We start from the raw sequence: 56831 nt of genomic DNA on the forward strand, positions 1-56831 counted from the left end.
GACGCCGGCAGCGAGATTGGTGATCCGGCGCGTGGCCGGATAGCCGCCTGCGCCCGTGCCGTTGCCGATCGAGACCACGTTGGCCTCCGGCGCACGGGCGCCCGCGCCCAGCGCCACGCTGTTCACGCCGTTGGCCCAGGCGTTCAGACCCAGCGCGGTCGCGTTCTGCGCATAGGCGTAGGAATCGCGTCCCACGGCCGTCGTCCCCACCGCCGTCGCCCACGCGAACTGGCCCACCGACGTGGTGTTGTCCGCCGTTGCCCAGGCGGAGCCGCCGAGCGCCGTGCTGTTGAGACCGGTGGCGCGCGACGTGGTGCCCGCCGCCAGGCTGGTGGCGCCGCTGGCCGTCGCGGTATTGCCCACGGCCGTCGAGTTCAGACCGCTGGCGACCGCCGCGACACCCACGGCCGTCGCGCGGTCGGCCGTGGCCTCGGCGCCGTAGCCGAGCGCGCTCGCCAGGAAGCCGGTCGCTTCGGCGTAGCTGCCGGTGGCGGTCGCGCCGTCGCCGGAGGCGATCGAGCGGAACCCCGTCGCCAGGGCCTGCTGGCCCGATGCGTCCGCTTCGGTGCCCACCGCCGTCGCGTAGGGCCCCGAGGCCTGGGCGGCATTGCCGATCGCGGATGCGCCGAGGGCGGACGCATTCGCCCGCTGGCCGACCGCCGTGCTCTGTTCGCCACTCGCCTCGCTGTAGGCGCCGAGTGCGAGCGCGTCGTCGGCGAGGGCGGTGGCATTGAAGCCGACCGCGGTCGCGTCCTGGCCGAAGGCCTGTGCGCCGCTGCCCAGGGCCGTGGCCCCCTGCCCGACCGCCGAAGCCGATTCGCCCGCCGCCGTCGCGTAGTCGCCTTCGACATAGGCCGCGTTGTCGCTGTCCTCGCTGCCGGACGCGGCGAAGTAACGGGCGTACTGCGTCGCCTCGGCCAGCTGGTCGACATTCACCGCATCGGTGCCCGCCGTGCCCGCGGCCACGTTGGTGATCTGGCGCTCGTTGCCCGCACTGCCCACCGAGACCGTGCCGGCGCGGTCGGCCACCGAGTCGGCGCCGAGGGCCACGCTGTCGTCGGCCACCGCTTCGGCGTAGTTGCCCAGGGCCGTGCTGTTGGTGCCCGCCGCCCAGGCCGCGCCGCCCACGGCCGTGGAGAAGTCGCCGGAGGCTTCGGTCGGCAGCAGGCCGGCGAGCGCGCCGCCGACGGCCACACTGTTGATGCCGGTCGCCTGCGCGGCCTGGCCGACCGCCGTGCTGGTGGCCCCGGACGCGATGCTGTCCGCACCCACCGCGAGCGCGTTCGCACCGCTGGCTTCGCTGAAGTTGCCCACCGCCGTGCCGTTGTCGCCGGAGGCCACCGCATTACCGCCGAGCGCGGTCGAGAATTCGCCACTGGCGTCGGCCGCGAAGCCGAAGGCGGCTGCCTGCGCACCGCCTGCGGTACTTTCGGCGCCGACCGCTGTCGCGGCGTCTCCGGCCGCGTTGGCGAGATAGCCCACCGCGGTCGCTTCGACGCCACTGGCCTCGGCCAGCGCACCGCTGGCGAGCGCGCCGTCGCCGCTCGCCACGCTCTGCGCGCCCAATGCGACCGCGTACTCGCCCCCGGCCTCGGCGAAAGCACCGGCAGCGATGGCGTTCTCCGCGGATGCGAGCGCGTTGAAGCCGAATGCGGTGGCGTTTACGCCGAACGCGAATGCGCCGCTGCCGACGGCCGACGCGCCCGCGTCGAGCGCCTGGGCCGAGGCGCCGATGGCGGTGCTGAAGTCGCCGTCCGCGGCGGCGCCCGATCCAGCCGCGACGGCATCGTCACCCGAGGCGGATGCGTCGGCATCGCCGCTGGCCTGGAAATGGCGGCTGGTCTCGTCCGCGACGTCGGCTACGACCTGCAGCTGCGCCACGTTGACTGCATCGCTCGCGTTGACGCCTGCGGCAAGGTTGGTGATGCGGCGCGTGGCCGGCGCGCCACCGGCGCCGGTGCCGTTACCCAGCGATACCGTATCGGCCTCGGTGGCGATGGCGCCGTGACCGAGCGCGACGGCATTGGCGGCCGCCGCCTGCACGATGGCTGCGCGCCCCAGTGCCACGCCCCCTGTCGACAGCGCCTGGGACGTGAAGCCCACCGCCGTGCTCTGCTGGCCCCCGGCTCGTGCGTTGGAACCCAGCGCCGTCGCACCCACCTGCTGCGCGTTCGCGCCGGCGCCGACCGCCGATGCGTTCGTCGCCGAGGCCCGCGCATTCGCCCCCAGGGCGCTCGCGCTCGTGGCGGCCGACTGCGCGCCGGCGCCCACGCTGATCGTGTTCGCGCCCGAGGCCAGGCTGGCCGCACCGACGGCAACCGCCTGCGCGCCGGTCGCGCGCGCCTCGGCGCCGATCGCCACGGCGTTGACGCCACTGGCGACCGCATTGCCGTCGACCATGCAGCGATCGGTCACCGGCCAGGCCGCGACCACGCAGTTGGCGCTGTCGCCGATGGCGACCGATTGCGCGAAGGCACTGGGCACACCCAGTCCTGCGAGCACGGCGGCCAGCGCCACCGCAAGTCCGGATCCCGCCGGGGCGCCGACGGTACCGCCGCCGGCCACCGTGCCGCCGCTGTCACCACGCGCGAATTCCGACGCGACGACGAGCTGCCCGAGGGATTTGTTCCAGACCTTGCGATAGATGCGATTCATCGAGTGCGGTTCCTTGTCTCGTGGGATACGGCTGCAGATGTGACAGGTGTCTCGTCCACGTGCGGATCGAGACGGAATGACCAGGGCGGGCGACCTCGGGTACAGCGCGACGGAAAACCGACGCGCGACCGAAAAACCTGAACAACGCCCAACCAAAAATGCGATCCCGATACTCGACCTGACACGTGACGTCAGTCAATACCCAAACACGTGTTCAGGTTGGACAGTTCTGTAAGCATGATGTGACGCGATTGGTCACATTGATCGGACACGGCAGAAACCCGTCGCCCCTTCTGCAGATGTTCTGTCGTGGGGACAGCCGCGAAGACGCACGCAGCGCCCCCGCAATAACGATAGTTGATGCCTATCAAAATCCCCGGCCCAAAAAAAGGCCCGCACATGGCGGGCCTTCGGGACGACTGGGCGTGCGCTCAACCCAGCGCGCGTCTCGCGTTGCGGAACATCCGCATCCACGGACTGTCCTCCACCCAGTCCGTCGGGGCCCAGCTGAGATTGACGGTGCGTGTGGTCCGTTCCGGATGCGGCATGACGATCGTGACCCGGCCGTCACGGGTGCACAGGCCGGCGACAGCCCCGTCGGAACCGTTCGGATTGGCCGGATACGTGGTCGCCGGCGCGCCGGTTCCGTCGACATACCGCACTGCCACCTGCGCCGCTGCACGATCCTGTTCGGTCGCAAACGCGACCCGCCCCTCGCCGTGCGCGATCGCCACCGGAAGACGCGACCCGGTCATGCCGGCCAGGAACAGCGATGGCGAGTCGGTCACCTCGAGCAATCCGAAGCGCGCCTCGAACTGCTCGCTGCGATTGCGCAACAGACGAGGCCAGTGTTCGGCACCCGGGATGATGGTCTTGAGCTGGGCGAGCATCTGGCAGCCGTTGCACACACCCAGCGCCAGGGTGTCCTCGCGCGCGAAGAAGGCCTCGAACGCTTCGCGCACGCGGCCGCGTTCGAGCACCGACGTGGCCCAGCCGCGTCCCGCGCCGAGCACATCGCCGTAACTGAAGCCACCGCAGGCGACCAGGCCGCGCATCGTCGACAGATCCACCCGTCCCTCGATCAGGTCGCTCATGTGCACGTCGATGGCCGCGAAGCCGGCTCGATCGAATGCCGCCGCCATCTCGATCTGACCGTTGACGCCCTGCTCGCGCAGGATCGCGATGCGCGGACGCGCACCGGTGGCAATGTAGGGCGCGGCCACGTCCTCCGCGGGGTCGAAGCTGAGCACCGGCCGGAGGCCGGGGGCGGCGAAATCGCGCGCCGCCGCGCGTTCCTCGTCGGCGCAGGCCGGGTTGTCGCGCAGGGCCTGCATCGCGTGGCTCACCGACCACCATGCATCGAACAGCGACTCCCAGGTCCATTCCGCGAGCCGTTCCTCGCCGTCCTGCACCCGGATGCGTGGCGCCGTCGCCGGCCGCGCGATGCGCTGGGCGCATTCGATCAGGCCGTGCCGCTCGACCAGATCGGCGAACTCGGCGCGATCCTGCGCGGCGATCTGTACCACCGCGCCCAGCTCCTCGGAGAACAACGTGCGGACCGCGTCGCGGCCGTCGCCCCAGCCCTCGAGATCGATGTCGAGCCCCAGGTGCGAGCAGAAGGCCATCTCGCACAAGGTCGCGAACGCGCCGCCGTCGGATCGATCGTGATAGGCGAGCAACAGGCCCGCCTCCCGCGCGTCGCAGATCAGCTCGAAGAACGCCTTCAGCCGGCTGCCGTCGTCGACATCCGGACACGCACCGCCGAAGGCGTCGAAACACTGCGAAAGCACCGAACCGCCCAGCCGCTGCTTGCCCGCGCCGAGGCCGATCAGCCACAGCTCGGTGTCCGGCTCGCGCGACAGCAACGGGGTCAACTGGGTGCGCACATCGGCCACCGGCGCGAACGCCGTGATCACCAGCGAAACCGGCGACACCACTTTGTGGGCAACCCCGTCGGCGTGCCACTGCGCCTGCATCGAGAGGGAATCCTTGCCGACCGGAATCGAAAGGTCGAGCCCGGGGCACAGGTCCATCGCGATCGTCCGCACCGCGTCGAACAGGCGCGCTTCCTCGCCGGGATGCCCCGCGGCCGCCATCCAGTTGGCCGAAAGCTTGACCCGGTGCAAGGTTTCAACCGGGGCGGCGCACAGGTTGGTGATCGCCTCGCCGACCGCCATGCGGGCGGCCGCGGCCGAATCGATCAACGCGAGCGGCGTGCGTTCGCCGATGGCCATGGCCTCGCCGGTGAAGCCGTCGAATCCGGACAACGTGATCGCGCAGTCGGCCACCGGCATCTGCCACGGACCGACCATCTGGTCACGCGCGGTGAGCCCGCCGACGCTGCGGTCGCCGATCGTGACCAGGAAGGATTTGGACGCGACCGTGGGATGCGCGAGCACGCGCAGGCCCGCCTCGTGCAGATCGATCTCGCGGCTGGCGAGCGCCGGCCATCGATGCGCGGCGGGCCGTCCCGCGTCGCGGTGCATCTTCGGCGGCTTGCCGAACAGCACATCCATCGGCAGATCGATGGGGTGAGGAGACGCCGCTTGCGCGGCATTGCCGCGCGGCGACTCCGAACGCACGGCGTGCTGCGCCGGGCCGGGCCCATCGCCCCCCGGAAACACCCCGTACCCCACGGTCAGGTGCTCCTCGGCCGTCGCGACGCCGACCACGGCGAACGGGCAGCGCTCGCGCGCGCAGAGCGCGGTGAATTCGGCCACGCGATCCTGCGGAATCCCGAGGACGTAGCGCTCCTGCGATTCGTTGCACCACAGCTGCATCGGCGACAGCGAGGGATCGTCGCTGGGCACGCGGCCCAGATCGATGATCCCGCCGACGCCCGAGTCGTGGAGCAGCTCGGGAATCGCGTTCGACAGGCCGCCTGCGCCGACATCGTGGAACCACAGGATCGGATTGCGCTCGCCCAGCGCCACGCAGCGGTCGATGACCTCCTGGCAGCGGCGCTCCATTTCCGGGTTCTCGCGCTGCACGCTGGCGAAATCCAGGTCCTCGGCGCTTTCGCCCGAAGCCACCGAACTCGCGGCGCCGCCGCCCAGGCCGATCAGCATCGCCGGGCCGCCCAGCACCACCACCGCATCGCCCGGCGACAGGCGCTTCTTCTCGACCATCGCGCGGTCGATCGCCCCCAGCCCGCCGGCGAGCATGACCGGCTTGTCGTAGCCGCGGACCAGGCCGCCGTCGCCTTCGGCGATCTCGAAACTGCGGAAGTAACCCAGCAGGTTCGGCCGACCGAACTCGTTGTTGAACGCGGCGCCGCCGAGCGGACCGTCGAGCATGATCTCCAGCGCCGGCGCCATGCGCGGATTCAACGCGCGCATGGCCTCCCACGGCTGCGGCAGGGTGGGAATGCGCAGATGCGAGACCGAAAATCCGGTGAGGCCGGCCTTGGGCTTGCCGCCGCGGCCGGTCGCGCCCTCGTCGCGGATCTCGCCGCCGGCACCGGTGGCCGCGCCCGCGAACGGCGAGATCGCCGTCGGATGGTTGTGGGTCTCGACCTTGATGCAGAACGCGCTGTCGACCAGCGGCTCGCTGCGGTATTCGAACGACACCGGATCGGGCCGGAAGCGACGCGCCGGATAGCCCTCGACGACCGCGGCGTTGTCGCTGTACGCCGACAGCGTGTGCTCCGGCGTCTGCGCATGCGTGTGCCGGATCATCCGGAACAGCGACTGCGGCTGCGGCTCGCCGTCGAGGGTCCACGAGGCGTTGAAGATCTTGTGCCGGCAGTGCTCGGAGTTGGCCTGGGCGAACATCATCAGTTCGACGTCCGAGGGCGCGCGTCCGAGGGCGCCGAAGCGCTCGCGCAGGTAGGCGATCTCGTCATCGGCCAGGGCCAAGCCGAGGCGCGTGTTCGCGCCTTCGAGATCCTCCAGCGCGATGCGCTCCACATCACCGCGCGGCGGCACCGCGAACAATGCGTCCGCCTGCCCGACGGCTTCGAGCAGGGACTGGGTCATGGGGTCGTGCAGGTGGCGGGAGAGGGCGGCCGCTGCAGCCGCGTCGTCCGGCCAGCCGCTCAGATCGATGCGCAGGCCGCGTTCCACCCGCTTCACCGGCAGGCCTGCGCCGCGCAGCAGTTCGCTGGCCTTGCTCGCCCACGGGGAGATCGTGCCCAGCCGCGGTGACACGATGCGCGAGACGGCACCTGCATCGACAGCCGGCCCGGAGCCCGCGTCGACCTCCAGGATCCGCCGCAGCGCGGCGTCGTCCGGCAGAAGCCCGGGCTCGGGCTCGACGAAGTAGACGTGCCAGGCGCCTGCGATGCGCAGGTCCGGGACCACCGTGCGTAGACGCGCTTCAAGCCGTTCGCGGCGGAACGGCGACAGGGCCTGCTGGCCCTCGAGGACGATCATGTCCGGGGAAACCGTATTTCAGGGCCGGCCATTGTAGCCAATGGCCGGCGCGGCCGCCCCGTCCGGGACGGCGCGCGCATGCAGGCCTCAGCGGCTGCCGCCGCCCTCGGCCTCGAGCCGCTGCAGGGCAGCCAGCAGCGCGTCGGGCGGCATGTACCCCGGCATCTGGGTGCCGTCCCCGGCCACGATCATCGGCGTGCCGGTGAGCCCGGCCCGCTGGCCCAGCGCGTAATGCGCACCCACCGGGTTCTCGCAGGTCCTGGACGGCACGCGGCGCCCGGACTTCGCATCGGTCAGGGCCTTGCGGCGGTCGTCCGCGCACCAGACCGATTCCATCAGGCGGAAATCCTCGCTGCCCGGGCCCATGCGCGGATAGGCGAGATACTCGATCGCGATCCCGCGCGCGTTGTAGTCCGCGATCTCCTCGTGCAGCCGGCGGCAGTAGCCGCATTCGACATCGGTGAAGACCGACACGGTGTACTTCGGATTCGCGGGCGCGAAGACGATGCGCTGGTCTTCCGGCACTTCGGACAGCAGCCGCTTGCGCAGCAGCGACAGACCCGCCTGGCTCAGATCGCGCTTTTCCTCCGCATCGAACAGGCTGCCCTGCAGCACGTAGCGGCCGTCATTGCTCACGTACAGCACCTGGCCGGACACGATCACTTCCTGGAAGCCCGGGAGCGGCGCATCGGCGACGCTCTCGATGCCCACCTGCGAGTTGATCGACAGGATCGCATTGCGCGCGTTCGCCGCCGGCGTGCCGGGCGATGCATCCTCCCCGGCGGTCACGGCCGACGCCGCGGGATCGGCCTGGGCCTGCACGGCCTCGTCCGTGCCCTGGGCACAGGCGGACAGGCTGAAGGCGCCCAACAGCGCGAACACATATCGCTTCATCGATTCTGCGACCAAGGGCGGAGGAGCTCCGGGGGCGGCAATTCTGGCATGAAGCGCCGGAGCGGTCCGGGACACGCGTCCCTTCGGCGGATTCCGTTCATGGCGATGCGCGTATCCGCGGCTCGTGACGATGCGGCGGCTGCGGGACCCAGACGGGGCCGCGACAGGCGGTCGAGTCAGGTGGCGACGCCAGGCGCAAGCCCGGGCATGGGCGTTGACCGGGCGGTACGGCGGAGGACGACCGAGGCGTGAGCGGTGCGGCGTTCCGCCGGGCGAGGCATGCCTGGCAGTCGGCGGCAGCGCGATGACGGCCGGGATGCAGTCGCATGTCGTTCCGGCGCGCGCCCGGGCGCGCGCAGCACGCGAGGCATTCACCACTACGCCCGGCAGTGCCGCGCGCGCGGTGCGCTTCGCCCGGCCCGGCCAGGCGCGCCGGGCGTCCGGTACATCCGCCCGGCGATGGTCGGAATGCACTCGGCGTTTCATTCCAGCGCGTGTCCGGCCCGCCGAAGCACGCCAGGCGTTCTGCCCTGCGCAGTGATCGGCACGATGCGGTTGGCCTGCTGCCCCGGCGCGCGCCCGGCCTCGCGACGCGCCGAGCGTTCGTCGCTGCGCGCAGCAGCGCCGCGCGAGCGGTGGCGATCCGTTCGGCGCGGCGAAACATGCCGAGCGTTCGGCCTTGCGCGGTGACGGTCCAGATGCGATCGGCGTGTTGTTCCGTCGCACCTCCGGTCTCCCGACGCGCGCACGGCGTTCACCGCCACGCAGGGCAATGCCGCGCTGGCGGTGCCGGCTCGTTCGACCCGGCGAGACATGCCGTGCGTCCAGCCCTGCGCAGTGATGGGCAGGATGCGGTGGCCTGTTGCCCCGGCGCGTCCGGCCTCGCGACGCGCAAAGCGCTCATCGCCACGCGCGGCAGCGCCGCGCAGGCGGTGGCGCTTCGGCCGGGTCGCGAAGCAAGCCGGGCGTTCGGCCCGTCACGCGGCATGCCGCGTGGGCGACGGGGCCTCATCCCCTCGGGTGGTGGGTGGCGTGGAGGCGTTGGAGCTGCTCGCGGGCCACCAGCGTGTAGATCTGGGTGGTGGACAGGGAGCTGTGGCCGAGCAGCATCTGCAGGGCGCGCAGGTCCGCCCCGTGATTGAGCAGGTGGGTGGCGAAGCTGTGGCGCAATGCGTGGGGGCTGATCCGGGCGGAGGGAATGCCGGCCAGGACCGCGTAACGCTTCACCAGTGTCCAGAAGCGCTGCCGGGTCAGCGCCTCGCGGCGTGCGGTGAGGAAGAGTGGCGCCTCGCCATGGGCACCGCCGGAGACCGGCCGTCCGCCGGCGAGCACCGGCCGCGCGTCGGCCAGATACCGCTGCAGCCAGTGCTGCGCTTCCTCGCCCAGCGGCACCAGTCGCGTGCGCCCGCCCTTGCCGGTCACGCGCAGCGCGCCCTGGCGCAGGTTGACGCCGTTGGCGGGCAGCTCCGTGAGCTCGCTCACGCGCAGGCCGCAGGCATACATGAGCTCGAGCATCGTGCGATCGCGCAGGCCCTCAACGGTCGCCGTATCGGGCGCGGCCAGCAACGCGTCGATCTGCGCCTCGCCCAGCGCCTTGGGGAGTGGACGGGGCAATTTGGGCGGCTCGAGCAGGGCAGTCGGGTCGTCGATGCGGCCGTGCCGACGCTGGCGGTCCGCGTAGAACGCACGCAACGCCGACAGCAGGCGGGCATTGCTGCGCGGCGACCAGCCGTGCCGGGTGCGCCAGGCGAGATGCTCGAACAGGGCGGCACGGTCTGCGTGCGCGATCCCGCCTTCGCGGCCGTCCCGCCAGCGCGCGAGACCCTCGAGATCGCGGCGGTAGGCGGCGGCCGTCTGGGTCGAAATGCCGACGTCCGCCCAGAACGCGTCGAGGAAGGATTCGATGGCGCTGCGGTCGTCCTGGCGCAGCGGCGGCAGCGCGATGGCGAGCGCCCGGCGCTCGGCCGGCGAAGTGGCGAGGGTCGGCATGCCGGCAAGCTTAGCGGCTGCGCGGCTATGCTCCTGCAATGTCGTCGACGCCTGACACTTCGTCCCCGCCCCGTGCCCACGCCTGGATCGGCCGACGGCTGCTCGCGCTGCTCTACGACCTGTGGCCCGTGCTCGCGCTGTGGCTGCTGCTGTCGGCGGTGTTCACGGTGGGCCACACCGTCGTGGGCCGGCACGACGTCCACGCGAACATCGCTCCGCTGAGCGGCCTGCAGTGGCTGCTCTGGCTCGCGTGCTGGGGCATCACCGGCCTCTATGCCGTGGTGAGCTGGCGCCACGGCGGACAGACGCTCGGCATGCGGCCCTGGCGCCTGCGCGTGCGCACGATCGACGGCCGCCAGGCGTCCACGTCCGCCTTGTGGCTGCGTTTCGCGGTGGGCACCGTCTCGCTGCTCTCTGCCGGCGCGGGCTTCTGGTGGGCGTGGATCGACCGCGACCGCCTGACCTGGCACGACCGGGCAAGTGGCACGCGACTGGTGCGGGTGACGGCCGCGGCGAAGGGTCGATCCGGATGATGGCCCGGACGCGGCGTTTGCGCGCTACACGGGCGAGCGCGGGATGCGTGGTGGAGCGGTAAATGGGGCAGGAAGCGCGCATCGCCGGAACGTGATGCGCGGACGCAATTCGCCGGCGCGACACGCCGTCAACGGTGACGCGCCACCCGGCTGACCTGTTTTTGCCGGCTGGGTCGCGCATGCGCCCGGCGAGGTGCCGGGCCGCTGAAGCGCGCGCTCGTGACACCGGAGTTCGGTTCGCTGCGCGGCCCCATCAGGCGTCGTGCGTCCTCGTGGCAGCGCACGGCGATGCACGCCTCGGCGCACTGTCGTGCGACCCGGCGTGCGCACTCTAAGCGCTCGTTCGGTGGCGATCGCGATCCGGAGCTGCGTTCGCCGGCGCGCGCTTCGCCGGCCGTGGGACCGATGCGTGCCTGCGTTGTTGCGCCCCGGATCCCGGCGGGAGTGCGTCGCGGCCGGCGGGCACGCCGGGCGTTCATGGCGGCGACGCTGTGATGTCGCGGGGATCGGCCCGCCCCCTGTCATCGGATCGGCGAAGTGCGCGCGACCGCGCATGCTCGACTGCGACTCGGGTCAGATCTGTCGGCGCGGCGCAGTGCGTCCGGCCTCGGAAGCACGCGAGGCGTTCATCGCCACCCGCGGCAGGTGCAGCGCAAACGGTGGCGCTTTCCCCAGCCCGGCGAAGCACGCCGGGCGTTCGGCACACCCGCGCGGCAGTGGTCGAAGTGGTGTCGGCGTTTCCTTCCGGCGCGCGTCCGGCCTCGCGAAGCACGCGAGGCGTTCGGCACACCCGCGCGGCAGCGGTCGAAGTGGTGTCGGCGTTTCGTTCCGGCGCGCGTCCGGCCTCGCGAAGCACGCGAGGCGTTCATCGCCACGCGCGGCGGTGCCGCGCAAACGGTGGCGCTTCTCCCAGCCCGACGAAGCACGCCGGGCGTTCGGCACACCCGCGCAGCAGTGGTCGAAGTGGTGTCGGCGTTTCGTTCCAGCGCGCCTCCGGCCTCGCGAAGCACGCGAGGCGTTCGGCACACCCGCGCGGCAGTGGTCGAAGTGGTGTCGGCGTTTCGTTCCGGCGCGCGTCCGGCCCGGCGAAGCACGCCGGGCGTTCGGCACACCCGCGCGGCAGTGGTCGAAGTGGTGTCGGCGTTTCGTTTCGGCGCGCGTCCGGCCTCGCGAAGCACGCGAGGCGTTCGGCACACCCGCGCGGCAGTGGTCGAAGTGGTGTCGGCGTTTCGTTTCGGCGCGCGTCCGGCCTCGCGAAGCACGCGAGGCGTTCGGCACACCCGCGCGGCAGTGCCGCGCAAACGGGTGTGCCTCACCCACTCCGGCGACGGAACAGGGCCCAGGAGGCGAGGAGCATGACCATCGGCGGGATCATGTAGGCCAGCCGGTAGTCGAGGCGGTACACGGCCGCGAGCTTGACCACCTGCATCTGGACCAGCCAGAAGCCGAGCGCGAAGACGACGCCGATGAAGAGCCGCTTGCCGGCATTGCCGCTGCGCAGCGAACCGAACGCGAACGGAATCGCCGCCAGACACAGGGCGAGCACGTTCAGGGGATAGAACCAGCGCCCCCAGTAGTGCTCCTCGAACTCGCTCGCATCGAGCTGGTTGCGCTTTCGATAGTCGATGCCGGCGCGCAATTCGCTCGACGGCATGTAGCGCGGTCGCCAGATGGTGCTGGCGCTGGCGGCGAGCGTGGACGCATCGAGCTGCGACGCCCACTGCTCCTCGATGGCCTCGGTCCGCGTGACCGCACGGGGCTCGAACCAGGTGCGTTTGACGTCGCGCAGTCGCCAGCCGTCCGCGCCGTGCTCGGCGGTCTGCGCGTGGGCCACGGACTCGAGTCGTCCGTCGGGTGCGAACTCGAACAGCCGCACGTCCTGCAGCTGGATCCGGCTGCTGCCGCCCTCGCGGATCTCGTTGCCGGCCTGGGCATGCAGGAAGGTATCGCCTTCGCGTGCCCAGAGACCGGAATACCGGCCGAGGATCATGTTGTTCGAGAGCGCCGCCCCACGCATCGCATCGCCGGTGCGCTGCGCCGTCGGGCCGATCCATTCGCCGTTGACGATCATCAGCCCGGTGAGCGCCACCAGCGGCAGCGCCACGGACACGCTGATGCGTGTGCGCGACAGACCCACGGCCCGCATGGCGATGAGTTCGGACGTCGCGGCCAACTGGCCCAGTCCCATTAGCGAGCCGATCACCGCGGCCGTGGGAAACATGACGTAGGCGCGGCGCGGGATGGTGTAGATCACGTACGTCAACGCCTGCACGAAGCCGTAGCTGCCCTGGCCGATGTCGTCCATCTCGGGCAGCAGCCCGCTCATCACGGTGTCGAGCCCGGTCAGCACGATCCAGGTGGCGAGCACCATCACGGTGACCACGCGTGCGACGTAGACGTCGTGCTTGCGCAACAGCGTCATGCCACGCGCTTCCAGACCGGCGCCTTGACCCGGCCGTCACTGAAGTACATCCATGCCGCGAAGGCCAGCAGGGGCAGCACCAGCCACCACAGGCCCAGCGCGACCGGCACCTTGCCGTCCTCGACCCAGTCGGTGCCCATGATCATGAGGTTCATGCCCACGACGTACGCGAAGAAGCCCATCATCATCCGGCCGTAGCGCGCTTGGCGCGGCGGACTGCGCGCCAGGCGCACGGCCAGCAGCGCGAACGCCAGGGCCAGCAGCGGCGGGGCGAGACGGAAATGCAGCTGCGCGTGCGCGCCGGGACGCGGATCACCCAGCAGGGCGAGCGTCGGCGCGAGCTCGGGATCGTCCGAACGGGACTTCATTTCCGCGCTCGGCAGACGCAGCTCGTTGCTCGCGTAACGCATCAGGCGGAAATCGAGGCCCGCATCGAGCGGGCCCTCCACCCGGAAGCCTTCGTCGAGGCGCAGGAACCGGCCTTCGCCCTCGACCGTGAGCTCGCCGCTCATCGCCGTGGTCACGTCCATGCGCCCGTCCTCCTGACGATAGACGAACACGCGGCCGAGCCGGCTGCCGTCGTCCGACATCGCATTGACGTAGATCACCCCGCCGCCGCCCGGAAACTCGACGAAACGCCCTGCTTCCAGGCCCGACACCAGCAGGCTGCGCTGACCGGCCTCGATCATGCGCTGCGAATAGTCCCGCGCCCACGGCCCGAGCCACAGCGAACAGGCGCCGATGAACAGCACCATCGGCCCGACCACCAGCATCAGCGGGCGCAACAGGCGACGCGGCCCTACGCCCACCGAAGTCAGCACGGGCATCTCGGTATCCCGATACAGGCGGCCCACTGCCAGCATCAGACCGAGCATCAGGCCCAGCGGCAGGATCAGCGGCAGATAGTTGATCACCTGGAGTCCGAGCTGGGCCAGCATCAGCCCGGCGGGCACCCGACCCCGCGCGATGTCGCCCAGCACGTCGGCGAACACGCCGCCGAGGCTGACGATCATCAACACCACGAGCGCGGCGAAGGTGGCCTGGGCGAACTCGCGGAACAGGTATCGGTCGAGCTTCGGCATCGGGTGCGGGGGCTTTGCTTTAGACTTGGGGGTTCGTCCAGCCGCGCCCGAACGGCGCATCCGACCCGGCATGCCTGACATCGGCGCCGTGCACTGGACCGTGAAGTGTACCGATCACTCTATGGAATCTGGTTGATGACCCTCGAATTCTCCCTGAACCACGCCGCTCCCGCCGATCTGGCCACCGACTGCCTGGTGGTGGGCGTGTTCGCCGACGGCCCGCTCGCCGGTGCGGCCGCTGCCCTCGATACCGCCAGCGGTGGACGGCTCGCCGCCCTCGCTCAGCGGGGCGACGTGTCGGGCAAAGCCGGTCGCAGCGCACTGCTGCACGAACTTCCCGGCGTCGCCGCGCCCCGCGTGCTGGCCGTCGGTCTCGGCGAGCGTGGCAAGTTCGGTGTCGCCCAGTACCTGAAGGCGGTCGCCGATGCCGTGCGCACGCTCAAGGACGGCAACTGCGCCAACGCCACGCTCGCGCTTGCCGACCTCGACGTCCCCGGACGCGATGCAGCCTGGAAGATCCGCCAGGCGGTGGTCGCGGCCGACCACGCGGCCTATCGCTACGTGGCCACGCTGGGCGCCGCCAACAAGAAGCGCGAGCCGTCGACCCTCACGTCGATCGCCATCCACGGCGACGACGCCGACGCGCTTGCCCAGGGCAAGGCGATCGCCGCCGGCGTCAAGTTCGCGCGTGAACTCGGCAACCTGCCGCCGAACGTGTGCACGCCGGCCTACCTCGGCGAACAGGCCCAGGCCTTCGCCGCGCGTTTCGACAAAGCGTCGTGCGAGGTGCTCGAGGATGCGCAGATGGAGGCGCTCGGCATGGGTTCGTTGCTCGCGGTCGCGCGCGCGGCGGCCAATCGTCCGCGGCTCGTCGTCCTGAGCTGGAACAACGGCGGTGACGCCAAGCCGTACGTCCTGGTCGGCAAGGGCATCACCTTCGACACCGGCGGCGTCAACCTCAAGACGCAGGGCGGCATCGAGGAAATGAAGTTCGACATGTGCGGCGCGGCGACGGTGATGGGCACCTTCGTGTCCGCGGTGGGTCTCGATCTGCCGATCAACCTGCACGTCGTGGTGCCGGCGGTGGAGAATGCGATCGACGGCAACGCGTACCGCCCGTCGGACGTCATCACCAGCATGTCGGGCAAGACCATCGAGGTCGGCAACACGGATGCCGAGGGCCGGTTGATCCTCTGCGACGCGCTGACCTACGCCGAGCGTTTCGAGCCGGCCGCGCTGGTCGATGTCGCCACGCTGACCGGCGCCTGCATGGTCGCGCTGGGCACCCAGGCCACCGGCCTGATGAGCAAGCACGATGATCTGGCGAACGAACTTCTGGCCGCGGGCGAGCAGGTCTTCGACCGCGCCTGGCGCCTGCCGCTGTGGGACGAGTACCAGCCGATGCTCGATTCCAATTTCGCCGACGTCTACAACATCGGTGGACGCTGGGCGGGTGCGATCACCGCCGGCTGTTTCCTGTCGCGCTTCACCGAGAAGCAGCGCTGGGCCCACCTCGACATCGCCGGCAGTGCCAGCGGCAGCGGCAAGATGGCCTATGCCACCGGCCGCCCGGTCGGCCTGCTGAGCCAGTGGCTGATCGACCGCGCCCACGGCGCGGCGTGATCGAACGCGTCACAGCGCGGACTGCGGCGGCATCCCGTCCCGCGGTCCGCCCTTTCCCGGTCCTGCCGCCATGCCACGCGCCGACTTCTATCTGATCGCCAAACCGCGGTTCCGCGAGGAACCGCTGCGTCTGGTCTGCGAGCTGGTCCGCAAGGCCTACGCGGCCGAGCTGTGGACCCTGGTCCTGGCGCGCGACGGCGCGCAGGCCGAAGCCCTCGACGACATGCTGTGGGACATGGGCGAGGACGAGTACATCCCGCACCAGATCGCCGGCATGGACGACGAGGACGAAGCGACTCCGGTCCTGATCGCAACGCCCGATGTCGACGTGCCCGTGCGGGCGCTGGTCGTCAACCTGCGCGACGGCGTGGCGCCCCCGGGCTTCGATCGTGTGCTGGAGGTGGTCCCGGCCGACGATTCGGCCCGCGAGCCGCTCCGAGAGCGCTGGAAGCAGTACAAGGCCGCCGGCCTGGACGTCGCGAAACACGATATGTGAGCGTGGTGATGCGTCATCGGTGACCGGTGCTCCGAACGGGCACCGCGCCGATCCACCGACCCGGTGCTGCGTTTCCGGATCCCGAATCTACGACCCCTCAATCACGGTTCCTCCATGCCCCTCTCCCAGAGCTACGACCCCGGCACCTTCGAAGCCCGCCTGTATGCGGAATGGGAAGCGAGCGGCGCTTTCCAGCCGCGGGGCGACGGCCCGGCCTACACCATCCTGCTGCCGCCGCCGAACGTCACCGGCACGCTGCACATGGGGCACGCCTTCCAGCACACGCTGCAGGACGCGCTGATCCGCTATCACCGCATGCGTGGCTTCCGCACGCTGTGGCAGATGGGCACCGATCACGCGGGTATCGCCACCGAGATGGTGGTCGCGCGCAACCTCGCGCTCGAAGGCAGGGGCGAAACCCGCGACTCGCTGGGCCGCGACGGCTTCATCGAAAAGGTGTGGGCCTGGAAAGGCCAGTCCGGCGACACGATCGAGCGCCAGATGCGCCGTCTCGGCGCGTCGGGCGACTGGTCGCGTAGCACCTTCACGATGGACCCGCTGCCGTCGGAAGCAGTGGTCGAAGCCTTCGTGCGCCTGCACGAGCAAGGCCTGATCTACCGCGGTCAGCGACTCGTCAACTGGGATCCGGTGCTCAAGACCGCGATCTCCGATCTCGAAGTCGTCAGCGAGGAGGAAGACGGCGCGCTGTGGTCGATCCGCTATCCGCTGGCCGATGGCGCCAGCTACGAACACGTCGAAGTCGATGCCGACGGCAACGAGACGCTGCGTGAGACGCGCGACTATCTCGTCGTCGCGACCACGCGTCCGGAAACCATGCTCGGCGACACCGCGGCGATGGTGCATCCTGACGACGCGCGCTATGCGCACCTGATCGGCAAGTCGGTCGTGCTGCCGCTGACGGGTCGCACGATTCCGGTGATCGGCGACGGCTACGTCGACCGCGCGTTCGGCACCGGCGTGGTCAAGGTCACGCCCGCGCACGACTTCAACGACTACCAGGTCGGCCAGCGCCACGGTCTGCCGATGATCAACCTGTTCACCCCGGACGCCGCGGTCAACGAGAACGCACCCGAGCGCTACCGCGGCCTCGACCGCTTCGACGCGCGCAAGGCCGTGCTGGCCGATCTCGAAGCCGGCGGTTTCCTGGTGGAAACGAAGCCGCACAAGCTGCAGGTCCCGCGCGGCGACCGCACCGGCCAGGTCATCGAGCCGTATCTGACCGACCAGTGGTTCGTGGCGATGGAGGGTTTCGCCCGGCGCGGCATGGACCTCGTCGAAGGCGGCCAGGTGAAGTTCGTGCCGCCGAACTGGACCAATACCTATCGCCACTGGATGGAGAACATCCAGGACTGGTGCATCAGCCGCCAGCTGTGGTGGGGGCACCGCATTCCCGCTTGGTACGACGCCGACGGCAACGTCTACGTCGGCCGCGACGAGGCCGAGGCGCGCGCGAAGGCCGGGCTCGGCGGTGATGTCGCGTTGACCCAGGACACCGACGTGCTCGAGACCTGGTTCTCGTCGGGCCTGTGGCCGATCAACACCATGGGCTGGCCGGACGCGACGGCGATGGCCGAGCGCGGCTTCGAGCAGTTCGTGCCCTCGAGCGTGCTGGTCACCGGCTTCGACATCATCTTCTTCTGGGTCGCCCGGATGATCATGCTGACCGATCACCTGACCGGCCAGGTGCCGTTCCGCCACGTCTACATGACCGGGCTGGTGCGCGACCGCGACGGCCAGAAGATGTCGAAGTCCAAGGGCAACGTGCTCGATCCGCTCGACATCATCGACGGCATCACCATCGAGGACCTCGTCGCCAAGCGCACCACCGGGCTGATGAAGCCCAAAGATGCGCCGAAGATCGAGAAGGCGACGCGCAAGGAATTCCCGGACGGGATCATCGCCCACGGTGCCGACCCGCTGCGCTTCACGATGGCCGCGCTGGCCGGCCCGGGCCGCGACATCAAGTTCGATCTCGGCCGCGCCGAGGGCTACAAGAATTTCTGCAACAAGCTGTGGAACGCGACGCGCTTCGTGCTCATGAACACCGAGACCGGCGTTGCCGCCGGCGACGCGGCCTGGCCGGTGACGGATGCCGAACGCTGGATCCTGGCCCAGCTCGACAAGGCCGCCAACGAGGCGCGCACGCACTTCGCGAGCTACCGCTTCGATCTGCTGGCGCAGACCCTCTACGAGTTCGCCTGGAACCAGTTCTGCGACTGGTTCGTCGAGCTCGCCAAGCCGGCGCTCAATGGCGACGACGCGCCGGCCGCGCAGAGCACGCGTCGCACGCTGCTGCACGTGCTCGAGGCGCTGTTGCGGCTGCTGCATCCGCTGGTCCCGTTCGTCACCGAGGCCCTCTGGCGCGAGGTGGCGCCGCGCCTGGGCATCGCCGGCGACACGATCTCCCTGAAGCCGTACCCGCAGGCGGACGCGGAGACAGTGGTGGCGTACTCCAAGGCCGATGCGGATGTCGAATGGCTCAAGCAGATGGTCACCGCGATCCGCCGGATCCGCAGCGAGCTCGGCGTGTCGCCGGCGCGGCAGATCGTGCTGATGACCCGCGAGGATCATCCGCTCGCCACCGAACGCCTGCACCGGTTCGACCCGCAGCTGCGGTTCCTCGTACGGCTGGAGCGGATCGAGCGCCTGGAGGGCGATCCGCCGCCGGCGGCGACCGCACTGGTCAACGATTTCGCACTCTACGTCCCGCTCGAGGGGCTGGTCGACCTCGATGCCGAACGCGCGCGCCTGGACAAGGAACTCAAGCGGGTGGAGGCGGAGCTGGCCAAGTGCACCGCGAAACTCGCGAGCGAGACTTTCGTGCAGAACGCGCCGATGACGGTGGTCGAGCAGGAACGCCAGCGTCTGGCCGATTGGAGCGGCCAGCGCGACGCCCTCGCCGCGCAGCGCGCGCGGCTGTAGGCCACCGCCACCCGGCACCTCCTGTCGGGCGCGTCGCGCCCGACCGCGCGGGCCTCGCAGGCCTCCGCGTGCACCCGGCGCACATCGCCGGACGCCTAGACTGCCCGCGTCCTTCCAGCGCGGACAGCCGATGCCCAACGTTCCTCCCCATGTCGTCATCGTCGGCGGCGGCTTCGCCGGCCTCGAGGCCACGCGGGCGCTCGCCCGCGATCCGGTGCGTATCACCCTGATCGATCGCGGCAACCACCACCTGTTCCAGCCGCTGCTCTACCAGGTGGCGACGGCCGGCCTGTCCTCGGCCGACATCGCCGCGCCGCTGCGCCACATCCTGCGCCGGCAGCGCAACGTCGAGGTGCGCATGGCCGAGGTGGAGGGCATCGACGCCGATGCACGCACGCTGACCTTGGATGGCGGCCTGACCCTCGGCTTCGACCATCTGGTGCTCGCCGCGGGTGCGACCCACGCGTACTTCGGAAACGACCACTGGGCAGCGCACGCGCCGGGTCTGAAGACGCTCGATGATGCGCTCCATCTGCGCCGGCGCATGCTCATCGCCTTCGAACGCGCCGAGGCCGAGCGCGATCCCGAGGCGCGTGCGGCTTGGCTGAGCTTCGCCGTGGTCGGCGGGGGTCCGACCGGCGTTGAGCTGGCCGGGACCCTGGCCGAGATCGCCAGGCGTACGCTGCGCCGCGAGTTCCGCAACATCGATCCCGCCCAGGCCCAGGTGCGCCTGATCGAGGCCGGCGACCGTGTGCTGTCCAGCTTTCCCGAGGATCTCTCGCAGCGGGCGCAGGCGCAGCTCGAACGTCTCGGCGTGAAGGTGCTGACCGGCGCGCCGGTCACCGATCTCGATGCGGAAGGGTACTGCCGCGACGGGCAGCGGGTGGCCGCACGCACCGTGATCTGGGCGGCGGGCGTCGCCGCCTCGCCGCTCGGCGCGCTGCTCGACGCGCCACGCGACCGTGCGGGCCGTGTCCGGGTCACGCCCGAGCTGACGGTGCCCGGCCGCCCGTGGCTGCATGTGGCCGGTGACCTGGCCGCGGTCGAAAGCGACGGCCGTCCGGTACCCGGCATCGCCCCGGCGGCCAAGCAGATGGGCCGCCACGTGGCGGCCAACATCCGCGCCGCCCTGGGCGGGCGGCGCGCATCACCGTTCGTCTATCGCGACCACGGCAACCTGGCCACGATCGGCCGCATGGCCGCGGTCGTGCACCTGGGCAGGCTCAAGCTCTCGGGTGTGGTCGCCTGGTGGTTCTGGCTGTTCGCCCATGTCTTCTTCCTGATCGGGTTCCGCAACCGGATGGTCGTGCTGCTCAACTGGACGGTGTCCTACTGGACCGACCAGCGCGCGGCCCGGATCATTCTCGGCCCCGCGCCCGAGGTCGGACCGCGGGCGCAGATCGAGGACGCGGCGGCGCAGGCTTCGGATAGCATGGCCGCGCGTCCATCGACGCCGGACGCCTCGCCGGACTGAGTGCGCTTTCCTCCTCGCGGCCGGCCCGTCCATGCTCGAAATCTCCAACGCGAACTTCCTGATCGCGCTCGCGGTCACCACCGCGGCGGGCCTCGCCACGGGTCTCGGCAGTTTGCTGGTGATCTTCGCGAAGAAGCCCAACGCGCGCCTGCTCGCGTTCGGCCTCGCCTTCGCCGCCGGCGCGATGGTCTACGTCTCGCTGACCGAGATCCTCGACAAGTCGGTCCTGGCCTTCACCACCGCCTATGGCGACCAGCTCGGCTTCACCTTCGGCACGCTGGCCTTTCTGGGCGGTGTGTTGTTCATCGTCGCGATCGACCGGTTGGTGCCCAATCCGCACGAGCGCCTGGACGCGGACGATCCCTATTTCCGCGAGAACAACGCCAGCTACATCAAGCGGGTCGGCCTGCTCACGGCCGTGGCGATCACCGCGCACAACTTCCCCGAAGGCCTGGCCACGTTCTTCGCCACGCTGTCCAATCCGGGCGTGGGGATGCCGCTCGCCTTCGCGATCGCCATCCACAACATCCCCGAAGGCATCGCCATCGCGGTGCCGGTCTATTTCGCCACCAACAACAAGCTTTACGCCTTCCTCGCCTGTCTGCTGTCGGGACTGGCCGAGCCGATCGGCGCGCTGATCGGGTACGCCGTCCTGCGGCCGTTCCTGTCCGAGCCCGTGTTCGGCGTCGTATTCGGCCTGATCGCCGGCGTGATGGTCTTCCTCGCGCTGGACGAGCTGCTGCCCGCGGCCAAGCGCTATGCCCGCGGCCACGAGACGGTGTACGGCCTGGTCGCCGGCATGGCGGCGCTGGCGATCAGCCTCGTGCTGTTCAAGTGGTAGGCAGGCCGCACGGCTATCGGGACCCGTGTGCAGCAGGATCGCGCCCAGGATCCTGAAACGAAAACGGCCCGCATCCGCGGGCCGTCCGATCACGCGTACCGCCGCACTCAGGCCGCGAACAGCGCCTTCATCTTCTTCAGCGCATTGGCTTCGACCTGACGGATGCGCTCGGCAGAGACCCCGTACTCGTCGGCAAGCTCCTGCAGCGTCACCTTCTGCTCGTCGTCCAGCCAGCGACGACGGATGATGTCGCGCGAGCGCGCGTCGAGCTGGGCCATGCCCTCGCGCAGCAGATCGAGCTGGTCGGTCTCGCTGTCGCGACGCTCGTAGGCCTGCGCCGGATCCTCTTCCTGCGCGACAAGATACGCGGCAGGTGCAGGCGGCGCATTGTCATCGTCCTCGCCGCCCGGCGCATCGAAGCCGATGTCGCGGCCCGACAGGCGCGACTCCATCTCCATCACCTCGCGCTCGGAGACGTTGAGATCGGCTGCGACGGTGCGCACCTCTTCGGCATTCAACCAGCCCAGGCGGGTCTTGCTCCGGCGCAGGTTGAAGAACAGCTTGCGCTGCGCCTTGGTCGTGGCGACCTTGACGATGCGCCAGTTCTTCAGGATGAACTCGTGCATCTCGGCACGGATCCAGTGCACGGCGAAACTCACCAGACGCACGCCCACATCGGGGTCGAAGCGCTTGACCGCCTTCATCAGACCGATGTTGCCCTCCTGGATCAGGTCGCCCAGCGGCAGCCCGTAGCCGTTGTAGCCGCGGGCCACGTGCACCACGAAGCGCAGGTGCGAATGCACGAGTTCACGCGCTGCATCGAGATCGTCGTGATCGCGATAGCGCTTGGCGAGCGCCTGCTCGTCCTCGACCGTGAGCACCGGAATCTGGTGCACGGCACCGATATAGGCATCGAGCGACCCCAGCGGGCTGGGAATCGGCAGGCTGTTGGCAACCAGGGCGTGGGTCATCGTCTGCGTGCTCATGAAAGGGATGTTAGCAGTCAACGGATATGACTGCTAAAGCGGCGGAAAGTTCCCGACGTTCCGTGGATGGGACGCCCGGCTCGCGCAGGACGTTCGCCCTGCGAGGCGGACCGGCGCCGCGCGTGATCGAGGAGTATCGCCCGCCGGCCAGGAATCGACGATGAAGGCGGGGCGTTCAGGGCCATCCGGCGATGCGACGGATCGTTCCGCAGGCGACATCGAGCTCGGGAGAAGGGCCGATCACGCGCGGGCGCCGGTCGAGCATGCAATCCAGGCCGAGGCCGAGCAGGCGAGCGTGGGCCTCGCGCAAGGCGGCGCCGTCGGCCGGCTCGATCAGGCCGGCATCCTCCGCGCACTCGATCAGTGCGGCCGTGGACCGGGGGACGAGCAGCGCCGGGTGGGCATGGGCGCCCTGCAGGACCCAGGCCTGCACCCGGAACTCGAGGTCAACCAGGCCGCCCGGGCCCTGCTTGAGATCGAAGCGCGACGCGTCGCTCCGGTCGAGCTCGCCGCGCATGCGTTGGCGCATGGCGGCCACCTCGTCCATCAACCGCTCGGGCTCGCGTGCACGGGCCAGGGTGTCCTGGCGCACCGACTCGAAGGCGTCGACCATGGACGCATCGCCCGCCACCATGCGCGCGCGCACCAGGGCCTGGTGCTCCCAGGTCCAGGCCCGCTCGCGCTGGTACTCCGCGTAGCTCGCGAGCGAGGACACCAGCAGGCCCTTGCCACCGTCGGGACGCAGGCGCACGTCGACCTGGTAGAGCCGCCCGCCCCCGGTGGTCGTGCCGAGCAGGTTGACGACCTTCTGGGCCAGGCGCGCGGCCCAGCGCTGGGCGTCCAGCGGGCGCGACCCGCTGGACTGGGCGCCTGCCGGGGCGTCATGGAGGAAGACCAGGTCGAGATCGGAGCCGAACCCCAGCTCTTCCCCGCCCAGGCTTCCATAACCGACGACAGCGAAGCGCGCCCCCGGCACCGGGCCGTGGCCCTGTTCCAGATCGCGCCGCGCGAGCGTCAGCACGGTATCGACCACCGCATCGGCCAGCCAGGCCAGCGCGCGTGCGGCCTGCCGCGGTTCGACCCGGCGGTCGAGCCGGGCCAGTGCGATGCGGAAACTCAGTTGCTGGCGCACCTCGTTGAGCAGGAACAGGCCGGCCTCGAGGTCGGGCTGGCGCAATGCGCGCGCGCAGGCGGCGCCCATCGCGGCGCGATCGGGCAGCGGCCCCTCGACGCGGCTGTCGAGCAGTTCGTCGAGCAGCAGCGGGTGCGCGGCGAGACGCTCGGCGAGAAAGGCGCTGCGGGTGACCAGGTCCACCAGCCGGGCCAGCGCAGCCGGCGCCTCGTCGAGCAGGGCCAGGTAGCTGGCGCGGCGAAGGAGCGTGTGGAGGATGGCGAGCAGGCGGCGCACCGCCTGCACGGGACGATCGGCCGGAGCGCTGGCCTGCAGCAGCACCGGCATCAGCCGGTCGAGGCGGGCCCGGGCCGTGTCCGACAGGTCGCGCACGCTGGGCGAGCGTGCGAAATCGCGCAGGGCCGCGTCGACCTCCACCGCGTCGCCGAACCCTGCGGCGGCCAGCACGTCGGGGGTCCCCCCGTCCGGCAGCGCGCACCACCATGCGGCGAGGTCGGTCTGCGCACCCACCGCGTGTGTCTGCGCCCGTCCGGCGAGCAGGGCCTCGAATTCCCGCCCGACCCGACCGCGGTGGAGGCGGAGTTCGGCATGCAGGGCCTCCCAGTCCGCAAACCCGAGCCCCCGCGCCAGACGCACGCGTTCCAGCCGGTCGTTGGGCAGCACGTGGGTCTGGGCATCGCGCAGCATCTGCAGCCGGTTCTCCACCCGACGCAGGAACAGATACCCGGCCCGCAGGGCCGCGAGCGCGTCGTCCGTGACCTGGCCGGCGCGATGCAGCGCCTCGAGCGCCGGCAGCAGACGTCGCTCCCGCAGCGCGGGCTCGCGGCCGCCGCGGATCAGCTGCAATGCCTGGGCGAGGAATTCGACATCGCGGATGCCGCCTTCGCCACGCTTGATGTCCTCGGACAGTTCCTTGCGCGCGACATCCGCGGTGATCATCGCCTTCATCGTGCGCAGGCCGTCGAGCGCGCCGAAATCGAGGTAGCGGCGGTAGACGAACGGACGCAGCAGCGCCAGGAAGCGGTCGCCCGCCTCGCGGTCGCCGGCCACCGGGCGCGCTTTCTGCCAGGCGTAGCGTTCCCAGTCGCGTCCTTCGCGCTGGAAGTACAGTTCCATCGCCGCGAAACTCAATGCGATGCGCCCCGCGTTGCCGAATGGACGCAGCCGCAGATCGACACGGTGGCAGAAACCGTCGCCCGTGGTTTCGTCGAGCAGGCGCGCCAGGTGCTGGCCGAGCCGGGTGAAGTAGGCTTCGGCCGCGAGCGGACGCGCACCGTCGCTCTCGCCGGCGGATTCGAAGCCGTAGACTAGGTCGATGTCGGAGCTGAAATTCAGCTCACCGCCGCCGAGCTTGCCGAGCCCGAAGACCACCAGACGCACGGGACGTCCGTCGGCGTCGCGCACGTGGCCATGGCGCCCGGCGAACTCGGCCTCGAGCGCGTCGAGTGCGCACTGCAGACAGACCTCGGCCAGCCGTGTGCTTCCGGCCAGTGTGGCTTCGACGGTGTCGAGCCCATGCACGTCGCGCCAGACCAGCCGCGCCGATTCCGCGCGCCGGTAGCGCCGCAGCTGCGCGGGCCACTCTGCGCGTTGCGCGGGCGCCAGATCCGGACGCGGTCGCGGACAGGCGCCATCCGTATCGAGGAGAGCGTCCAGCACCTCGGGCTGACGCTGGAACACCTCAAGGGCGAAATCGCTGACCAGCGCGACGGGCATGATCCGCGCAAGCGCGTCGGCGTCGCCGAAACGGGGCGGGAGACGTTCGACCAGACGGCCGAGGTGCGCTTGGAGATCGGCGGGCAACGGAGCGTCCATGCCGGCGATCATGACATCCACGCCCGGCCGGCCGGCCCTGTCCCGTCCGGCGTGCGGGCAAAAAAAAGCCCGCTCCCGGCGAACCGGTTACGGGCTTGCTCCCTCCCCCACGTCGGGTGCAGGGCGAGTGTGAAAGAACCGTTGACCGTGTGCACGCTGCAGTGCAAAACGATACCCGTGGGTACACAAACCGTGGCTCACTGCGGCCGTGGCCGCCGACCGTGGTCGCGCAGGATCTCGCGCGCGGCGTTGCGGCCCGGCAAGCCGGTGACGCCGCCACCGGGATGGCTCCCCGATCCGCACAGGTAGAGGCCTGCCAGCGCGCCGCGGTAGGCGCCTTGGCCGAGCAGCGGGCGTGCGCTGAACAGCTGGTCGAGACCGAGGCTGCCGTGGAAGATGTCGCCGCCCACGAGGCCGAACCGCTGTTCCAGGTCGCGCGGACCCAAGGCCTCGTAGCCCAGCACACTGCGCGCGAAGTTCGGTGCACAGGCATCCACCGTATCGATCATCAGTCGCGCGACCGTGTCACGGTGCGCGTCCCAGCCGCCGCCGTCCTCGGGCATGACCGGATTGACGTGCTGGCAGAACAGGCTGGCCACGTGCTGCCCCCGCGGCGCGAGGCTGTCGTCGAGCGTGGACGAGATCACCAGCTCGACGATCGGCGCACGCGCCCAACCCGGATTGTGCTCGCGCGATCTGGCGTCGAAGTACGCCCGCTCGAAATAGCCGAGCGAGTGACCGACGAGGATTCCGCTCTGATGGTGCGGCTGCAGCGTGGTGCCGGGCGCGGCGGTGAAGTCCGGCAACTCCGACAGCGCCACATTCATGCGGAAGGTGCCCGACCCGCAGCGGTAGCGGTCGATGCGCGCGACGGTGTCGGCATCGAGTGCGCCGCGCGGCACCAGCCGCTGGTACAGCAGCTTCGGATTGAGGTTGGAGACCACCGCCCCGGCATGCAGCATGCGCCCGTCGTCCAGCGCGACGCCGACCGCGCGACCGTTCTCGACCAGTACCTGGTCCACGGTGGCATCGGTTTCGATCACCACGCCACGCGCCCGGCACTCGGCCGCGATCGCCTCGCTGATCGCGCCCATGCCGCCGATCGCGTGGCCCCAGACGCCGGACTTGCCGTTGACCTCGCCGAAGACGTGGTGCAGCAGCACGTAGGCCGAGCCCGGCGCGTACGGACTGGCGAAATTGCCGACCACCGAATCCCAGCCGAGCGCGGCCTTCAGCGGCGCGGACTCGAACCAGTCGTCGAGCAGCTCGCCGGCCGACTTCGTGAACAGGTCCAGCAGGTCTCGGCGCCCGCGCAGATCGAGATGCCGCAACTGCCGCGCGACCGCCCAGGAGTTCAGCCAGTCCGCAGCCACGAAGCCCGCGCCGACATTCGGCGGCGTGCGCATGGTGAGCACGCGCAGCACGGCGACCACGCGCTCGAGCATCGCGTAGTAGTCGGGCAGGCGGGCGGCATCGCGCGCGGACCAGCGCGCGATGTCCGCACTGCCGGCGTCGCCACCCAGGCGGAAGGCGCGTCCGTCCGGCAGCGGAAGGAAATTGGAGAACGGGCGTTCGACGATGCGCAGGCCGTGCCGCACCAGTTGCAGATCGCGGATGACCTGCGGATTCAACAGGCTGACGGTGTAGCTGGCGACCGAGTTGCGGAATCCCGGATGGAAGACCTCGGTGACCGCGGCGCCTCCCACCAGCGCGCGCCGTTCGAGCACGCGCACCGACAGGCCCGCACCTGCGAGGTATGCCGCGCACACCAAGCCGTTGTGGCCGCCGCCGATGACCAGGATGTCGCAGTCGGCGCGGCGGCGGCTCATGCGCGGGGCAGCATGGCGACGACGCGATCCGCGAGCGCCGCGGCCGCGTGCGGCCGCCCCAGCGCCGCGGCGGCGCGGGCCGCGTCGGGCAGCGCATGTGACGAGGACAGCACCTCGGCGAGCAGCGATGCGAGACGCGGCGCGGTGAACTCCGGCTCCGGGATGCACCAGCCCACGCCCGCGGCCGCGAGCGCCTCGGCATTGCGCCGTTGCTCGTCGCGCGAGCCGCCGTGGGGAATCGGCACGAACATCGCCGGGCGCCCGACCGCGAGCAAATCGGCTGCGGTCGTCGCCCCGGCGCGCGTGATCACCAGATGGGCCTCGCGCAGTCGTTCGCCCATGTCGTCGAAGAACGGACGCACGGTGGCCCGGATACCGGCCCCGGACAAGGTAGCGACGATGGCGTCGGCGCCCTCGCCGCGGTACTGCAGCGCGACGTGCAGGCGCCGGCGGACGGCCTCGGGCAGCTGCAGCAACGCCGGCGGCACGACCTCGCCGAAGACGCGCGCGCTCTGGCTGCCGCCGACCACCAGCAGCCGCAGCGGCGCGGCCCCGTCGAGCATCGGATAGGCGCCGCGTGCCTGCAGGATGGCCGCGCGCACCGGATTGCCGGTGTCGACGATGCGCGCACTGTCGAAGCCGTCGAGCCCGGCCGTCGCCGGAAACGATGTCGCCACGCCGTCGGCGAAGCGCAACAGCTTGCGGTTGGCCAGGCTCAGGCGCGCGCCCTGCTCGTGCAGCAGCAACGGCAGCCCGAGGCTTCTGGCGGCCAGCGCGGGCGCGAAACTCGGATAGCCGCCGAACCCGACCAGTGCGCGGATCCGGCGGCGGCGCATGTCGGCCCGTGCCTGCCAGGTCGCGCGCAGGATCGTGAGTGCGGCCGCCGCCTTTCCGGCGAGTCCGCCCTCGAGCGAACGCGCGGGCAGCACGACATGGTCCAGACCGTCGAGCGCCTGCGCGAACGCCGCGCCGCGCCGCTCGGTGTAGAGCACGACCGGATGGCCGCGCCGCTGCAGCTCACGGGCCAGCGCTTCCGCCGGAAACAGATGCCCTCCGGTGCCGCCTGCGGCGCAGGCGATGGCAGGCAACGGAGCGGGGTGCAGATCGGGCATGGGCGATACCGGAGTCGGAACGGGCCTGCGCGCAGTCGCTGCGGCGGCGGCCGACGACTATAGCGTCGCCACCGGATGCGGCGTACCGGGCAGGTGCGGACATGGCCTGCCGGGCGATGCCGTGGCGAGCGGATCGAGCGCCGCCGGCCAGCGCGCGACCGCGCTACAGCGACCGGCTCATGAACCGGCTCCAGGGATCCTGGGCATAGCCGGCGAACGGCGCACAGTCCGAGAAGCCCTCACGCAGGTACAGGGCATGGGCCGCGGCGAATGCCGGGGCGCTGCCGGTTTCCAGGCTGAGCCGCGTCCAGCCGCGCCGGCGCGACTCGGCCATCGCGTGCGCCAGCAGGGCGGCCGCCACCCCCTGGCGCAGGGCGGCCGGCGCGGTGCGCATCGACTTCAGTTCGCCATGATCCCCGTCCAGTGCCTTCAGGCCCGCGCAGCCGAGTAGGGTGTCGCCGCGCCAAGCGGTCCAGAACGTCATTCCCGGCGCCGCCAGCCCGGCGAGATCCAGGGCATGGATGCTGCCAGGCGGCGAATGCAGCGCCATGTCGGCCAGATGCAGGCGGAGCAGATCGACCACGCGTGCATCGTCGAGGCCGCCCTCGCGGATCTCGATCGCCGAGGCCGTGCACCCGCCCGCCTGCAACCACGCCAGCTTGCGTGCCCGAGGCTGCCGCTTGAGCTGCCATTCGGCGCGCGATGCGCTGGCGCGGTCCGGATACGCGTGGCTTGCGAGGATGCGCAGGGGCGGATTGCCACGGGTGTACTTCGCGCCCCGCCCGGCCGCGTGGGCGGCGAAGCGCGCATCCAGATCCGGGGTGATGCCGGCATACCAGCTGCCGTTGCGACATTCGAGCAGATACAGGTGCCAGCGGCGCGTCGGGTCCATCGCGCGATCATCGGATGCCGGTTCCGCCGTGGTCAATGCGGCGGCGCGGACGCGTCCGCCGGCTTGGTGCAGAACGCATGCGGCAGGTGCGCATGCGTGCACCAGGGGGCGGACACATGCCGGCAGACACCCACGTAGACTGCGCGGCCACGCACGTCGCCCTGCCTCACCGCCATGTCCGCCACACCGTCACCGCCATTGTCCGAAACCTGGGATGTCGTCGTCTTGGGCGCAGGCGCCGCCGGGCTGATGACGGCCCTTGCGGCCGGACGACGCGGACGCCGGGTGCTGGTGGTGGACCATGCCAACAAGGTGGGCAAGAAGATCCTGATGTCCGGGGGCGGGCACTGCAATTTCACCAACACCGGCACCACGGCGGCCCAGTACCTGTCCGCCAATCCGCATTTCTGCAAATCGGCGCTCGCGCGCTATACACCGCAGGATTTCATCGACCTGGTCGATGCGCACGGCATCGCCTGGCACGAGAAGGAGCTGGGGCAGCTGTTCTGCGACGGCGCCTCCAGGCAGATCGTGCGCCTGCTGCTGGACGAAGCCGACGGTGTCGGTGCGCAGGTCCGCGCCCACTGCAGCGTGCAGATGCCGCGCCGTGTGGACGGCGGGTTCCGCCTCGATACGACGTTGGGCACGCTGGAGTGCGCGTCGCTGGTCGTGGCCACGGGCGGCCTGTCGATTCCGAGCATGGGGGCCAGCGGATTCGGCTACGAGATCGCACGCAGTTTCGGCCATGCCCTGGTGCCGACACGCGCGGGCCTGGTGCCGCTGACGCTGAGCGGCAAGCATCAGGAGCGCCTGGCGGACCTGTCGGGCGTGGCCCTCGACGTGGAGGCCGGCTGCAACGGGGCGAGCTTCCGCAACCGTATGCTGATCACCCATCGCGGCCTCAGCGGGCCCGCCATCCTGCAGATCTCCTCGTACTGGCAGCCCGGCGACGATCTGCGTCTCGACCTGCTGCCGGGTCGGGACGCGGCCGCCTGGCTGAAGGCGCAGCAGGTCGAGCGGCCCGGCACCGAACTGAAGAACGTGCTCGCCGAAGTGATGCCGCGACGGTTCGCGCAGCGCCTGTGCGAGGTGTGGCTGCCGAACCGGCCGATGCGTCAGTTCTCGCCGGCGCACCTGCAGGACACCGCCGCGTTGCTTCAGGCCTGGCCCCTGGTCGCCAGCGGCACCGAAGGCTACCGGACCGCGGAAGTGACCCTGGGCGGCGTCGATACCCGCGAGGTCTCCTCGCGCACGCTGGAATCGCAGCGCACGCCCGGGCTGTACTTCGTCGGCGAGGTGCTCGACGTCACCGGCTGGCTGGGCGGCTACAACTTCCAGTGGGCATGGGCGTCCGGCGTGGCAGCGGGCGCGGCGGCCTGAGCGTGGCGGTGGCCGCGGGGGCGCACCGGCACCTTCATTCCGGTGGCAACAGGGCGGGACGACCCTCGTACCATTCGCGCGCGCCGGGCAGATGCCAGGTGCGCTCGCCGTCGACGAGTTCCATCCCGACCCCGAGCACACCCCAGCGCGCATAGAGGTCGCCGTCGGGCGTACCGTCGGCGATCCGCATCCGGGCGCGGAGATCGATGCGGTCGTTGCTCGCCTCGACGCGATCGAACACCAGCTCGTTGTCGCGCACGCGCAGCCGGCCCGTCGCCTGCACTTCGCCCGAATCCACCAGCCGCCCGATCCATCGCGGAAACGCGCTGCGGTCCGCGAACAGTCCGAGCACGACGCTGACGTCGCGCATGTCCACGCGCCCGCGTCCGCTCACCTCGAAGGGTTCCCCCCAGGCCAGCGTGCCGTCGTCCAGGGCGACGCGGGCCCACCACGGTGGCGCGTCGGCCGAGCCGCCCTCCAGGCGCACGCCGTCGAGTTCGACCTGGAGCGAATCCACCGTGTAGTGCCGGCCTACCCGCTCCATCCGCGTGAGACGGCTGTCGAGCACCACATCACCCGAGAGCCGCGACGGGCCGAGCGCGAACCGCACGCCCTGCCCGCGCACCCGGATCCGCCCGGCGATCATCTCGCCGGCATTGTCGAGCCGCAGGTCACCACCGGCCACGCCGCGGCCGCCGACCAGCCGGGCGCTGTCGCCCGGCAGATAGCGGTTGTAGCGGGCGAGGTCCGGTACTTCGGCGTCCTCGAAGCGCAGCCGCGCATCGAGCGTCCTGTGGAAATCGGCGATCGGGCCGGTGGATTCGAGATCGAGGCGCAGATCACGGCCCTGCAGCTCGGTCCGCGCCGGCGCGCGCTCGGGCGCCAGTGCGAAGCGCTCCATGACGATGGCGATCCGTGTCCGCAGGATCTCGTCGCCTGAGTCGTCGGCCACCCGCAGCTGCGCATGCGCCTTGCCCTGGAACAGATTGTCGAGCACCCGCGCGCGCAGCCGGGTATCGCGCAGGTCCATGCGGCTGCCGGCCGCGAGCTGTCCCCGGTGCAGTTGCAGATCGGCTTCCACGTCGGCCCGGCCGTCGACCGAGAGCCAGTCCACGTCGTCGAGCAGCACGTCGATCCAGCGCAGCGGCACGTCCGCCCAGTGCGCGGCGACGGTCCCCGACAGCGCGCGCACCGGGCGCAGCCAGTCATCGGGACCGATCCGACGGTCGAGGATCCGGAGATCAGCATGCAGTCGCGGCGGACGGCCCGCGCCCTCGGGAATGCGCGCGGCGACGAGGATGCGATCGTCGGCCGTGCGCAAGGCCACCCCCAGCGGATGGCGCACGTCCTCGCCCGCCGCGGTGCGCGACAGGACCGGGGCCGACCAGTCGAGTCGGCTGCCCGGCATCAGGACCCCGCGATGCAGAGTCAGATCGGCGCGCAGATGACCCGAGTCGACCGCGGTGTCGATCGGCAGCGCATCCCCGTGGCGCGCGACGAGATCGAGGCCCGGCGCCGGGCCGTCGACGCGCATATGCGCGTCCAGCAGCACCAGCTTGTCCTCGCCCTCGGCCTGCTCGCGGATGTGCGCGGGAATCGACAGCTCGAAGTCCAGCCTGCCACCACGCAACAGTTCGACGGTGCCCACCCGCAGGGTCGCGTCGGGCATGGACAGAGTGGACCGTCCCACTTCCATCGGGCCGCCCTCGAGTTCCTTCTCGAAGGCGAAGCGGGCCTTGCCCCGGCCACTGACGTGGGCATCGAAAAAGTCCAGGCGCAGCAGGCTGGGCGTGGTGATCGCGTCGAATCGGAACGTCCACGGCGCGCGCCCGCGGCGGACCGTGGACGGAAGATCGGTCGCACTGCGCCTCACCGCCACCGACACGTCACGCGCGCGGATCGTACCGAAGGCGACCTCGCGCCCCAGCAGCGGCAGCAGCTTGATCCGGCCCTGCGCGACGGGACTCGCGACCGCCCAGCGGGTCGTGCGCGCATGGCCGCCCATGACCACGCCGCGTGCATGGATGTGACCGGGATAGAGGCTGGCCGCCCAGTCCCAGCGCGCGTGGTAGCGCTCGGGCTTGCGGTTGACGACCGCGTCGCCCCAGCTCGAATTGAGGAAGACGTTGGCGGCGACCAGATACAGCGCGTACACCGCGACGAGGGCCGCACCCGCGATCCGCAGGTCGCGACGACGAGAGCGCCACCGTGCGATCGGGGAGGTCGGCATGCCCCCAGTCTGGACTGGGCGGGGTGACGGGCCCTTGATCGCGTGCGGCTCAGGCCCGGGTCAAGACCATCGGATAGACCAGTCGCTCGTCCTCGAGCCCCTCGCCGAACGCCCCACCCGCGCTGTGCCACATCCATGGCCTGAGCAGGACGAGGCGGTTGAAGCGCATCGGCACGCGCATCGTCAGCTCCCACTTCGAAGGATCGTTGCCATCGCGCGCGATCGGTTCATCCTGCACGGCGTCATAGCTCGGCAGTCCCATCGCCTGCAGCTCGCGCGCATCCAGAGGCGCGCGTTCCGTGCCGGTCGGCAGGTGCCTGAAGAACTCGGTGCCGCCGCGACAATCTTCGGGACGACCGAGGTAGAGAATGCCGGACCACTCGACCGGCCCATCGATGTGGACACGGCCGCGGCCGATGTCGCCGGCACGTGATGCGGAACTTGCCATGCGAATGCAGCGGTTCGATCGGCCGCAGTTGTTCGCCGACGAATTGCGAGATCGCGGACATGAGACCGGCGGATGCAGGCGCTCCTGCGAATTCCGCCCGGGACACGCGCCCTGGAGATCCGGACAGGTCAGTCCCAGGCCGGCGTTGCGGAGCGACCAAGCGTCCTGCGTCGAAAGGAAATCGTCGACCACGATCAAGGAAGTGGGCATCGGCGCAGCCTAGCGTCGCACCGGCCGGCGCCCGAGAACGCGCGCGGCATCGGGAGTCACTCGTGCGGGGCAAGCCATCTGCGCCGGATCGACGACCACGAGCGTCGAGCATCCTCTCGCTGGCGGAGCAGATCAACCGGGCAACGGCAGGCCCAACGAAAAACCCCGCCTCGCGGCGGGGTTTTCGTGCAACGGTGCAGCGGATGGCGCTGGATCAGAAATCCATGCCGCCCATGCCGCCCATGCCGCCGCCGCCCGGCATCGCCGGCTCTTCCTTCTTCGGCAGCTCGGCGACCATCGCTTCGGTCGTGATCATCAGACCGGCGATCGAAGCCGCGTTCTGCAGTGCCGAACGGGTGACCTTGGTCGGGTCCAGGATGCCGAACTCGATCATGTCGCCGTATTCGCCGGTCGCGGCGTTGTAGCCGTAGTTGCCGCTGCCGTCCTTGACCTTGTTGAGCACGACGCTCGGCTCTTCACCGCAGTTGGTGACGATCTCGCGCAGCGGGGCTTCCATCGCGCGCAGGGCGATGACGATGCCGTGGTTCTGGTCTTCGTTCGCGCCCTTGAGCTCGCCGATCGCCTGCAGCGCGCGCACCAGCGCCACGCCGCCGCCCGGGACCACGCCTTCTTCCACCGCCGCACGCGTGGCGTGCAGGGCGTCTTCGACGCGGGCCTTCTTCTCCTTCATCTCGATCTCGGTCGAGGCACCGACCTTGATCACCGCGACGCCACCGGCCAGCTTGGCCACGCGCTCCTGCAGCTTCTCGCGGTCGTAGTCCGAGGAGGTCTCCTCGATCTGCGCCTTGATCTGCTTGATGCGCGCCTCGATGCCACCGGTCTCGCCGGCGCCGTCGATGATCGTGGTGTTCTCCTTCGAGACCTGCACCTTCTTGGCGCGGCCGAGGTCGGCGATGGTCGCCTTCTCGAGCGTCAGGCCGACTTCCTCGGAGATCACGGTGCCACCGGTCAGGGTGGCCATGTCTTCGAGCATCGCCTTGCGACGGTCACCGAAGCCCGGGGCCTTGACGGCGCAGACTTTGACGATGCCGCGGATGGTGTTGACGACGAGCGTCGCCAGGGCTTCGCCCTCGACTTCCTCGGCGACGATCAGCAGCGGCTTGCCGGCCTTGGCCACGCCTTCGAGCACGGGCAGCAGGTCACGGACGTTCGAGATCTTCTTGTCGTGCAGCAGGATGAACGGATCGTCCAGCTCGGCCGACATCGACTGCTGGTTGTTGACGAAGTACGGCGACAGGTAGCCGCGGTCGAACTGCATGCCCTCGACGACGTCGAGTTCGTTGTCCAGGCCCGAGCCTTCCTCGACGGTGATCACGCCTTCCTTGCCGACCTTCTTCATCGCGTCGGCGATGATCGTGCCGATCGACTCGTCCGAGTTGGCCGAGATCGTGCCGACCTGCGCAATCGCCTTGTCGTCGGCCGTCGGCTTGGACAGGGTCTTGAGCTCGGCGACGGCGGCCTTGACGGCCTGGTCGATACCGCGCTTAAGGTCCATCGGGTTCATGCCGGCCGCGACAGCCTTGGAACCTTCGCGGATCAGCGCCTGCGCCAGCACGGTCGCGGTGGTGGTGCCGTCACCGGCGTTGTCGGAGGTCTTGGAGGCGACTTCCTTCACCATCTGCGCGCCCATGTTCTCGAACTTGTCGGCCAGTTCGATCTCCTTGGCGACGGACACGCCGTCCTTGGTGATCGTCGGCGCGCCGAAGCTCTTTTCGAGCACGACGTTGCGGCCCTTCGGGCCCAGGGTCGCCTTGACGGCATTGGCGAGAATGTTCACGCCGCGGACCATCTTGGAGCGCGCGTCTTCGCCGAAGCGGATTTCTTTAGCAGCCATTGAAGGACTCCGTAATTCTCAATTAGTGATTCGCGGTGACCGGACAGGCGTCCGTCCACAACCGAAAAAAAGCGAGGGCAGCGACAACCCGGCGGGACGGGCGCGTCGGCGTGAGCCGATACGGATCCCGACCGCGCGCTGCCGCGCTTCGATCAACCGACGATCGCGAGGATGTCGTCTTCCTTCACGATCTTGTATTCGATGCCGTCCGCCTTGTAGGCGCTGCCCGAGTACTGGCCGTAGATGACGATGTCGCCGACCTTGACCTTCGGCGCGCGGACGCTGCCGTTGTCCAGCGCCTTGCCCTCGCCGACGGCGATCACTTCGCCCTTGGTCGGCTTTTCCTTGGCGTTGTCCGGGATCAGGATGCCGCCCGCGGTCTTCTCTTCCGCTTCGACGGGCTTGACCACGACGCGATCGTACAGCGGCTTCAGATTGCTCATTTCAACCCACTCCAAGTGATTGATTGTGAAGAAAACGTGCGCCGAGTCTACCACCGGTTCTGGCACTCGCACGGCTGGAGTGCCAGAACCGGAGACGCACGCACCCCGGAACACCGGGACGGGCGGGATGTGGGCGCCCCCTGTGGCGTTTACAAGGGGGCGATCGAAAATTTTCCGGGGCGTGCCGCGCCGCTGGATCGGCTAGCGGAAGCGCAGCGCCGCCACGAGCATGGTTTCGCCGTCGTTGGGCTGCTTGATGCTCGCGTTGGACACGTGGCGCACCAGAAGCGTCAGACGCTGCCAGCGCCAGCCCACACTGCTGACGAATTGCGGGTTGCCCGACAGCGCGTCGGTGCGACCCGCCTGGACGCCGACACCGAAGCCGGCGACGAGACCGTTGTCGCGCTCATACCGGGCCCCGGCATGCACCACACCGGCATCGTCGGACAGGTCGAAGCGGGTGTTGTCGCGCCCGCGCACGTAGATCGCGCCGAGTTCCCAACGCAGCACACCGTGTCCGGTGCGTCGCCATTCGGGCAACCACGCGCCCGTCGCGACCAGGGTCGTCTCGTTCTCACGCGTCGCCGATGCGCCCGCCCCGAACTCCACCGGCGCGGACTGGGCACACGCGGCGCCCGTCCCGGACAGCAGGCTCATGGCGAGGACGATGGACGCTGGGCGCATGCGGGGACTACCTGGGCGATGAGGGCGGCGGATAATATACCGCCGGGTTCAGTAAATGACCGTCCTTGTTGCGGGATGGAGCATCCCTGGCCGGCAGCGCAGCCTGCGGATCGACGCGTGGACGGTCCGTGCATGGCGCAGGCCCAGCCGGTACCGTAGGCCGATGTCCGTCATCGTCTGTCTTGCCACTTGCCCCGACAACGCCACGGCCATCCGGCTGGGGGAGGTTCTGGTCGAGCAGCGGCTGGCCGCCTGCGTCAACATCGTGCCCGGCGTCAGATCGGTCTACCGCTGGGAAGGCCGGGTGACCGTCGACGATGAAGTCGTGCTGATCATCAAGACCACCGCGGCGCGGCTCGACGCGCTCACCGAGCAGGTCCGGCAACTGCACCCCTACGCGGTGCCGGCCCTGGTCGCGTTGCCGATCGCCGGGGGGCTGCCCGAGTATCTGCAGTGGATCGAGGCGGGCACGGCACCCGGAACGCACGACGCATTCGCTGAACCGTGATTCCGCGTCGGGCCGCGAGGTCCTGCGATACTGGCGCGATGCATCCGTGCTCCTTTCCGCTCTCCGCCCGGCCTGCCCTCCGGCGCGGCCGACTGCTCGGCCTGCTGGCACTGCTCGCGTGGATGGTTCTGCCGGTCCATGCGAGCGGCATCGATGATGTCCTACCGGTCGACGAGGCGCTGGCCGTATCGGCCACGGCAGTCACGCGCGAGCGCATCGAGGTCCGCTGGGCCATCGCCGACGGTTACTACCTGTATCGCCACCGCACCGCCGTCCAGGTGGCCGACGGGTTCAGGAGCAACCCGCTGCAGCTGCCCGCGGGTACGGCGTACACCGACGAATTCTTCGGTGAGGTCGAAACTTACCGTGGCCGCCTGACCGCGGTGGTGACCGGCACGGCCGCGAGCGGCGTCGACGCCGTGACGCTGGTGGTGAAGTACCAGGGCTGCGCGGACGTCGGCGTCTGTTACCCGCCGCAGAGCCGCACCCTCCGCGTGACGCTGCCGCAGGAACGCGGCCCGCCGCGCACCGCCGACAGTGGCTTCGCCGCCCTCGGCCGGACACTCGGCAGCGGCGCGGGACGCCTGCCCGATCTGGCCGGTGGCCGGGACCCGTTGCCGGCCGATCGTGCCTTCGGCTTCGAGGCGATCGCCGCGACCGACGGCGACACGGTGCTGATGCGCTTCACCCCTGCGCCCGGCTATTACCTCTATCGCGACCGCAGCACGTTCGCCCTCGAAGGCGCGCCGGGCGTCCAGGCCGGGCGCCCGGCCTGGCCTGCAGGCACCGCGCACCACGACGAGCACTTCGGGGCAGTGACCGTGTACTTCGAGCCGGTGGATGTCCGCCTGCCGCTGGTTCGCACACAGGCCGGTGCTTCGACGGCCACGCTGGTCGCGACGTTTCAGGGCTGCCAGACGGATGGCATCTGCTATCCCCCGATCACGCGGCGGGTGACCGTGGCGCTTCCCGCCGGCCGCGTGCAGAGCGCCGCCGCCGCCCTCGCTGCAGCCGGACCGCCGGCCGATCTCGCGGGCGAGGCCACGCCTGCGCCGGACGGCGGGCCGACGTCGCTCGCATCCGACGCCGGCCCCGGCGCCGGTGCCGGTGCCGACTCCACGGACACGTCTCGGGTGGCACGCGACGACAACGACGTGCGTACGTCCGCGCCTCCTGCGCCCGCGCGTGGCGCCGGGCTGGGCGTGGCGGGCGCCCTGGTGCTCGCGCTGCTCGGGGGCCTGGTGCTGAACCTGATGCCCTGCGTCCTGCCGATCCTGTCACTGAAGGTCCTGGGCCTGGCGCGCAGCGGCGGCGACCGCCGGCAGGCCCGGCGTCACGCCCTGTGGTACACGGCCGGCGTGCTGGTCGCCTTCGCCGCGGTCGGGCTGCTGGTGATCGCGCTGCGCGCCACGGGTCAGGCCTTGGGCTGGGGTTTCCAGCTGCAGCAACCGGGGTTCGTCGCGGCCCTGGTGTATCTGATGTTCGTGGTCGGTCTCAGCCTGTCCGGCGTGTTCACGCTCGGTGGCGGCGGCGGCCTGGGACAGGCGCTCGCCTCGCGCAGCGGGCCGGTCGGCGACTTCTTCACCGGCGTGCTCGCCTGCGTGGTCGCCAGCCCCTGCATCGCGCCCTTCATGGGCGGCGCCCTGGCGTTCGCATTCGCGGCCCCTGCGTGGCTGGCCCTGGCGGTGTTCCTGACGCTGGGCCTGGGCCTGGCACTGCCGTTCCTGTTGATCGGGTTGGTCCCGGCGCTCGCCGACCGACTGCCGAGGCCCGGCGCCTGGATGGAGACGCTGAAGCAGGTCCTGGCCTTTCCGATGTACCTCACGGCGCTGTGGCTGGCGTGGTTGTTCGGGCGGCAGCTCGGCGTCGACGCGATGGCCCTGCTGCTGGGCGGGCTGGTGCTGTGCGCGCTGGGTCTGTGGTGGTTCGAGCGGGCGCGCTGGACCCGGGGCCCCGTGGCGCGCGTCGCGGCCCTGCTGCTGGTGGCGGCGTCCCTGGTGCCTGCCATCCATGCGGCGCGCCAGGCACCGGAGGTCGCGGCGCACATCGCCACGACGGAAGGCGACATCGTTCCCTACAGCGCGGAACGGCTGGCGGCCCTGCGCGCAGAGGGCACGCCGGTCTTCGTCAACATGACCGCCGACTGGTGCGTGACCTGCAAGGCCAACGAGCGCCGGGTGCTGTCGCAACCGGCGTTCCGCGAGGCGCTCGTCGCGGCCGGCGCCACCTATATGGTCGGCGACTGGACCCATGTGGATCCGGCGATCGGTGCGTTTCTCGACGCGCACGGCGCGGTCGGCGTGCCGCTGTACGTGGTCTACCCCCGCGGCAGCGGGCCGGGTGAGGTGCTGCCCGCACTTCTGAGCGATGCCGTCGTGCGCGACGCGCTCGCACGCGGGGCCACCGGTCCATGAGTCGGCGGGTCGGACCGCTCGCGGTCGTGGGCGTGGCGGTGGTCGCCGGCGGTCTCGGCGTGCTCGCCAGCCTGTTCGTGGCGGGACCCGGTCCGCTGCTCGGCACCGAGGCCGGCCAGCGCCTGTACAACGGGGCCCTCACCGCCTCCGCCCCGGCTGCGCCCGAGGGTGTGGCCATGGCCCGGCGCGGCGACCGGATCGACCCGTTCGAGGTCATGCGCCTCGACGGCAGTCAGATCCGCCTTCCCGAGGCCTACGCCGGGCGCAGCGTGCTGGTGAACCTGTGGGCCAGCTGGTGCGGGCCCTGCATCGAAGAGATGCCGGAGCTCGACCGGTTCGCGCGCGAACAAGGCGACACGGGCGTCCAGGTGCTGGGCATCGCCCTGGATGATCCCGAGGCCGTCCAGGCATTCCTGGCCCGGATCCCGGTGGACTACACGATTGCGGTGGACGCGCCCGGCCCGGCCGATGCGGGGGTACGTCTCGGCAATCCGCGCGGAGTGCTGCCGTACACCGTGCTCGTCGATGCCGACGGGATCGTGCGCAAGCAGCGCATCGGTCCGTTCGCACACGGGGAAACGGCGGCGTGGGCCCGGTTCTGAACACCCGAACTCAAACGCCCGTTTAAAATCGTCGAACGTCTGCGAACTGGACAGCATCGGGGACATCCCGCAGACTTCGCGCAGTTTCCGCCACCGGTGCGCAATGGCGTCGATCCTCGTCCTGCACGGCCCCAACCTCAACCTGCTCGGCACCCGCGAGCCGGAGGTTTACGGTCGCACGACGCTGGCCCAGATCGATGCCGATCTGTGCGCCACGGCGCGCGACGCCGGGCACGTCCTGGTCAGCCTCCAGGCCAACGCCGAGCACGTGCTCGTCGATCGCATCCAGGCGGCACGGGACGACGGCACCGCGCTGATCCTGATCAACCCGGCCGCCTTCACCCACACCTCGGTGGCGATCCGCGATGCGCTCGCGGCCGTCGCCGTGCCGTTCATCGAAGTCCACCTGTCCAACCCGCATCGTCGCGAACCGTTCCGCCACACCAGTTACGTTAGCGACCTCGCCATCGGCGTGGTCTGCGGTTTCGGCGCGGACAGCTACCGCCTGGCGCTCGACGCCGCGCTCGGCCATCTGCGCCACGCCCTTCCTTCCCGATGACCGCGCGCCCGCGCGGTCCACGCACCACGAGAGGCCCTGCATGGACCTGAGAAAGATCAAGAAGCTCATCGACCTGCTCGAAGAGTCCAACCTGACCGAGATCGAGATCAAGGAAGGCGAGGAGTCCGTGCGGCTGTCGCGGACCGCATCCGCCAACGGCGCACCGTTGACCTACGCCCCCGCGCCGACGCTCGTGCCGCGTGCCGCCGAGCCGGTGATGCCGATGTCCTCACCGGTCGATGCCGCGACGGGTGGCGCACCCAAGGCCGACGACCTTCCCGCCGGGCAGGTCACCAAGTCGCCGATGGTCGGCACGTTCTACGCCTCGGCGGCGCCGGACAAGCCTGCCTTCGTCAGCGTCGGCCAGTCGGTCAAGGCGGGCGACACGCTGGGCATCATCGAGGCGATGAAGATGTTCAATCCGATCGAGGCGGAGACCAGCGGCACGGTGGTCGCGATCCTGTGCGAGAACGGCCAGCCGGTCGAATTCGACCAGCCGCTGTTCGTGATCGGCTGAGGCGGCCGCGATGCTGGAGAAAGTCGTCATCGCCAATCGCGGTGAGATCGCGCTGCGCATCCTGCGCGCGTGTCACACCCTCGGCATCCGCACGGTCGCGGTGCATTCCACCGTCGACCGCAACCTCAAGCACGTGGCCATGGCCGACGAATCGGTCTGCATCGGCCCACCGCCCTCGGGGCAGAGCTACCTCGACATGCCGGCGATCATCGCCGCCGCCGAGGTCACCGACGCCCAGGCGATCCATCCCGGCTACGGCTTCCTCAGCGAGAACGCCGATTTCGCCGAGCGCGTCGAGCAGTCGGGCTTCATCTTCATCGGCCCCAGAGCCGAGACCATCCGCCTGATGGGCGACAAGGTCGAGGCGATCCGCGCGATGAAGGAGGCCGGTGTGCCCTGCGTGCCCGGCTCCGGCGGTCCGCTCGACGACGACCCCGCAACCAACGTCAAGATCGCCCGGGAGATCGGCTACCCGGTCATCGTCAAGGCGGCCGGCGGCGGCGGCGGACGCGGCATGCGCGTGGTCCACACCGAGGCCGCGCTGGTCAACGCGATCGCGACGACCAAGCAGGAAGCCAAGGCCGCGTTCGGCAACGATATGGTCTACATGGAGAAGTTCCTCGAGAACCCGCGCCATGTGGAGATCCAGGTGCTGGCCGACGGCCAGGGCAACGCCATCCACCTGGGCGAGCGGGACTGCTCGATGCAGCGCCGCCACCAGAAGGTGGTCGAGGAAGCGCCGGCCCCGGGCATCACGCCCGAGGCGCGCGCGGCGATCGGCAAGGTCTGCGTGGATGCCTGCATCCGCATCGGCTATCGCGGCGCGGGCACGTTCGAGTTCCTGTACGAAGACGGCCGCTTCTACTTCATCGAAATGAACACCCGCATCCAGGTCGAACATCCGGTGACCGAGATGGTCACGGGCATCGATCTGGTGCGCGAGCAGCTGATGATCGCCTCTGGCCACACGCTCTCGATCCGGCAGGAAGACGTGGTGCTGACCGGCCACGCGATCGAGTGCCGCATCAATGCCGAGGATCCGGACACCTTCATGCCCTCGCCCGGCACGATCCGCCACTTCCATGCGCCGGGCGGGCCGGGCGTGCGCGTCGACACGCACGTCTACGAAGGCTATGCGGTGCCGCCGAACTACGACTCGATGATCGGCAAACTGATCGTGCACGGCGCCGACCGCGAACAGGCGATCTGCCGCATGCGCGTGGCGCTGTCGGAGATGGTCGTCGACGGCATCAGGACCAATATCCCGCTGCAGCAGCGGATCATGCGCGACCAGGGCTTCCATGGCGGTGGACAGAACATCCACTACCTGGAAAAGCGCCTCGCCGAACGCAAGAACAAGACGCTGGCGATCGGCTGAGCACGCTGGCGGGGCAATGACGGGGCCGACGCCGCCGGCCCCGTCGCCGCGTGCCGGCCAGGACGCGGCGTGATCGCGGATATACGACGCAAGCAGGTCTTGGCGACGCGTCGGACTGCGCGGCCAGCCCGGTCAGCGCCCGGCGATGCGCAAGCTCAGTCGTCCCGGTCCGGCAACATGCGACGCAGGGCCGCATCCAGGCGGATGGGCCGCCCCCAGCGATCGTAGCTTTCGACCAGGCCGCGCTTGACCCGACGCAGCGCGTCCTCGCGGCGATCGGCATCGATGCGCTCGATCACTGCGCTCCACCCACCGGCGCGATCGCGTCGCCATTCCCCGGCCACTTCGCGGCAGGTACGCCCCATCGCCTGCGCGGTGGCGCAGGCGATGTACACATCGGACGCCTGCCAGGCCGGATCCGCCAGCAGCGCCTCCGCCAGCGCGCGTGGCGCGCCCTGGTAACGCACCAGCTCATCGACGAACGCGTGTCTGTAGCGCCCGGCATACCGGTCGAGATCGTCGACCCAGACGTCGAGCCAGGGGTCGCCTGTTCGCGACAGGTCCACATCGTCCAGCTCGGCCGAGGACACCGTCGCAGCGGACGCCTGGCCGCCCTGCGCCCATGCCGGCATCGACAGGACAGCCAGCACGATAACCAGGAAGGCACGCAGGACGATCACGGAACATTCCTCACATTGGACGGGCGATGCGCCTGCCGGAAGCGCGACGAAGGGTCGACCATAGCCGACCCGTTCCCGTCGGCACAGCGCCCGGCCGCTATCCGCCTGCAGCCCTTCGGCGCGCCGGGTCGCAGCTGCAGCAGACCGCAGTGCTGCTCGCTGGATGCGGGATCACACCCGCCATCACCGGCAGCCGGGGCGCGGACAGCACCATCCGCGACATCACGGCGCTCACGACGACCGGCATCGGGCAACACCCCAAGACGCGATCAACGCGTGGCGATCACGAGACTGTCGGGCCGGCCGCCCTGCTGCCACCAGGCGCCGGTCGCGGTCACCCGCAACTGCACCGCACCTTTCCGCATCGAGCGATGCGCGCCGGCATCCTCTCCGTCGGCGACATATGCCCCCACCACGTCACGCGGGTCGACCACACCGCTGAAACTCGCCGCCCCCGATGCGATGCGCACAGCAGCGTCCTGTGACTTCACGCTGATACGGACCGGGAGACTGCGACCGTCCGCACATTGCACCAGCCCCGGTCCGTGCGCAGCCCGATACTGGGTCGACCAGCCGTTGGCCGCGAATGTCAGTTCGCAGGTGGTCGGTTCGCCCGCATGGAGCGGGCCGACCAAGGCGGTGAGTACGGCCGCGCACCCGACGGCAGTCCTGCCGCGCAGCCTGGCGAGAGGGGAACGACGACGACCTGGGGCGGACCATGAGCGCATCAGCGCACGCTAGCAGAAACCCTGCCGACCCGCCGTTCCACGTCTCGTACGGACGTGGAACGGCCGGCCCGTGTCAACGCCGGTTGCGGCGATCCTGACGGGGATCGTAGTACTGCACCGTGCAGCGGCCCCGGCTGTCGCACTTCGTCTGGCGATGCCGGTTGTCGTTGCGATACCCATAGGCGCGGGCATGCGGCGGGGGACCCGGACGGTAGTTGTTGTGGTGACGCGGAACCGAGCGGTAGTACACCGGGCGGCCGTAGCGGTCGTAGGAGACCTGCAGGCGGTCGTCGTAGCCGCCGTGGCGGTAGTAGGGCGTACTGCCGCGCATCATGACGTCGGCGACATCGACGATCACGCGCACCAGATCGTCGTTGGCCTGCGCAGGCGCAGGCAGCATCGCGGCAGTGCCGAGGCCGGTCGCCAGTACGGCCGGCCACATCCAGCGGGTCAGCATCTTGGTGGGTGTCATCGCGTTCTCCATCGGTGGTGCGGCCACCCCGTCGGTGACCCTTGGATCCACCATCGATCAGCGCGAATGAATCGGCATGCAATTTCGAGCGTGCACAGGCCACGAACAGTGCCATGTAAAGACCCCATTCAAACTGGAAACGATTTCCATGCGCTGCAACCGGTTTCGCGTAGGGACGATGCCTAGGAAGCGAGCGCCCGGGTTGCGAGTGCCAGCACAGCCGCCGGGAGCGCGTCCGGGGATCGGGCTTCGTCCATCCGCTCGCGTCCCGACTCGATCACGGCTTGCGTCTCGTGTGCCCAGGTCGTGCGGTAAGGCATGTGGACGCCCCATCCGCCGAGTGCGAGCACAGGTGCGATATCCGAGCGCAGCGAATTGCCGACCATCAGGAACTGGTCCGCTCGCGCGTCGAATTCGGCGAGCACGCGCGCGTAGGTCGGTGCGTCCTTCTCGCTGACGATCTCGATGCGCCGGAACAGATCCGACAGTCCCGAGTCACGCACCTTGGCTTCCTGGTGGAACAGGTCGCCCTTGGTGATCAGAACCACCTCGAAGCGCGCCGCGATTGCTTCCACCGCATCGCGGATACCGGGAAGCAACTCGACAGGATGGCGCAGGAGCGTCTTGGCCATCTCGACGATGCGATGCAGTTCGCCGGCCGTGATCCGCCCTCCGGTGATCTGCGTGGCGGATTCGATCATCGACAGGGCCATGCCCTTGACCCCGTAGCCGAACACCGCGATGTTCGCCGACTCGACCGCATACAGGGCATCCGCCACACCCGCGTTCCCGAGGTCGACATACCGCCCGACGATCGCCTCGAACTCGCGCTGCGCCTCGTCGAAGTAGTCCTGGCTGCGCCAGAGGGTGTCGTCGGCGTCGAACCCGACCAGTTGGATGCCTTGGCTCATCCGTGGATTCTAGTCCCGCACCCGTCGGCGCGCGTGTCTCGCGCCGGTCAGCGTGCGGCGCGCCGGGCGGACCCTGGTGTACGAAGGGAGGCCGATCGTGCCGAACCGGTGTACGACGGTGAGGACATCGGCGCATATGGAAACGGCCCGCCGAAGCGGGCCGTTGTTCACTCGATTACAGGCGCGACACACAGGGTCGCCCCGGCGCTGGACGAGGTGTGCTCAGTTCTCCGCAGCGCCGGCACCGGCGGCCTGCCGGTTCACGTAGTCGCGGTACTCGTCGGGCGTCACGAAGCCGTCGCCATCGGCGTCCACTTCCGAGAACACCTGCGCCAGGCCTTCGAGCGACGCGGCCTCACTCTGGCTCAGGCGACCGTCGCCGTCCGTATCCAGGTCTGCCCAGGTCACCTGACCCGACTGCGCCTGCGGCGCATCGGCAGTGGCGTCCTGCGCATAGTCCTGGGTGGTCGCGGTCGGGTCCTGCGTCGTCGGCGGTGCGGTCTGGCCAGACATCGCGTCCTGCGCGAAGGCCATCGGCATGGCCATGGCCAGGCCCAGGGCAAGAGTGGCGATCATCGGCTTGCGGACATTCTTCATGGTGTGTCTCCGTGTTGGATATTGGACGCGCGGAGGGTGTTTCATCCTCGTCGTGGATACCGCACGGGTCCCACCTTGCCGCGCCGGAAATGAACTTTCCTTGCGCTGCGCCGCCCGCGCTTACAGAGGTTTAACCACATGTCTTTCCGGTGGGGTTACCGCGATCGTTGAGCCGGCGTGAACGGACCGCGGAGAACACCGCTACGGCGCCGCCTGCAGTCCACGCGCGGCGGCGCGTCGAAGGGTGAGACGTTCGTCGACGCACGTGAACAGCAACGCAATCTTGACGAAACGCAGTGTGCAGACCGCGCGCGGATCCGCCCGCGTCGCCATGCGACACTCGGCGATTCCGCTTCGATACTGGAGATTCCCATGGGTCTGCGTCCTCTCACCTTCACCGCACTCGCGTCATCGCTGCTGATGCTCACAGCCTGTAACGGCAGCGCCGCCAACGGGGCTGCGCCCGCAGCGGCCACGCCGGCGACGGATCAGGCGCCGCTCGCAGCAGCAGCCGATGACGTCATCGCCGGTGTCCCGTTCGCGAGCACGGCGGTCGCCACTTTCAACGAACCCTGGGCACTGGCCTTTCTGCCTGACGGCAGCCTGCTGGTGACGGAAAAGTCCGGCGTACTCAAGCACGTGACCCTGCCTGCCGGCGAGGCGCGGGAGATTTCGGGCGTTCCGGCCGTCGGCTACGGCGGTCAGGGCGGGCTGGGCGACGTGGTGCCGCATCCGCAGTTCGCGCAGAACGGCCTGGTCTACCTCAGCTACGCGGAAGACGGCGACGGCGGCCGCGGCGCGGCGGTGGCGCGCGGGCGGCTGGACACGCAGTCCGGTGCACTGCAGGACATGGAAGTGATCTGGCGCCAGGTGCCGAAGGTCAGCGGCAACGGCCATTACGCGCACCGCATCGCGTTCGGTCCCGACGGCATGCTGTGGATCTCGTCCGGTGACCGTCAGAAGTTCGACCCGGCGCAGGACATGGGCTCGAACATGGGCAAGCTCGTCCGGCTCAACGACGACGGCAGCGTGCCGGCCGACAACCCGTTCGTCGACCAGGGCGAGGTCGCCTCGCAGGTCTGGGCGCTGGGCCTGCGCAATCCGCTGGGCATCGCGTTCGACGGCAACGGCCAGCTGTGGGAGATCGAGATGGGCCCGGCTGGGGGCGACGAGTTCAATCTGATCGAGCGCGGCGGCAACTACGGCTATCCCATCGTCTCCAACGGCGACCACTACGACGGCAGGCCGATTCCCGATCACGATACCCGGCCGGAGTTCATCAAGCCGCTGATCACCTGGACGCCGGTGATCTCGCCTTCGAGCCTGATCGTGTATTCCGGCACGCTGTTTCCGGAGTGGACCGGCAATGCGTTCGCGGGCGGACTGTCCGGCCAGACGCTGGTACGCATCGAACTCGATGGCGCCACGGCCCGCGAAGCGGAGCGTTTCGCCATGGGCGCACGCATCCGCGGCGTGCAGCAGGGTCCCGACGGCGCCCTGTGGGTGATCGAGGACGGCAAGGAGGGTCGCCTGATCCGGCTGGCACCTCGCGAAGGCTGAGCCTGCTCGCGTGTATCCGGGCCGCGGTGCGAACCGCGGCCTGTTCTTGATCAGATGGCCGGTCGTTCGACCGGCCGTCCCATGGCCTCGCGATACCGCAGGTACAGCCCCTGCACCGTGTCGATGTAGGCGCGCGTCTCGGCATACGGGGGCACGCCGTCGTACCGGTCCACCGCGCCGACCCCCGCGTTGTACGCGGCCAGGGCGCGGGTGCGGTCGCCGCCGTAGCGCTGCAGCAGCCAGCGCAGGTGGCGCGCACCGGCGCCGATCGACTGCGCGGGTGCGTCGGGATCGGTGACGCCGTAGTCGGCGATCACCGCGGGCATCAGCTGCATCACCCCGCGCGCGCCCTTGGGCGAAACCGCCGCCGCGTCGAGACCACTTTCCGCATGGGCGATCGCCCGAAGCCAGGCCTCGTCGAGCCCGTGCGTGCGCGCCGCGTCCCGAAACAACGCCGGCCATGCATCGAGCCGCGGTGCGCCCACCCGGCCGAGCCCGGTATGCGCCGGCTCCCCCGGTGGCGTGTCCACGGTGAAGCGGAGATATTCCCGGGCACCGGGCAGACGACGGGTTCCATACACGCGCTGGCCGTCCTGATCGCGTTCGTAGAGCACACCGCTGAAGACGCCCATCGCGCCCCAGAGGTTGGGCGTCTGCACCGCATCGTCGTCCAGCACCTGCGCCGTGCATCGCGATCCCGGCTCCGGCGCGGTCGACAGGCTCACCGTACCGTCGCGCACGCAGCGCCAGACCGTACGCGCCCATACCTCGCCGGGCAGGAGTGCCGTGGCGAGGACGAGGGCCATACCCGCGGAGATCGCGCTGCGCATGCATCGGCTCGAGGGCGGCCACCCGGGTGGCCGTGCTGCCTGGGGGGATACGCCCTGCCCCGTGAGGTTTGTGTCGCAGCCGGGACGCGGCCATGATCACCGGCCCTGTCACGGCCACGCCCCATGCCGCATTGGTCGCACCTGCTCCGCGACGTTCCCGGGTTCCCCCGACCCGGCATCGTGTTCAAGGACATTACCCCGGTGCTGGCCGACGCGGCCGCCTTCGCCGCAGCCGTCGAGGCGATGGCCACGCCCTGGCGCGAGGCGCCGCCGGTGGCGTTCGTCGGCATCGAGTCCCGCGGCTTCATCTTCGCCGCAGCCCTCGCGCAGCGCCTGGGCACGGGCTTCGTGCCGGTACGCAAGCCGGGCAAGCTGCCGGCGCACACGCTGCACCACGACTACGCGCTGGAGTACGGCCGCGACCGGATCGAGATCCATGTCGATGCCGTGCCGCCCGGCGCGCCGGTGGTGCTGGTCGACGACGTGCTGGCCACCGGCGGCACCCTGCTCGCAGCGTTGGCCCTGCTCCGCGCCCAGGGCGCCGACGTGCTCGGCGCGGCGGTCCTGGTCGAGCTGTCGGCCCTCGACGCGCGCGCGAGGTGGCCGCAGGGGGTGCCTCTGCACGCCGCCTTGCGGGCCTGAGGGCATCGTCGGGGTGTCGGCACTCCTGCCTGCATGAACGTGGAGACCGCCCATGCACATCGAAACCCTGCTGCTGCCGCCAGGCGACGGCGTGCCGAACCATCCCCGACTGCCGCTGCGGATCTACCGGCGCATCATGACCGCCGAGGGCCGGGCATTCGATGCCCGCGCGTTCGAACGGCGCTTCGACCACCATCGCTGGCCGCCCGACTGGCGCGGCGGCGTCTACGACTACCACCACTACCACACCACCGCCCACGAGGTGCTTGGGGTGAGCCGCGGCGCTGCATCTCTGGAGCTGGGGGGACCGGCCGGCATCCGGATCGACGTCGAGGCGGGCGATGCGCTTCTGCTGCCAGCCGGCACGGGACACCGTTGCGTGGAGGCCGGGGCCGACTTCCAGGTGGTGGGCGCGTATCCGCAGGGCCAGCACTGGGACATCGTGCGCACGCCGCCCGATGCGGCGATCCGAGCGCGCATCCTGGCCGTACCCGATCCGGATCATGACCCGGTGACCGGCGCCCCGTTCCGGGCGGAATGACGCATCTCCGTGTCCTGGGCCCACGGCCCGTGCGCGCAGCCCCATCCGGAGCACGGCTGCCGCCGCACGCAACGCCCCGGGGTCGCTCCGGCACAGTGAGAGGGACGCCTGCGAAGGCGGAGCCGTTCACCGGCCGCGATGACGCCTCAGGGGACGGACGCGGTCACCGCCTCCGTGATGCCGCCGGTCGCTTCCGCCATCATCGTCTCGAACTGCATCGACCCGAGGCGCAGCGCGATGTCGGGACATTGCTCCCGCGGTGTCCGCGTCGCGAGGACGTCGTGCATGGCGACGGCGATCGCCTCGAAACGCGTGTCGAAAGCCTGGACACCGGCTGCCACCTCGGCGCGCTCAGGCGGGGTCTGCAGCGCGTCGGCGAAGCCCGGATTTCCGGCGCGGAACCGTGCCAGGCCCGCTTCCAGCTCCGCGCTGCTCTCGGCATCGGCCGCGCAGAAGCGGCGGAACACCTCGGCCTGGCGCTCGAAGACGTAGGCCCCCAGGTACCGGGCCTCGTCTTCGGTCAACGGCGATTGCGCCGCTGCACCGCCAACGGCGAATGCGGCGGCGAGGAGGACACGGGCAGGCAGGCGAGGCTTCATCGGGGGTGATCCGCACGGCACGACGCCGCATCCGTATCCACGATACGCGCGGCCGGTGGAGGCCACGTCATGCCTCGTCGTCGAGCTCCTCGTCATCGTCGAAGGCGGCGTCGAGCCACGCGCGATCATCGTCGGCCAGAGGCGTCACCGGCTCGAGCAGGGTGTAGTCGTCGACGTCGGGACTCCGGATCCGCCGCGACACCGGATAGGTCTCCAGCGCCGGCTGAGGCATGCCGGTGAGGAAGGCTTCGGCGTGCTTCGGGCCCGCGATCCACGGCGCGATCGCGGTGGCGGGCATGAAGATCGGCCCGTCCGGCACCAGAGGCGCCGGAATGGCCGGGTTGGGATGGGTGAGGATGGCGAACGACAGCAGTTCGGGCTGATCCCGGCGCCAGTGTTCCCACAGGCCGGCGGCGAACAACGCACTCCCGTCCTGCGCCTGGATGAAGTAGGGCTGTGGCACCTCGGCACTGCGGTCCCATTTGTAGTACCCGTTCATGGGCACGACGCAACGCCGGGTGTCCCATGGACGCTTGAAGATGCGGCTGCGCGGCGCACGCGACAGCCGCGCGGTCACGGTGGTGTAGCGCGTCTCGGGCTGCGGTGACCAGGCGGGCACCAGGCCCCAGTCGAAGTCTTCGACCCGCAGGGCGTCGTCACGCGCGGCGATCACCGCAGCCGGGCGACGCTTGCCGATGTTGTAGCGGGCCGGCGATGCGGTCAGCGACGCCGCCAGCGCCTCGGACAGCGCAGACGACATCATGTCGCTGGTGAAGGCCTGCACGAATCTACGCATGGCGCCGGCCCGGTGGCACGGCTGCCGAGACTGCATGCGGCGGATTGAATGGCATCCCGGGAGCATTGCCCGTCAGATGTGAAGCGGCTGCACGCGCGCTGCGCCGGCGCGCCCCCGGAATGTTCACGTCTGACTCGCATTGCACGACGCACTGTGGGTGCATCGCAGAGGAGTGTCGTCATGTCGTACATCCCGCAGGAAACGCCCCCGGTCCCGGTCGAGGATGTGCCGGGTTCGATTCCACACCCGATGCATGATCCGGTGCCCGACCAGCCCATCGACCCCCCATTGCCGACACCTGGCGATCCCGAGCGCGATCCGCAGCCGCAACAGGACCCGCCGTCGCCGACGCGACCACAGGATCCACCGCAGCCCCGTTGACGGGGACGCAGCAGATCCGTAGCTCCGATCAGGAGAGCACTGGTACGTGCATTTCGCGTCACCCGAGCGAACCGCATCGGAGCAGGAATTCGTATCCCTACCCGAGATGGACTGACACGCGTCCCCCTTCAGATTTCGAGGGCACTTCGGTGCGGCATCGTCAGCGCAGGCGCGGAGCGGACGGCCCCGGCCGCAAAGGCGCCGGACACGCACACTCCTGATTTCGTTGTCGCCGTCGGCGCGTGTCGATTTCGGCTGGATCGGAACGAGCGCGAGCAACAGGCCTCGCGCGTCGATCGAGAGTTGTGCAAATGGACAGGGCAATGCGCCCCCCAGTCACGCTCAGGCGGCGAAGCGTTGCTCGCTTTCGTAACCGCCATCCGCCCCGTGGATACGCACGGTCGCGCCCCGCGAGAGCACCTGGGCGTCGCACGCGATGTCCGCACACGCCGCAGTGCGGGTCAGGTAATGCACGGACGCGCGAGCACCTGTGTCCTCGACGAGGACCCAGTCGAAGGTGGATGCATTGTGGCGGAGTGTGAAGCTGATGGGGGGCATGGCTGTCGTCCAGATCTGCACATCCAGTGCAATGCCACCATCATGACGCCCGACGCATGAAAGGCGCGTGCCGGTCGCTGTCCGGCCGCCGGTATCCGGTGGACGTCCGGCATCGCGCAGCCGGCGGGACGTCCGGCATCGCGCAGCCGGCGGGACGTTCGGGCGGTTCGGGCCCGCGCCGGAGGCCGACGCCGGCGACGCAATGTCTACGTCCGATCCAGCGCCGCGAGCCCGGCCGCGACATCCTCACGCGATGTGGGGCGCACCACGCGCGACACTTCCACGCCATCGCGCAGCACGATCAGCGTAGGCCACAGCTTCACCCGGAAGCTGCGCCCCAGTGGACGCCCCGGGCCGTCCTCGATGCGCAGGTGGCGCAGGCCGGGGCGCGCCGCCAGCTCGGGCTGCAGCGCCGACTGCGCACCCTGGCAGTGGGGGCACCACGCCGTGCCGAACTCCAGCGCGAGCTCACCGGGCATGGCATCGACCTCGTCCCTGTCCGGTGCGTCGCTCGCGTAGTGCAGCGGCGCGGCCATCAGGACAGCGCGCGCTCGATCGTCTCGAGCGGTGCGTTGGTGAAGTCCTTGGCCAGATCGCCGACCAGGCGCTGGGTGGTTTCCTTGTGCAGCAGCGGGCGTATGCGCCCCAGTGTCTGCGGGTCTGCGATCAACACGAGATGGGCATACCGGTTCTTCAGCGCGCCATCGTTGAGCCCCAGCGCCAGCTGCTTGGCGAAGGTGGCCTCGTCGAGCTGCGACGCGCTCGATTCGGCAGGCATGGAACCGGCCGGACCATCGTCGTCGAGGTTCATGCCTTCCAGCAGGGCCTCCTGCTTGAGGGTCAGCGTGCGCTCGTCGCCCACGTTGCTGAAAACGCGCGCGGCACCACCGTTGGCCACCACCACGAGCGCGCCCTGCGGAATCTTCATCGTCATACGGCTTCTCCGATTACGTGCGAAACGTGCCCGGCTGGGCACGCCACGACTCTAGGCAGCCGGATGTGAGCGCGATGCAACGCAGGGCGCACCGCTCCGGCTCACCGCCAGGGACGACGCCCCTCGGACCAGCTCTCGCGCGGCGCCGGATGCACGTCGGGCCAAAGACCTGCGCCGCCGTACCAGCCGGCCCGTCCGGCGTCGAACGGCCCACCGGATCCGCGGTACGGGATGCCGTAGGGATCGAGGCCGAACCCGCCGGGACCTTCGGCATGCCCGACCCGCAGTTGCACGTGGCGCGCGGACACGTCGCCCGCGGCATTGACGTGCTCGCTGCACAGGTGCAGGTCGGCTGCATTCCAGCGGCTGGTGCCGGCGCGGGAATGGCCGATGCCGGTGGTGACGCTCCCGGTGACCGGACGGTCGCTGCCGTCCACCGCGCGTGGACAGCCCCTCGCCCTCGCCCCGAGCCTCCCATCGGACGAAGGAACATTCCGCGGGCGGGTGCGCGGACCGGTGTACTCGCCATCGCCGAGCGCACCCGGCCCGGTGAACAAGGCGGGCGCGGGTGCACGCAGATCCACCCCGCCCTCGCCCGCCGCGGACGCCAGCGGGCACAGCAGCAGGATGGACATCAGCAGGCGGGACGTGGACATGGCGCGATTCCGGGTGACGTCGAGCCCCACGCTAACAGCCGCTGCTTGAATCGCGCCTGCGCCGCATCAAGGCGCGAACCGCATCCACAGGCAATCGATCGCGTCGAGCGCGATGTGCACCACCAGGCCGATTCCCAGCAGCCGCGTGCGCGCAGGAAGCGCCAGGACGCCGTAGACGGCGATCGCGGGTGCGGTGTGCAGCGGATGGAAGCCGATACTGCAGCGGCCCGGCGCGTAGATCGGATCCGCCAGCAGATGGTCAAGATCGATCGCCCATCCGAGCAGCATCCAGGCCCAGGCGTGCAGGAAACGCTTGCGCCAGAAGCACCAGGCGAGAAGCGCGGGAACCGCGGCGTGCAGAAGCAGATGCAGGATGGCGCGCGTGCCCATACGGTCTCGAGCGGTGGAAACGGGTCCAGCCTACCTGCGGCGGGCAGGCGCGTCGCTCACGCCCGGTTTGGCGCCGTCTGCCGAAATTGCAGGGCCAGGGGGCGACGTTCACCGCGTCTCGACCGGCGTGATGCGAATTTCGCGAACCTTAATCGCAGTCGGAGTCGTGGGATGGCGCATCACAGCCCGGGTGGTCTGGTCCTTCTGGTGGAGGACAACCGCAATATTTCCGAGCCGGTCGGTGAGTTCCTGGAGAGTCGCGGGTTCGAGGTGGATTACGCGGCCGATGGTATCGATGCCTACAACCTGGCATCGGAGAACCCGTTCGACGTGATCGTGCTCGACCTCATGCTGCCGCGACTCGGCGGTCTCGAGGTCTGCCGCCGGCTGCGCGCCGACGGTCGCAGCTCCACGCCGATCCTGATGCTGACCGCGCGCGATTCGCTCGAGGAGAAGATCGAGGGTCTCGAAGCGGGTGCGGACGACTATCTGACCAAGCCCTTCGACATCAAGGAACTGGAGGCCCGCATCCGGGCGCTGATCCGCCGGGACCGCCGCGAAGTCGGCGCCGCGGTTCTCGAGGTGGGCGACCTGCGTCTGGACCCGGTGTCCCTGCGCGTGCAGCGCGGCGAGCGCGAACTCAATCTCGCGCCGATCGCGATGAAGATCCTGACCATCCTGATGCGCGAGGCACCGCGCGTGGTCAGCCGGCGCGAGATCGAACAGGAGATCTGGGGCCTCAGCCTGCCGGACTCGGACACCCTGCGCAGCCATCTCTACAACCTGCGCAAGGCGATCGACCGCGACCAGTCGGTGCAGCTGCTGCACACGATCACCGGCGCGGGCTACCGCGTTGCCGATCTGAGCCGCGCCGTCGCCTGAGGGCGCGGCACGGCCGCCGCGCGTGCGGTCGGCAGCGCGGCGCTCCGCCGGCTCAGCGCGGCACCGCCACCTGGAACGGGATGTTGGCGTAGGCCGCATGGCCCTGCCCGTCGTGGGCCTCGACGAACAGGCGGTAGTGCCCCGGCGCGGTCGGTGCGTCGAAGCGCAGGCGGCCGGCCTCGACGTAAGCGCGTGCCAGGGGCACCGCAGGCGGCAACGTTTCGGGATCACCCCCGATCGTGGTCGCACGGCTTTCTTCGCGCAGCACCCAGCGGTATTCGACGGGGTCCCCGTCGATGTCCTCGACCTCGACGCTCGCGACATGCGAGGCGCCGGGCGCGAGGGTGACGCTGTCGCCGGCCAGGCGTCCGTCGATGCGGAGCGGCGTGATCGACGGTGCGCGATTGGCAGGCCACGTCCCGGTCCATGCGTACTGCATCGCGTCCACTGCCGGCGTCGACTCACCGCCCGGCAGGAACAGGCCGTACCAGGTGGGGGTGCGCTCCTGCTTCTGGCCCCAGAGGAAGACGAACGAACCCAGGCCCTGCGCGCGGTCGCTGTCGATGTCGCGCACGTAGCGCTCGGCCAGCAATTGCGCCTTGCGTGATGCATCGTCCTCGATCGGCGCGCCCCAGGCGGTCTCCGGACTCTCCCAGTGCCCGGTCGGGCCCCACTCGGTGACCACGTAGGCGCCGGTCCAGCCGGCCGCGCGCAGCCGGCCCTGCACGCCTTCGATGTCGCCATAGAGCTGCACGCCGATGAGGTCCAGTGCGGGTGCGCGCGCCTTCAGCGTCGCGATCAACGCCGCGTCGAACCCGGCCAGCGGCGTCATCACCGGATGGTGCGGGTCGATCTCTCGGATCGCCTCGGCGATCGCGTTGACCGCGTCCCACACCTTGGGATTGCGCGCTTCGAGATTGAGCTCGTTGCCGACCAGCCACATCAACACCGCCGGATGGTCACGATGCGCGGCCACCTCGGCGCGGATGCGCGCCAGCTGCGCGGCCACGGCATCGGCGTCGTCGTAGTCGAAGCCGTGCCGCTCCTTGCCCACCGCCAGCCCCATCGCCACGCGCAGGCCGTTGCGCTGCGCGCGGTCGAGCATCGCATCGACCGCAGCGTGGTCGGGCCCGGTGCTCCAGGTGCGCAACGCATTGCCACCGCGCGCGGCCAGCGCCTCCAGGTCGCCTCCGGAGCCGCCCGCGCCCCGGATACGGAAGGGCGCACCATCGACCGTCAGGTGCCACACTCCGTGCGTCTCGACGACGCGGACCTGGGAGGGTCCCGCGGCCAGGTCGGTCGCGACGGCTAGCCCTGCGACAGGAGTCAGGAGCAGGACACACAGCAGGGTCAGTACGCGCATCGGAACACCCGGGATCGGCGGTCGCCGATGATGCCATGCGCCGCGGAGGCGACAGCGACGGACCAGGCCCGGGCCGTGCGCGGCCCGGCCGTGCTACGCCAGGCCGCGGTCGCGAAGCCAGCGCAGCGCACCCGGCGCCATTCCCTTGAATTTCGGCGCCTCGGCCAGGGGCGCGACCAGCAATCGGGCAGGCGCGAGTCGCCGCTTGATCCGGTGATAGAGCTGCGAACGCGTGCCGGTCGACATCACCAGATGCAGGCCCGGCGCGAGCGCGAGACTGTCGATGCCGAGCGGGGCGTCCGCTGCGCCGCCGGGATGCAGATGCACGAGATAGAGCACGGGAATGGTGTCCATGACGGGACTCTCGACGTCCCGCGCGTACGTTCGGGTGAATGCGTCTTGCGCCCGCAGCGCAGCGCCTCGCGCCCGGGCTGCACGCTGCGACGGCCCGGTGACACCCGCCCGGACGTGGGCCCGGTGGAGCCTGCGCACCTCGTCGCCCCGCACGCCGGTGCACGCGCCGGCCGAAGTTTCGCGCGAGAGTGTCGCCGCTCGCATCGCGTTGCCCGGTGCGGCCGTCGCGATCGACGTTGCGACATGGGCAGTGACTGCTCGACGCCGGCGGCATACTCCGGCGCGGCGGCCATCCCGGAGAACAGGCTCCGACAGCAATGACACGCGTCCCGCACGACGGGCGGGACGAGGACGGCGGCACGGGGATCGGTTGAAACGATGCCCGGCCACACCGGGACGGAGCACCGCTGCGCAGCACGACCACACCCCGTTGCGCCGTGGCGCGCCTCGGCAGGCCGATGCCGACCAAAGCACACCGGGCGCGCGTCGGTGCAGGTCGTCGAGGCCAGCGGTGATGGACGTTCCCGCTGCAGCTCAGCGCGGCGGGGACGGCGGCGCGGCCGATGCGTCGGGCACGATCCGCAGCACCCGACCCTGCATGCTGTCGGTCAACAGGTACAGCGCGCCGTCCGGGCCGG

General features: G+C 70.2%; 49 protein-coding genes and 1 pseudogene (1 of these 50 running past the window's edge). 17 read left to right on the plus strand and 33 right to left on the minus strand.

Translation table 11 applies throughout. From position 1 onward, the window contains the following. The 4 genes from H0E82_RS04955 to xerD form a co-directional block, all read right to left on the minus strand. A partial coding sequence (locus tag H0E82_RS04955; protein ID WP_268889901.1) for an ESPR-type extended signal peptide-containing protein occupies positions 1-2655 on the minus strand: 2655 nt, incomplete at its 3' end. Positions 2656-3086: 431 nt separating this feature from the next. Beyond that, positions 3087-7028 carry a phosphoribosylformylglycinamidine synthase gene (purL, locus tag H0E82_RS04960; protein WP_180544351.1) on the minus strand — a complete coding sequence of 1314 codons (3942 nt, stop codon included), beginning with the start codon at positions 7026-7028 and terminating at the stop codon, positions 3087-3089. An 87-nt stretch (positions 7029-7115) separates the two neighbouring features. Next, positions 7116-7922, minus strand: a complete 807-nt coding sequence (locus tag H0E82_RS04965; RefSeq protein ID WP_180544352.1) for a DsbC family protein — start codon at positions 7920-7922, stop codon at positions 7116-7118. Positions 7923-8930: 1008 nt separating this feature from the next. Then, positions 8931-9911, minus strand: a complete 981-nt coding sequence (gene xerD / locus H0E82_RS04970; RefSeq protein ID WP_180544353.1) for a site-specific tyrosine recombinase XerD — start codon at positions 9909-9911, stop codon at positions 8931-8933. A 38-nt stretch (positions 9912-9949) separates the two neighbouring features. On the opposite strand from xerD, the gene H0E82_RS04975 reads away from it, so the two are divergent. After that, on the plus strand, positions 9950-10444 hold the full coding sequence (locus H0E82_RS04975) for an RDD family protein (protein ID WP_180544354.1): 495 nt from the start codon (positions 9950-9952) through the stop codon (positions 10442-10444). Between the two features lie 1312 nt (positions 10445-11756). Here H0E82_RS04975 and lptG read toward each other — a convergent pair. Both lptG and lptF read right to left on the minus strand, forming a co-directional pair. After that, positions 11757-12866, minus strand: a complete 1110-nt coding sequence (lptG, locus tag H0E82_RS04980; protein WP_180544355.1) for an LPS export ABC transporter permease LptG — start codon at positions 12864-12866, stop codon at positions 11757-11759. Further along, positions 12863-13948 (minus strand): LPS export ABC transporter permease LptF, encoded by a 1086-nt coding sequence (lptF, locus tag H0E82_RS04985; protein WP_180544356.1) that lies wholly within the window; start codon positions 13946-13948, stop codon positions 12863-12865. The genes lptG and lptF overlap by 4 nt, the downstream gene beginning before the upstream one ends. A 135-nt stretch (positions 13949-14083) precedes the next feature. Here lptF and H0E82_RS04990 point away from each other — a divergent pair, with 135 nt between their 5' ends. The 5 genes from H0E82_RS04990 (at position 14084) to zupT (ending at position 21325) form a co-directional block, all read left to right on the plus strand. After that, a complete protein-coding gene (locus H0E82_RS04990) occupies positions 14084-15571 on the plus strand; it encodes a leucyl aminopeptidase (RefSeq protein WP_180544357.1) in 1488 nt (495 codons plus the stop codon). A 70-nt stretch (positions 15572-15641) separates the two neighbouring features. Next, complete coding sequence (locus H0E82_RS04995) at positions 15642-16067, plus strand: DNA polymerase III subunit chi (protein ID WP_180544358.1); 426 nt, start codon at positions 15642-15644, stop codon at positions 16065-16067. Between the two features lie 114 nt (positions 16068-16181). Further along, positions 16182-19010 carry a valine--tRNA ligase gene (locus tag H0E82_RS05000; RefSeq protein ID WP_180544359.1) on the plus strand — a complete coding sequence of 943 codons (2829 nt, stop codon included), beginning with the start codon at positions 16182-16184 and terminating at the stop codon, positions 19008-19010. Between the two features lie 130 nt (positions 19011-19140). Further along, entirely contained in the window at positions 19141-20484 is a 1344-nt protein-coding gene (locus H0E82_RS05005; RefSeq protein ID WP_180544360.1) for an NAD(P)/FAD-dependent oxidoreductase, read from the plus strand. Between the two features lie 31 nt (positions 20485-20515). Next, positions 20516-21325: a zinc transporter ZupT gene (gene zupT / locus H0E82_RS05010; protein ID WP_180544361.1), complete on the plus strand. Its 810-nt coding sequence runs from the start codon at positions 20516-20518 to the stop codon at positions 21323-21325. 107 nt (positions 21326-21432) lie between these two features. On the opposite strand, the gene rpoH is transcribed toward zupT, so the two are convergent. From rpoH to H0E82_RS16670, 6 genes and pseudogenes are all read right to left on the minus strand, one after another. Then, the gene (gene rpoH / locus H0E82_RS05015; protein ID WP_180544362.1) at positions 21433-22311 is read right to left on the minus strand and encodes an RNA polymerase sigma factor RpoH; all 879 of its coding nucleotides are present in this window, start codon (positions 22309-22311) and stop codon (positions 21433-21435) included. A gap of 175 nt (positions 22312-22486) precedes the next feature. Next, positions 22487-25258 carry a bifunctional [glutamate--ammonia ligase]-adenylyl-L-tyrosine phosphorylase/[glutamate--ammonia-ligase] adenylyltransferase gene (gene glnE / locus H0E82_RS05020; RefSeq protein WP_180544363.1) on the minus strand — a complete coding sequence of 924 codons (2772 nt, stop codon included), beginning with the start codon at positions 25256-25258 and terminating at the stop codon, positions 22487-22489. 197 nt (positions 25259-25455) lie between these two features. Next, positions 25456-27087 carry a phytoene desaturase family protein gene (locus H0E82_RS05025; protein WP_180544364.1) on the minus strand — a complete coding sequence of 544 codons (1632 nt, stop codon included), beginning with the start codon at positions 27085-27087 and terminating at the stop codon, positions 25456-25458. Next, on the minus strand, positions 27084-28199 hold the full coding sequence (locus tag H0E82_RS05030; protein ID WP_180544365.1) for a UDP-N-acetylglucosamine--N-acetylmuramyl-(pentapeptide) pyrophosphoryl-undecaprenol N-acetylglucosamine transferase: 1116 nt from the start codon (positions 28197-28199) through the stop codon (positions 27084-27086). The genes H0E82_RS05025 and H0E82_RS05030 overlap by 4 nt, the downstream gene beginning before the upstream one ends. A gap of 163 nt (positions 28200-28362) precedes the next feature. Next, on the minus strand, positions 28363-28749 hold the full coding sequence (locus H0E82_RS16665; protein ID WP_219338425.1) for a GNAT family N-acetyltransferase: 387 nt from the start codon (positions 28747-28749) through the stop codon (positions 28363-28365). Between the two features lie 90 nt (positions 28750-28839). Continuing rightward, a pseudogene (locus H0E82_RS16670) lies at positions 28840-29091 on the minus strand (GIY-YIG nuclease family protein); the annotation flags it as partial. A gap of 198 nt (positions 29092-29289) precedes the next feature. Between H0E82_RS16670 and H0E82_RS05040 the strand changes: the two are divergent. Continuing rightward, complete coding sequence (locus H0E82_RS05040) at positions 29290-30471, plus strand: BaiN/RdsA family NAD(P)/FAD-dependent oxidoreductase (RefSeq protein WP_180544367.1); 1182 nt, start codon at positions 29290-29292, stop codon at positions 30469-30471. Positions 30472-30505: 34 nt separating this feature from the next. Here H0E82_RS05040 and H0E82_RS05045 read toward each other — a convergent pair whose 3' ends face one another. The 5 genes from H0E82_RS05045 to H0E82_RS05065 form a co-directional block, all read right to left on the minus strand. Then, complete coding sequence (locus tag H0E82_RS05045) at positions 30506-32701, minus strand: AsmA family protein (protein WP_180544368.1); 2196 nt, start codon at positions 32699-32701, stop codon at positions 30506-30508. 49 nt (positions 32702-32750) lie between these two features. Further along, positions 32751-33149, minus strand: coding sequence for a DUF6445 family protein (locus H0E82_RS05050; protein WP_235974184.1), 399 nt, complete (start codon positions 33147-33149; stop codon positions 32751-32753). A gap of 424 nt (positions 33150-33573) precedes the next feature. After that, complete coding sequence (groL, locus tag H0E82_RS05055) at positions 33574-35214, minus strand: chaperonin GroEL (protein ID WP_180544369.1); 1641 nt, start codon at positions 35212-35214, stop codon at positions 33574-33576. 152 nt (positions 35215-35366) lie between these two features. Then, positions 35367-35657 (minus strand): co-chaperone GroES, encoded by a 291-nt coding sequence (gene groES / locus H0E82_RS05060; protein ID WP_180544370.1) that lies wholly within the window; start codon positions 35655-35657, stop codon positions 35367-35369. A 201-nt stretch (positions 35658-35858) separates the two neighbouring features. Next, positions 35859-36314 carry an acyloxyacyl hydrolase gene (locus H0E82_RS05065; protein WP_219338422.1) on the minus strand — a complete coding sequence of 152 codons (456 nt, stop codon included), beginning with the start codon at positions 36312-36314 and terminating at the stop codon, positions 35859-35861. Between the two features lie 190 nt (positions 36315-36504). On the opposite strand from H0E82_RS05065, the gene cutA reads away from it, so the two are divergent. From cutA to accC, 6 genes are all read left to right on the plus strand, one after another. Next, complete coding sequence (gene cutA, locus H0E82_RS05070) at positions 36505-36849, plus strand: divalent-cation tolerance protein CutA (protein ID WP_180544372.1); 345 nt, start codon at positions 36505-36507, stop codon at positions 36847-36849. A 38-nt stretch (positions 36850-36887) separates the two neighbouring features. Further along, positions 36888-39263 carry a protein-disulfide reductase DsbD family protein gene (locus H0E82_RS05075; RefSeq protein WP_180544373.1) on the plus strand — a complete coding sequence of 792 codons (2376 nt, stop codon included), beginning with the start codon at positions 36888-36890 and terminating at the stop codon, positions 39261-39263. After that, positions 39260-39865: a TlpA disulfide reductase family protein gene (locus H0E82_RS05080; protein ID WP_180544374.1), complete on the plus strand. Its 606-nt coding sequence runs from the start codon at positions 39260-39262 to the stop codon at positions 39863-39865. Before H0E82_RS05075 ends, H0E82_RS05080 begins: the two co-directional genes overlap by 4 nt. Before the next feature lie 103 nt (positions 39866-39968). Next, positions 39969-40424: a type II 3-dehydroquinate dehydratase gene (gene aroQ / locus H0E82_RS05085; protein ID WP_180544375.1), complete on the plus strand. Its 456-nt coding sequence runs from the start codon at positions 39969-39971 to the stop codon at positions 40422-40424. 40 nt (positions 40425-40464) lie between these two features. Further along, positions 40465-40941 (plus strand): acetyl-CoA carboxylase biotin carboxyl carrier protein, encoded by a 477-nt coding sequence (gene accB / locus H0E82_RS05090; protein WP_180544376.1) that lies wholly within the window; start codon positions 40465-40467, stop codon positions 40939-40941. 10 nt (positions 40942-40951) lie between these two features. Further along, positions 40952-42319 carry an acetyl-CoA carboxylase biotin carboxylase subunit gene (accC, locus tag H0E82_RS05095; RefSeq protein WP_180544377.1) on the plus strand — a complete coding sequence of 456 codons (1368 nt, stop codon included), beginning with the start codon at positions 40952-40954 and terminating at the stop codon, positions 42317-42319. Between the two features lie 155 nt (positions 42320-42474). Here the strand turns inward: accC and H0E82_RS05100 are convergent, their stop codons facing one another. The 5 genes from H0E82_RS05100 to H0E82_RS05120 form a co-directional block, all read right to left on the minus strand. Then, on the minus strand, positions 42475-42999 hold the full coding sequence (locus H0E82_RS05100) for a hypothetical protein (protein ID WP_180544378.1): 525 nt from the start codon (positions 42997-42999) through the stop codon (positions 42475-42477). A gap of 269 nt (positions 43000-43268) precedes the next feature. Further along, positions 43269-43469, minus strand: coding sequence for a hypothetical protein (locus H0E82_RS05105; RefSeq protein ID WP_180544379.1), 201 nt, complete (start codon positions 43467-43469; stop codon positions 43269-43271). A 331-nt stretch (positions 43470-43800) separates the two neighbouring features. Further along, complete coding sequence (locus H0E82_RS05110) at positions 43801-44199, minus strand: hypothetical protein (protein ID WP_180544380.1); 399 nt, start codon at positions 44197-44199, stop codon at positions 43801-43803. Positions 44200-44381: 182 nt separating this feature from the next. Continuing rightward, positions 44382-45110: an HAD family hydrolase gene (locus H0E82_RS05115; RefSeq protein ID WP_180544381.1), complete on the minus strand. Its 729-nt coding sequence runs from the start codon at positions 45108-45110 to the stop codon at positions 44382-44384. 222 nt (positions 45111-45332) lie between these two features. After that, entirely contained in the window at positions 45333-45707 is a 375-nt protein-coding gene (locus tag H0E82_RS05120) for an EF-hand domain-containing protein (protein ID WP_180544382.1), read from the minus strand. 420 nt (positions 45708-46127) lie between these two features. Here H0E82_RS05120 and H0E82_RS05125 point away from each other — a divergent pair, with 420 nt between their 5' ends. After that, on the plus strand, positions 46128-47267 hold the full coding sequence (locus H0E82_RS05125) for a PQQ-dependent sugar dehydrogenase (RefSeq protein WP_425600319.1): 1140 nt from the start codon (positions 46128-46130) through the stop codon (positions 47265-47267). 50 nt (positions 47268-47317) lie between these two features. Here the strand turns inward: H0E82_RS05125 and H0E82_RS05130 are convergent, their stop codons facing one another. Beyond that, the gene (locus H0E82_RS05130; RefSeq protein WP_425600317.1) at positions 47318-48097 is read right to left on the minus strand and encodes a lytic transglycosylase domain-containing protein; all 780 of its coding nucleotides are present in this window, start codon (positions 48095-48097) and stop codon (positions 47318-47320) included. A gap of 123 nt (positions 48098-48220) precedes the next feature. On the opposite strand from H0E82_RS05130, the gene H0E82_RS05135 reads away from it, so the two are divergent. Then, a complete protein-coding gene (locus tag H0E82_RS05135; RefSeq protein WP_180544384.1) occupies positions 48221-48739 on the plus strand; it encodes an adenine phosphoribosyltransferase in 519 nt (172 codons plus the stop codon). A gap of 52 nt (positions 48740-48791) precedes the next feature. Beyond that, positions 48792-49280, plus strand: coding sequence for a cupin domain-containing protein (locus H0E82_RS05140; protein ID WP_180544385.1), 489 nt, complete (start codon positions 48792-48794; stop codon positions 49278-49280). Positions 49281-49426: 146 nt separating this feature from the next. Here the strand turns inward: H0E82_RS05140 and H0E82_RS05145 are convergent, their stop codons facing one another. From H0E82_RS05145 to H0E82_RS05175, 7 genes are all read right to left on the minus strand, one after another. Next, entirely contained in the window at positions 49427-49879 is a 453-nt protein-coding gene (locus H0E82_RS05145; protein WP_180544386.1) for a hypothetical protein, read from the minus strand. 67 nt (positions 49880-49946) lie between these two features. After that, positions 49947-50675 (minus strand): SOS response-associated peptidase, encoded by a 729-nt coding sequence (locus H0E82_RS05150; RefSeq protein ID WP_180544387.1) that lies wholly within the window; start codon positions 50673-50675, stop codon positions 49947-49949. A gap of 723 nt (positions 50676-51398) precedes the next feature. Then, a complete protein-coding gene (locus H0E82_RS05155) occupies positions 51399-51614 on the minus strand; it encodes a hypothetical protein (protein ID WP_180544388.1) in 216 nt (71 codons plus the stop codon). A gap of 206 nt (positions 51615-51820) precedes the next feature. Continuing rightward, a complete protein-coding gene (locus H0E82_RS05160; RefSeq protein ID WP_180544389.1) occupies positions 51821-52150 on the minus strand; it encodes a thioredoxin family protein in 330 nt (109 codons plus the stop codon). Beyond that, complete coding sequence (locus tag H0E82_RS05165) at positions 52150-52548, minus strand: host attachment family protein (RefSeq protein ID WP_180544390.1); 399 nt, start codon at positions 52546-52548, stop codon at positions 52150-52152. Before H0E82_RS05165 ends, H0E82_RS05160 begins: the two co-directional genes overlap by 1 nt. Before the next feature lie 101 nt (positions 52549-52649). After that, on the minus strand, positions 52650-53204 hold the full coding sequence (locus H0E82_RS05170; protein WP_180544391.1) for a hypothetical protein: 555 nt from the start codon (positions 53202-53204) through the stop codon (positions 52650-52652). Between the two features lie 66 nt (positions 53205-53270). Beyond that, the gene (locus tag H0E82_RS05175) at positions 53271-53594 is read right to left on the minus strand and encodes a DUF6122 family protein (RefSeq protein ID WP_180544392.1); all 324 of its coding nucleotides are present in this window, start codon (positions 53592-53594) and stop codon (positions 53271-53273) included. Between the two features lie 171 nt (positions 53595-53765). Here H0E82_RS05175 and H0E82_RS05180 point away from each other — a divergent pair, with 171 nt between their 5' ends. Next, positions 53766-54476, plus strand: coding sequence for a response regulator transcription factor (locus H0E82_RS05180; RefSeq protein WP_180544393.1), 711 nt, complete (start codon positions 53766-53768; stop codon positions 54474-54476). Between the two features lie 52 nt (positions 54477-54528). Here H0E82_RS05180 and H0E82_RS05185 read toward each other — a convergent pair whose 3' ends face one another. The 3 genes from H0E82_RS05185 to H0E82_RS05195 form a co-directional block, all read right to left on the minus strand. After that, the gene (locus H0E82_RS05185) at positions 54529-55839 is read right to left on the minus strand and encodes a glycoside hydrolase family 2 TIM barrel-domain containing protein (RefSeq protein ID WP_180544394.1); all 1311 of its coding nucleotides are present in this window, start codon (positions 55837-55839) and stop codon (positions 54529-54531) included. A gap of 93 nt (positions 55840-55932) precedes the next feature. Continuing rightward, positions 55933-56193, minus strand: a complete 261-nt coding sequence (locus tag H0E82_RS05190) for a hypothetical protein (protein WP_180544395.1) — start codon at positions 56191-56193, stop codon at positions 55933-55935. Between the two features lie 534 nt (positions 56194-56727). Next, positions 56728-56831: the final stretch of a PQQ-dependent sugar dehydrogenase gene (locus tag H0E82_RS05195; RefSeq protein WP_219338423.1), read on the minus strand. It continues 1024 nt past the right edge of the window; 104 of the gene's 1128 nt are visible here — the last part of the coding sequence; its start codon lies off the right edge, out of view; the stop codon is at positions 56728-56730.

Source organism: Luteimonas deserti, assembly GCF_013425765.1.
In the GTDB taxonomy this organism is placed as follows: domain Bacteria; phylum Pseudomonadota; class Gammaproteobacteria; order Xanthomonadales; family Xanthomonadaceae; genus Luteimonas; species Luteimonas deserti.

Excerpts from the sequence above, each read along its gene's own strand:
- purL (WP_180544351.1), bottom strand. The coding sequence starts at position 7,028 with ATGATCGTCCTCGAGGGCCAGCAGGCCCTGTCGCCGTTCCGCCGCGAA.
- H0E82_RS04965 (WP_180544352.1), bottom strand. The coding sequence starts at position 7,922 with ATGAAGCGATATGTGTTCGCGCTGTTGGGCGCCTTCAGCCTGTCCGCC.
- xerD (WP_180544353.1), bottom strand. The coding sequence starts at position 9,911 with ATGCCGACCCTCGCCACTTCGCCGGCCGAGCGCCGGGCGCTCGCCATC.
- H0E82_RS04975 (WP_180544354.1), top strand. The coding sequence starts at position 9,950 with ATGTCGTCGACGCCTGACACTTCGTCCCCGCCCCGTGCCCACGCCTGG.
- lptG (WP_180544355.1), bottom strand. The coding sequence starts at position 12,866 with ATGACGCTGTTGCGCAAGCACGACGTCTACGTCGCACGCGTGGTCACC.
- lptF (WP_180544356.1), bottom strand. The coding sequence starts at position 13,948 with ATGCCGAAGCTCGACCGATACCTGTTCCGCGAGTTCGCCCAGGCCACC.
- H0E82_RS04990 (WP_180544357.1), top strand. The coding sequence starts at position 14,084 with ATGACCCTCGAATTCTCCCTGAACCACGCCGCTCCCGCCGATCTGGCC.
- H0E82_RS04995 (WP_180544358.1), top strand. The coding sequence starts at position 15,642 with ATGCCACGCGCCGACTTCTATCTGATCGCCAAACCGCGGTTCCGCGAG.
- H0E82_RS05000 (WP_180544359.1), top strand. The coding sequence starts at position 16,182 with ATGCCCCTCTCCCAGAGCTACGACCCCGGCACCTTCGAAGCCCGCCTG.
- H0E82_RS05005 (WP_180544360.1), top strand. The coding sequence starts at position 19,141 with ATGCCCAACGTTCCTCCCCATGTCGTCATCGTCGGCGGCGGCTTCGCC.
- zupT (WP_180544361.1), top strand. The coding sequence starts at position 20,516 with ATGCTCGAAATCTCCAACGCGAACTTCCTGATCGCGCTCGCGGTCACC.
- rpoH (WP_180544362.1), bottom strand. The coding sequence starts at position 22,311 with ATGAGCACGCAGACGATGACCCACGCCCTGGTTGCCAACAGCCTGCCG.
- glnE (WP_180544363.1), bottom strand. The coding sequence starts at position 25,258 with ATGGACGCTCCGTTGCCCGCCGATCTCCAAGCGCACCTCGGCCGTCTG.
- H0E82_RS05025 (WP_180544364.1), bottom strand. The coding sequence starts at position 27,087 with ATGAGCCGCCGCCGCGCCGACTGCGACATCCTGGTCATCGGCGGCGGC.
- H0E82_RS05030 (WP_180544365.1), bottom strand. The coding sequence starts at position 28,199 with ATGCCCGATCTGCACCCCGCTCCGTTGCCTGCCATCGCCTGCGCCGCA.
- H0E82_RS16665 (WP_219338425.1), bottom strand. The coding sequence starts at position 28,749 with ATGGCGCTGCATTCGCCGCCTGGCAGCATCCATGCCCTGGATCTCGCC.
- H0E82_RS05045 (WP_180544368.1), bottom strand. The coding sequence starts at position 32,701 with ATGCCGACCTCCCCGATCGCACGGTGGCGCTCTCGTCGTCGCGACCTG.
- H0E82_RS05050 (WP_235974184.1), bottom strand. The coding sequence starts at position 33,149 with ATGGCAAGTTCCGCATCACGTGCCGGCGACATCGGCCGCGGCCGTGTC.
- groL (WP_180544369.1), bottom strand. The coding sequence starts at position 35,214 with ATGGCTGCTAAAGAAATCCGCTTCGGCGAAGACGCGCGCTCCAAGATG.
- groES (WP_180544370.1), bottom strand. The coding sequence starts at position 35,657 with ATGAGCAATCTGAAGCCGCTGTACGATCGCGTCGTGGTCAAGCCCGTC.
- H0E82_RS05065 (WP_219338422.1), bottom strand. The coding sequence starts at position 36,314 with ATGAGCCTGCTGTCCGGGACGGGCGCCGCGTGTGCCCAGTCCGCGCCG.
- cutA (WP_180544372.1), top strand. The coding sequence starts at position 36,505 with ATGTCCGTCATCGTCTGTCTTGCCACTTGCCCCGACAACGCCACGGCC.
- H0E82_RS05075 (WP_180544373.1), top strand. The coding sequence starts at position 36,888 with ATGCATCCGTGCTCCTTTCCGCTCTCCGCCCGGCCTGCCCTCCGGCGC.
- H0E82_RS05080 (WP_180544374.1), top strand. The coding sequence starts at position 39,260 with ATGAGTCGGCGGGTCGGACCGCTCGCGGTCGTGGGCGTGGCGGTGGTC.
- aroQ (WP_180544375.1), top strand. The coding sequence starts at position 39,969 with ATGGCGTCGATCCTCGTCCTGCACGGCCCCAACCTCAACCTGCTCGGC.
- accB (WP_180544376.1), top strand. The coding sequence starts at position 40,465 with ATGGACCTGAGAAAGATCAAGAAGCTCATCGACCTGCTCGAAGAGTCC.
- accC (WP_180544377.1), top strand. The coding sequence starts at position 40,952 with ATGCTGGAGAAAGTCGTCATCGCCAATCGCGGTGAGATCGCGCTGCGC.
- H0E82_RS05110 (WP_180544380.1), bottom strand. The coding sequence starts at position 44,199 with ATGACACCCACCAAGATGCTGACCCGCTGGATGTGGCCGGCCGTACTG.
- H0E82_RS05115 (WP_180544381.1), bottom strand. The coding sequence starts at position 45,110 with ATGAGCCAAGGCATCCAACTGGTCGGGTTCGACGCCGACGACACCCTC.
- H0E82_RS05120 (WP_180544382.1), bottom strand. The coding sequence starts at position 45,707 with ATGAAGAATGTCCGCAAGCCGATGATCGCCACTCTTGCCCTGGGCCTG.
- H0E82_RS05125 (WP_425600319.1), top strand. The coding sequence starts at position 46,128 with ATGCTCACAGCCTGTAACGGCAGCGCCGCCAACGGGGCTGCGCCCGCA.
- H0E82_RS05130 (WP_425600317.1), bottom strand. The coding sequence starts at position 48,097 with ATGCGCAGCGCGATCTCCGCGGGTATGGCCCTCGTCCTCGCCACGGCA.
- H0E82_RS05135 (WP_180544384.1), top strand. The coding sequence starts at position 48,221 with ATGCCGCATTGGTCGCACCTGCTCCGCGACGTTCCCGGGTTCCCCCGA.
- H0E82_RS05140 (WP_180544385.1), top strand. The coding sequence starts at position 48,792 with ATGCACATCGAAACCCTGCTGCTGCCGCCAGGCGACGGCGTGCCGAAC.
- H0E82_RS05145 (WP_180544386.1), bottom strand. The coding sequence starts at position 49,879 with ATGAAGCCTCGCCTGCCTGCCCGTGTCCTCCTCGCCGCCGCATTCGCC.
- H0E82_RS05150 (WP_180544387.1), bottom strand. The coding sequence starts at position 50,675 with ATGCGTAGATTCGTGCAGGCCTTCACCAGCGACATGATGTCGTCTGCG.
- H0E82_RS05155 (WP_180544388.1), bottom strand. The coding sequence starts at position 51,614 with ATGCCCCCCATCAGCTTCACACTCCGCCACAATGCATCCACCTTCGAC.
- H0E82_RS05160 (WP_180544389.1), bottom strand. The coding sequence starts at position 52,150 with ATGGCCGCGCCGCTGCACTACGCGAGCGACGCACCGGACAGGGACGAG.
- H0E82_RS05165 (WP_180544390.1), bottom strand. The coding sequence starts at position 52,548 with ATGACGATGAAGATTCCGCAGGGCGCGCTCGTGGTGGTGGCCAACGGT.
- H0E82_RS05170 (WP_180544391.1), bottom strand. The coding sequence starts at position 53,204 with ATGTCCACGTCCCGCCTGCTGATGTCCATCCTGCTGCTGTGCCCGCTG.
- H0E82_RS05175 (WP_180544392.1), bottom strand. The coding sequence starts at position 53,594 with ATGGGCACGCGCGCCATCCTGCATCTGCTTCTGCACGCCGCGGTTCCC.
- H0E82_RS05180 (WP_180544393.1), top strand. The coding sequence starts at position 53,766 with ATGGCGCATCACAGCCCGGGTGGTCTGGTCCTTCTGGTGGAGGACAAC.
- H0E82_RS05185 (WP_180544394.1), bottom strand. The coding sequence starts at position 55,839 with ATGCGCGTACTGACCCTGCTGTGTGTCCTGCTCCTGACTCCTGTCGCA.
- H0E82_RS05190 (WP_180544395.1), bottom strand. The coding sequence starts at position 56,193 with ATGGACACCATTCCCGTGCTCTATCTCGTGCATCTGCATCCCGGCGGC.